The sequence below is a fragment of the Paenibacillus sp. FSL E2-0178 genome (genome assembly GCF_038593005.1).
Taxonomy (GTDB): Bacteria; Bacillota; Bacilli; order Paenibacillales; family Paenibacillaceae; genus Paenibacillus_AQ; species Paenibacillus_AQ phytohabitans.
In genome coordinates this window covers 8,294,275-8,346,813 of sequence record NZ_CP151953.1, presented here as the reverse complement: position 1 = coordinate 8,346,813, position 52,539 = coordinate 8,294,275, and the positions used below count along the sequence as shown (strand labels likewise).

Annotated in this window: 47 protein-coding genes; 12 read left to right on the top strand and 35 right to left on the bottom strand. The window is 52.3% G+C overall.

Going from position 1 to position 52,539, the window contains the following annotated elements; all coding sequences use genetic code 11:
• Positions 1 to 567: 567 nt before the first annotated feature.
• The 15 genes from glnA to mutS all read right to left on the bottom strand — a co-directional run bounded on the left by glnA (position 568) and on the right by mutS (position 19,058).
• Positions 568 to 1,896, bottom strand: coding sequence for a type I glutamate--ammonia ligase (gene glnA, locus MHI42_RS36095; RefSeq protein ID WP_039299225.1), 1,329 nt, complete (start codon positions 1,894 to 1,896; stop codon positions 568 to 570).
• A gap of 29 nt (positions 1,897 to 1,925) precedes the next feature.
• Positions 1,926 to 2,336 (bottom strand): MerR family transcriptional regulator, encoded by a 411-nt coding sequence (locus tag MHI42_RS36090; RefSeq protein WP_019910684.1) that lies wholly within the window; start codon positions 2,334 to 2,336, stop codon positions 1,926 to 1,928.
• Between the two features lie 278 nt (positions 2,337 to 2,614).
• On the bottom strand, positions 2,615 to 3,151 hold the full coding sequence (locus MHI42_RS36085) for an ATP-binding protein (RefSeq protein ID WP_342422279.1): 537 nt from the start codon (positions 3,149 to 3,151) through the stop codon (positions 2,615 to 2,617).
• Positions 3,152 to 3,500: 349 nt separating this feature from the next.
• A complete protein-coding gene (locus tag MHI42_RS36080) occupies positions 3,501 to 4,754 on the bottom strand; it encodes a methionine gamma-lyase family protein (RefSeq protein WP_342422278.1) in 1,254 nt (417 codons plus the stop codon).
• 188 nt (positions 4,755 to 4,942) lie between these two features.
• On the bottom strand, positions 4,943 to 6,232 hold the full coding sequence (hflX, locus tag MHI42_RS36075) for a GTPase HflX (RefSeq protein ID WP_171715967.1): 1,290 nt from the start codon (positions 6,230 to 6,232) through the stop codon (positions 4,943 to 4,945).
• Positions 6,233 to 6,267: 35 nt separating this feature from the next.
• Positions 6,268 to 7,239: an AAA family ATPase gene (locus MHI42_RS36070; protein WP_171715968.1), complete on the bottom strand. Its 972-nt coding sequence runs from the start codon at positions 7,237 to 7,239 to the stop codon at positions 6,268 to 6,270.
• Positions 7,240 to 7,329: 90 nt separating this feature from the next.
• The gene (locus MHI42_RS36065; protein WP_342422277.1) at positions 7,330 to 7,986 is read right to left on the bottom strand and encodes a YdcF family protein; all 657 of its coding nucleotides are present in this window, start codon (positions 7,984 to 7,986) and stop codon (positions 7,330 to 7,332) included.
• Positions 7,987 to 7,988: 2 nt separating this feature from the next.
• Positions 7,989 to 8,543, bottom strand: a complete 555-nt coding sequence (locus MHI42_RS36060; protein WP_039299253.1) for a DUF402 domain-containing protein — start codon at positions 8,541 to 8,543, stop codon at positions 7,989 to 7,991.
• A gap of 177 nt (positions 8,544 to 8,720) precedes the next feature.
• The gene (locus MHI42_RS36055; RefSeq protein WP_342422276.1) at positions 8,721 to 11,360 is read right to left on the bottom strand and encodes a PBP1A family penicillin-binding protein; all 2,640 of its coding nucleotides are present in this window, start codon (positions 11,358 to 11,360) and stop codon (positions 8,721 to 8,723) included.
• A gap of 139 nt (positions 11,361 to 11,499) precedes the next feature.
• Positions 11,500 to 11,739, bottom strand: coding sequence for an RNA chaperone Hfq (hfq, locus tag MHI42_RS36050; protein WP_039299258.1), 240 nt, complete (start codon positions 11,737 to 11,739; stop codon positions 11,500 to 11,502).
• A gap of 275 nt (positions 11,740 to 12,014) precedes the next feature.
• Complete coding sequence (locus MHI42_RS36045; RefSeq protein WP_342422275.1) at positions 12,015 to 12,167, bottom strand: hypothetical protein; 153 nt, start codon at positions 12,165 to 12,167, stop codon at positions 12,015 to 12,017.
• Between the two features lie 161 nt (positions 12,168 to 12,328).
• The gene (miaA, locus tag MHI42_RS36040; protein ID WP_342422274.1) at positions 12,329 to 13,285 is read right to left on the bottom strand and encodes a tRNA (adenosine(37)-N6)-dimethylallyltransferase MiaA; all 957 of its coding nucleotides are present in this window, start codon (positions 13,283 to 13,285) and stop codon (positions 12,329 to 12,331) included.
• On the bottom strand, positions 13,269 to 14,054 hold the full coding sequence (locus tag MHI42_RS36035; RefSeq protein ID WP_342422273.1) for a class I SAM-dependent methyltransferase: 786 nt from the start codon (positions 14,052 to 14,054) through the stop codon (positions 13,269 to 13,271). The genes miaA and MHI42_RS36035 overlap by 17 nt, the downstream gene beginning before the upstream one ends.
• Before the next feature lie 42 nt (positions 14,055 to 14,096).
• Positions 14,097 to 16,229 carry a DNA mismatch repair endonuclease MutL gene (gene mutL, locus MHI42_RS36030; RefSeq protein WP_342422272.1) on the bottom strand — a complete coding sequence of 711 codons (2,133 nt, stop codon included), beginning with the start codon at positions 16,227 to 16,229 and terminating at the stop codon, positions 14,097 to 14,099.
• An 87-nt stretch (positions 16,230 to 16,316) separates the two neighbouring features.
• Positions 16,317 to 19,058, bottom strand: a complete 2,742-nt coding sequence (mutS, locus tag MHI42_RS36025) for a DNA mismatch repair protein MutS (protein WP_342422271.1) — start codon at positions 19,056 to 19,058, stop codon at positions 16,317 to 16,319.
• Between the two features lie 267 nt (positions 19,059 to 19,325).
• Between mutS and MHI42_RS36020 the strand changes: the two genes are divergently transcribed.
• Positions 19,326 to 20,123, top strand: a complete 798-nt coding sequence (locus tag MHI42_RS36020) for a GNAT family N-acetyltransferase (protein ID WP_340986735.1) — start codon at positions 19,326 to 19,328, stop codon at positions 20,121 to 20,123.
• A gap of 546 nt (positions 20,124 to 20,669) precedes the next feature.
• On the opposite strand, the gene MHI42_RS36015 is transcribed toward MHI42_RS36020, so the two are convergent.
• The 7 genes from MHI42_RS36015 to MHI42_RS35985 all read right to left on the bottom strand — a co-directional run bounded on the left by MHI42_RS36015 (position 20,670) and on the right by MHI42_RS35985 (position 28,396).
• The gene (locus MHI42_RS36015) at positions 20,670 to 22,142 is read right to left on the bottom strand and encodes a hypothetical protein (protein ID WP_342422270.1); all 1,473 of its coding nucleotides are present in this window, start codon (positions 22,140 to 22,142) and stop codon (positions 20,670 to 20,672) included.
• Between the two features lie 232 nt (positions 22,143 to 22,374).
• Complete coding sequence (locus MHI42_RS36010) at positions 22,375 to 22,932, bottom strand: outer spore coat protein CotE (RefSeq protein ID WP_039310097.1); 558 nt, start codon at positions 22,930 to 22,932, stop codon at positions 22,375 to 22,377.
• Between the two features lie 244 nt (positions 22,933 to 23,176).
• Entirely contained in the window at positions 23,177 to 24,259 is a 1,083-nt protein-coding gene (locus tag MHI42_RS36005; protein WP_342422269.1) for an HD-GYP domain-containing protein, read from the bottom strand.
• A gap of 155 nt (positions 24,260 to 24,414) precedes the next feature.
• Positions 24,415 to 25,404, bottom strand: a complete 990-nt coding sequence (locus MHI42_RS36000) for an aromatic acid exporter family protein (protein WP_076242991.1) — start codon at positions 25,402 to 25,404, stop codon at positions 24,415 to 24,417.
• A gap of 94 nt (positions 25,405 to 25,498) precedes the next feature.
• On the bottom strand, positions 25,499 to 26,335 hold the full coding sequence (locus MHI42_RS35995; protein WP_081970038.1) for an ABC transporter permease: 837 nt from the start codon (positions 26,333 to 26,335) through the stop codon (positions 25,499 to 25,501).
• Positions 26,332 to 27,111, bottom strand: a complete 780-nt coding sequence (locus tag MHI42_RS35990) for an ABC transporter ATP-binding protein (protein WP_039310093.1) — start codon at positions 27,109 to 27,111, stop codon at positions 26,332 to 26,334. The genes MHI42_RS35995 and MHI42_RS35990 overlap by 4 nt, the downstream gene beginning before the upstream one ends.
• Positions 27,112 to 27,388: 277 nt before the next feature.
• Complete coding sequence (locus tag MHI42_RS35985) at positions 27,389 to 28,396, bottom strand: ABC transporter substrate-binding protein (protein ID WP_342422268.1); 1,008 nt, start codon at positions 28,394 to 28,396, stop codon at positions 27,389 to 27,391.
• 410 nt (positions 28,397 to 28,806) lie between these two features.
• On the opposite strand from MHI42_RS35985, the gene MHI42_RS35980 reads away from it, so the two are divergent.
• The gene (locus tag MHI42_RS35980) at positions 28,807 to 30,543 is read left to right on the top strand and encodes an alpha-amylase family glycosyl hydrolase (protein WP_342422266.1); all 1,737 of its coding nucleotides are present in this window, start codon (positions 28,807 to 28,809) and stop codon (positions 30,541 to 30,543) included.
• On the opposite strand, the gene MHI42_RS35975 is transcribed toward MHI42_RS35980, so the two are convergent.
• Positions 30,518 to 31,186, bottom strand: a complete 669-nt coding sequence (locus tag MHI42_RS35975) for a hypothetical protein (protein ID WP_342422265.1) — start codon at positions 31,184 to 31,186, stop codon at positions 30,518 to 30,520. The two genes, MHI42_RS35980 and MHI42_RS35975, sit on opposite strands and share 26 nt — an antisense overlap.
• Before the next feature lie 181 nt (positions 31,187 to 31,367).
• On the opposite strand from MHI42_RS35975, the gene MHI42_RS35970 reads away from it, so the two are divergent.
• Positions 31,368 to 31,607: a hypothetical protein gene (locus MHI42_RS35970; RefSeq protein ID WP_039310083.1), complete on the top strand. Its 240-nt coding sequence runs from the start codon at positions 31,368 to 31,370 to the stop codon at positions 31,605 to 31,607.
• A gap of 139 nt (positions 31,608 to 31,746) precedes the next feature.
• On the opposite strand, the gene MHI42_RS35965 is transcribed toward MHI42_RS35970, so the two are convergent.
• Positions 31,747 to 31,884 carry a hypothetical protein gene (locus tag MHI42_RS35965; RefSeq protein ID WP_171715981.1) on the bottom strand — a complete coding sequence of 46 codons (138 nt, stop codon included), beginning with the start codon at positions 31,882 to 31,884 and terminating at the stop codon, positions 31,747 to 31,749.
• 328 nt (positions 31,885 to 32,212) lie between these two features.
• Here MHI42_RS35965 and MHI42_RS35960 point away from each other — a divergent pair, with 328 nt between their 5' ends.
• A complete protein-coding gene (locus MHI42_RS35960; protein ID WP_039310081.1) occupies positions 32,213 to 32,839 on the top strand; it encodes an FMN-dependent NADH-azoreductase in 627 nt (208 codons plus the stop codon).
• Between the two features lie 196 nt (positions 32,840 to 33,035).
• Here the strand turns inward: MHI42_RS35960 and rsgA are convergent, their stop codons facing one another.
• From rsgA to MHI42_RS35940, 4 genes are all read right to left on the bottom strand, one after another.
• Positions 33,036 to 34,127 (bottom strand): ribosome small subunit-dependent GTPase A, encoded by a 1,092-nt coding sequence (rsgA, locus tag MHI42_RS35955; protein ID WP_342422264.1) that lies wholly within the window; start codon positions 34,125 to 34,127, stop codon positions 33,036 to 33,038.
• 770 nt (positions 34,128 to 34,897) lie between these two features.
• Positions 34,898 to 35,566: an HAD family hydrolase gene (locus MHI42_RS35950; protein ID WP_342422263.1), complete on the bottom strand. Its 669-nt coding sequence runs from the start codon at positions 35,564 to 35,566 to the stop codon at positions 34,898 to 34,900.
• A gap of 153 nt (positions 35,567 to 35,719) precedes the next feature.
• Positions 35,720 to 36,178, bottom strand: coding sequence for a DUF3939 domain-containing protein (locus tag MHI42_RS35945; RefSeq protein WP_171715984.1), 459 nt, complete (start codon positions 36,176 to 36,178; stop codon positions 35,720 to 35,722).
• Between the two features lie 120 nt (positions 36,179 to 36,298).
• Positions 36,299 to 36,895, bottom strand: coding sequence for a metalloregulator ArsR/SmtB family transcription factor (locus tag MHI42_RS35940; RefSeq protein WP_039304641.1), 597 nt, complete (start codon positions 36,893 to 36,895; stop codon positions 36,299 to 36,301).
• A 219-nt stretch (positions 36,896 to 37,114) separates the two neighbouring features.
• Between MHI42_RS35940 and MHI42_RS35935 the strand changes: the two genes are divergently transcribed.
• Both MHI42_RS35935 and MHI42_RS35930 read left to right on the top strand, forming a co-directional pair.
• The gene (locus tag MHI42_RS35935; protein ID WP_342422262.1) at positions 37,115 to 38,098 is read left to right on the top strand and encodes a YpdA family putative bacillithiol disulfide reductase; all 984 of its coding nucleotides are present in this window, start codon (positions 37,115 to 37,117) and stop codon (positions 38,096 to 38,098) included.
• 20 nt (positions 38,099 to 38,118) lie between these two features.
• Positions 38,119 to 38,562 carry a DUF441 domain-containing protein gene (locus MHI42_RS35930; protein WP_042214583.1) on the top strand — a complete coding sequence of 148 codons (444 nt, stop codon included), beginning with the start codon at positions 38,119 to 38,121 and terminating at the stop codon, positions 38,560 to 38,562.
• A 110-nt stretch (positions 38,563 to 38,672) separates the two neighbouring features.
• On the opposite strand, the gene MHI42_RS35925 is transcribed toward MHI42_RS35930, so the two are convergent.
• Positions 38,673 to 40,421: an ABC transporter ATP-binding protein gene (locus MHI42_RS35925; protein WP_336101770.1), complete on the bottom strand. Its 1,749-nt coding sequence runs from the start codon at positions 40,419 to 40,421 to the stop codon at positions 38,673 to 38,675.
• Between the two features lie 120 nt (positions 40,422 to 40,541).
• Between MHI42_RS35925 and MHI42_RS35920 the strand changes: the two genes are divergently transcribed.
• On the top strand, positions 40,542 to 41,057 hold the full coding sequence (locus MHI42_RS35920) for a hypothetical protein (RefSeq protein ID WP_039304650.1): 516 nt from the start codon (positions 40,542 to 40,544) through the stop codon (positions 41,055 to 41,057).
• A gap of 128 nt (positions 41,058 to 41,185) precedes the next feature.
• Here the strand turns inward: MHI42_RS35920 and MHI42_RS35915 are convergent, their stop codons facing one another.
• Positions 41,186 to 41,503 carry a hypothetical protein gene (locus tag MHI42_RS35915; protein WP_039304653.1) on the bottom strand — a complete coding sequence of 106 codons (318 nt, stop codon included), beginning with the start codon at positions 41,501 to 41,503 and terminating at the stop codon, positions 41,186 to 41,188.
• Between the two features lie 480 nt (positions 41,504 to 41,983).
• Between MHI42_RS35915 and MHI42_RS35910 the strand changes: the two genes are divergently transcribed.
• The 3 genes from MHI42_RS35910 (at position 41,984) to MHI42_RS35900 (ending at position 47,295) form a co-directional block, all read left to right on the top strand.
• Complete coding sequence (locus tag MHI42_RS35910) at positions 41,984 to 43,732, top strand: ABC transporter transmembrane domain-containing protein (protein WP_342422261.1); 1,749 nt, start codon at positions 41,984 to 41,986, stop codon at positions 43,730 to 43,732.
• Positions 43,733 to 43,799: 67 nt separating this feature from the next.
• Positions 43,800 to 45,896 carry an ABC transporter ATP-binding protein gene (locus MHI42_RS35905; RefSeq protein WP_342422260.1) on the top strand — a complete coding sequence of 699 codons (2,097 nt, stop codon included), beginning with the start codon at positions 43,800 to 43,802 and terminating at the stop codon, positions 45,894 to 45,896.
• A 142-nt stretch (positions 45,897 to 46,038) separates the two neighbouring features.
• The gene (locus tag MHI42_RS35900) at positions 46,039 to 47,295 is read left to right on the top strand and encodes a winged helix DNA-binding domain-containing protein (protein WP_342422259.1); all 1,257 of its coding nucleotides are present in this window, start codon (positions 46,039 to 46,041) and stop codon (positions 47,293 to 47,295) included.
• 86 nt (positions 47,296 to 47,381) lie between these two features.
• On the opposite strand, the gene MHI42_RS35895 is transcribed toward MHI42_RS35900, so the two are convergent.
• The 5 genes from MHI42_RS35895 to MHI42_RS35875 form a co-directional block, all read right to left on the bottom strand.
• Positions 47,382 to 47,846, bottom strand: a complete 465-nt coding sequence (locus MHI42_RS35895; protein WP_042137943.1) for a hypothetical protein — start codon at positions 47,844 to 47,846, stop codon at positions 47,382 to 47,384.
• A gap of 248 nt (positions 47,847 to 48,094) precedes the next feature.
• Positions 48,095 to 48,805 carry a hypothetical protein gene (locus MHI42_RS35890; protein ID WP_042137944.1) on the bottom strand — a complete coding sequence of 237 codons (711 nt, stop codon included), beginning with the start codon at positions 48,803 to 48,805 and terminating at the stop codon, positions 48,095 to 48,097.
• Positions 48,802 to 49,770: an ABC transporter ATP-binding protein gene (locus MHI42_RS35885; RefSeq protein WP_342422258.1), complete on the bottom strand. Its 969-nt coding sequence runs from the start codon at positions 49,768 to 49,770 to the stop codon at positions 48,802 to 48,804. Before MHI42_RS35885 ends, MHI42_RS35890 begins: the two co-directional genes overlap by 4 nt.
• A gap of 213 nt (positions 49,771 to 49,983) precedes the next feature.
• On the bottom strand, positions 49,984 to 50,331 hold the full coding sequence (locus MHI42_RS35880; RefSeq protein ID WP_039304665.1) for a four-helix bundle copper-binding protein: 348 nt from the start codon (positions 50,329 to 50,331) through the stop codon (positions 49,984 to 49,986).
• A gap of 93 nt (positions 50,332 to 50,424) precedes the next feature.
• Positions 50,425 to 51,435 carry a GTP-binding protein gene (locus MHI42_RS35875; RefSeq protein ID WP_171715992.1) on the bottom strand — a complete coding sequence of 337 codons (1,011 nt, stop codon included), beginning with the start codon at positions 51,433 to 51,435 and terminating at the stop codon, positions 50,425 to 50,427.
• Positions 51,436 to 51,617: 182 nt separating this feature from the next.
• Between MHI42_RS35875 and MHI42_RS35870 the strand changes: the two genes are divergently transcribed.
• Together MHI42_RS35870 and MHI42_RS35865 are read left to right on the top strand one after the other, a co-directional pair.
• The gene (locus tag MHI42_RS35870) at positions 51,618 to 52,133 is read left to right on the top strand and encodes a MogA/MoaB family molybdenum cofactor biosynthesis protein (RefSeq protein WP_171715993.1); all 516 of its coding nucleotides are present in this window, start codon (positions 51,618 to 51,620) and stop codon (positions 52,131 to 52,133) included.
• 115 nt (positions 52,134 to 52,248) lie between these two features.
• Positions 52,249 to 52,464 (top strand): hypothetical protein, encoded by a 216-nt coding sequence (locus tag MHI42_RS35865; RefSeq protein ID WP_171715994.1) that lies wholly within the window; start codon positions 52,249 to 52,251, stop codon positions 52,462 to 52,464.
• Positions 52,465 to 52,539: the final 75 nt, after the last annotated feature.

Sequence of the window (52,539 nt, the reverse complement as noted above, 5' to 3'; positions counted from 1 at the left end):
AAAAAAAATCCAGGCGCATACTCATCCGGGTTTTCTCCTCCAGTCTGTTACCAGCTTTCATTGGCCCGGATTTACTCACTACTACGAAACGATCCGCCATCTCGCAATCCTTCGGCTTGGCTTTCCCTTTCGGTTATACCTCCCCTACCTTGTCCGCGTTTGCGTCAAGGAGACTACGAGACTTCCCTCAGTTATCTGCACCTTCTATTCCATCCATCCTGACCCTAATCACGTCGATGAGTTCTACAGGTCATTTCCCTTTGGTTGTTTTCCTGTAAAATATACGTTCTCGTATAAGCTTCCCCGTTTTTCGGGCGGGTCGCCCGACATCGCCGCCACCTCTGGTTCACTGCATTCCGGGCTGGACTTTGCCTGCAGGCCCTTCGGATTCTTCCTCACGGAAGACACCCTGCCTATCCGTGCAACCTTCGGTTGCCGGATATCTACTTCGGCTAGGGCACTTTAAAGGGTAAAGTTACCGGGTGGATTTGAACCACCTAGATGGTGCGACTGTGAGGCGCACCAAAAAAAGCCCCCAGCGCTTAAAGCGCCAAGGGCTGCTATATCCTAGTAAAGCGTCATGTACTGATCTCTTTCCCATTCGTGAACCTGGGTGCGGTAGATATCCCATTCAATTTCTTTAAGTTCGTAGAAGTGGGCCAGCGCATGTTCGCCGAGAGCTTCGGTAATAACATGGCTGCGGATCATTTCGTTCAGGGCTTCCTTCAGATCGGACGGCAAGCTTGGGATGCCTTCTTCAATCCGCTCTTCCTCAGACATCACATAGATGTTACGGTCGATTGGAGCCGGAAGATCAAGCTGGCGTTTGATTCCGTCCAGACCTGCCTTCAACATTACAGCAAGTGCAAGGTAAGGGTTAGCTGCCGGGTCCGGGTTGCGGACTTCAACGCGTGTGCTAAGCCCTCTGGAAGCCGGAATACGGATCATCGGGCTGCGGTTGCTCGCAGACCAGGCCACGTAGCAAGGAGCTTCATAACCAGGCACCAGACGTTTGTATGAGTTGACAGTCGGGTTAGTGATCGCAGCAAAAGCACGTGCGTGCTTCAGAATCCCCGCCATGTAATAACGGGCAGTTTTGCTCAGACCCAGTGTGTCACTCTCGTCATAGAACATGTTCTCGTTGCCTTTGAACAAGGATTGGTGTGCGTGCATACCGGATCCGTTCATGCCAAATAGCGGCTTAGGCATAAAAGTAGCATGCAGGCCGTGCTGACGGGCTACCGTCTTCACGACAAGCTTGAAGGTTTGAATCTGGTCCGCTGCCTTGATAGCATCGGCGTATTTGAAGTCAATTTCATGCTGGCCGGAAGCCACTTCATGATGGGAGGCTTCCACTTCAAAACCCATTTCTTCAAGCGTCAATACGATTTCGCGGCGGCAGTTCTCCCCAAGATCCATCGGCGCCAAATCGAAATATCCGCCCTGATCGTTCAGTTCAGTGGTCGGGTTACCCTTCTCATCTGTTCTGAACAGGAAGAATTCAGGTTCAGGTCCAACGTTCATAGCAGTGAAGCCCATTTCTTCAGCTTCGAGCAGACAACGTTTGAGGATACCGCGCGGATCTCCGGCAAACGGTGTTCCGTCTGGCATATACACATCACAAATCAGACGTGCAACACGACTATCCGTCACCCAAGGGAAAATCACCCAAGTGCTAAGATCCGGATACAGGTACATATCGGATTCTTCGATCCGCACATAACCTTCGATGGAGGAACCGTCAAACATCATTTTGTTGTCGAGTGCCTTTTCCAGCTGACTTACGGGAATTTCCACATTTTTGATTGTTCCGAGCAGATCGGTAAATTGCAGGCGAATAAACCGGACGTTCTCGTCCTTGGCAATACGCAGAATATCCTCTTTAGAAAAGCTCACTTTACCCTCTCCCTTTCAAAATCTCTATGTTATTTATTAAAAAACCGGGATAGCTCGCCTTGGATTAGAGACACTTGTCCCGGTCTTTTACCGGAAACCAGTTCCTGCTTAAGCAGACGGTGAAGCTGTGAATCGGATAATTCTCTACGCCGAACCTCTGTATCAGGGGTAATGACTGTAGCTTCTTCGGATTCCTTCGAGACAGGATTCATCACCTGCTTAATGCCGGCAATATTAACACCCTTCTCAATCAATGCCTTGATCTCTAGCAGACGTTCAACATCATTAAAGGAGAACAAACGCTGGTTGCCGGATGTGCGCGCGGGTACGATCAGACTGTGCTGTTCATAATAACGAATTTGTCTGGCAGATAGATCGGTTAACTTCATTACGATTCCTATAGGGAATAATGCCATATTTCTGCGGATTTCATCACCCATGACTCATCCAACCTTCCAATGATCTTTTTCTCATCTCATTGTACATTTCCTTATATGGCGTGTCAATGGTATGTGAGTTTTTCTCACAAGATTTCTTTAAGCCAATGAGAGATTAAGTGAACAAAGTGTCAGCTACATGGGACCTGGCTTCCCGCAGTATATCACATAGATCAATCCTCAAGCAAAAGTACCGTACTGCAAAACACCTTCACTCATACATGCACATTGAACGACTTCAACTTTTCAGGAACTCCTTTTTCAAAAGAAAATGTAACCGGCTAAGGTTCAATCACCAGCTCCCCTTCTCCCGCCGGGCTCTCAAATCCGCTCAAAAACCGGGTCAGAATCTCTTCCGTGATTGGAAAAGCCGCATTAGCATCAAAACGCCCGCTCCGGATGAGAAGCCTTTGACGCAAATCGTCCGGATGGACTTTTAAATGTATCAGCACCCACTCGCCTCCAAGATGCTTAATCAGCTGCTTATATTCAGCCCGCTTCTGCCGCTGCCAAAAGCTGAAATCAATAACAACATGACGGTTATCCTGAATTAGCTTCACCAGCTCCCCCCGCAGCTTGATTTCCGATTGTTCCTTAAAGGATTCATAAGCCTGCTCAGGATAATCTACACCAAAACGGCCATGTGTACTCCAAATATCCTCATCGATCGAGAGCCTGACGAACCCCGCTTTCTCCAGCTTCAGCGCAAAAGTCGTTTTCCCCGAGCCAGCCACACCGCACATCATCACTACAACGGGAGCTTTGCTCACATTTTTTTGTTGTGTTAAATATTCTATCGCTGCCGCTTCATTCAGCATAGACTTCATCTCCTCTTCACTTTGAGCATAGGGGAACGCTTCTCCTTAAACTACGTAGATATAGTATAAAACTACTACGAGGTGACTTCTATGAACCAGAATAATCTCATTTGTAAAGCTTGCGGAAATAACACTTTTGCTGAAGGAAAACTGGAGGGCTACGCTAATGTAAGGCCTGTAAATAACTACTTTTCTTTTGGTTCGAAGCTTACATTAACAATTTGCAAAAGATGCGGCGAAGTGGCTTCTATGAAAGTAGATAAATTTGAGAAATTCTAATTGAGTCCTCCAATGCAAATAACCGGACAGCACTCTGCTGAGTGTCCGGTTATTGTACGTTCACAATTAATTAAAGTAAATTGCGTTCTCTCATACTTTGCAGGGCCATTAGTACCCCGTATTTTACATGAGAGTAAGTTAGTCCGCCCTGCATATACCCGATGTACGGCGCCCGGATTGGCGCGTCCGCAGATAGCTCCAGACTTCCGCCCTGAATGAACGTCCCTGCCGCCATAATGACCGGATGCTCATAACCAGGCATATCCCATGGCTCGGGAACAACGTGGCTATCTACTGCCGCTGCACGCTGAATTCCCTGCACGAAAGCAATCAGATGCTCAGGTCCGTCAAAAGCTACTGCCTGGATCAGATCCGTCCGCGGCTCATCCCAGGCTGGCTTGGTCGTAAACCCGCAGCGCTGGAATACAGCGGAAGCGAAAATACTGCCCTTCACAGCCTGCCCTACGGTATGCGGAGCCATGAAGAGCCCCTGATACAGTCCACGCGTCGTCCCCAGCATGGCACCGACTTCTCCGCCTATCCCGGGAGCTGTCAAGCGGTATGCGGCCAATTCCACCAGATCTGCCCGGCCGCAGATATACCCGCCTGTCTCGGCAATTCCGCCGCCAGGATTCTTAATCAATGAACCGGCAACAAGGTCAGCACCAACCTGAGGGGGCTCCAGAGTCTCGGTGAACTCCCCGTAACAGTTGTCTACGAATACAATTACATCAGGTTTTAGTGTTTTCACCTTCGCTACCATCTCACCGATCTCAGCAACAGTGAAGGAAGAACGCCAATCATAACCGCGGGAACGCTGGATTCCTATGACCTTAGTTTTATCGTTTACGGCTATAGCAACCTCGTCCCAGTCAATTTTACCGTCAGCCGTCAGTGCAGTCTCGCGGTAGCCGATGCCAAAATCCGCCAGAGAGCCTGTCCCGTCGCCGGGCTTGCCAACCACCTTATGCAGTGTATCGTAGGGGCGTCCTGTAATGTATAGAAGCTCGTCTCCGGGACGGAGCACACCGAAGAGCGCCGTTGATATCGTATGAGTGCCTGAAGCGAAATGCGGGCGTACTAGAGCCGCCTCCGCGCCGAATACTTCGGCATAGACCAGATCCAGTACCTCACGCCCCCGGTCATTGTAGGCATATCCCGTAGACCCGGCAAAATGAAAATCACTGACATGCTGGCGCTGGAAGGCTTCAATGACCTTCCACTGATTATGATCTACAATTTTATCCAGCCGCTTAACGGCAACTTCAATTTCTAGCTCTGCAGCTTCCGCTGCCTGTAATAGATCCTCTGCAAATACTGCCATTTCCCCTCAATCTCTCCTTACCCTACTTTCACTTTGTCAAAGCTGAAAATATCTGCGCCATTCCGATAGGAACAGTGACCGTCTCAGCGAGAAACCCCGCACAGCAGCGCTTGCCCCGAATCATCCGAAGCAGAACTGAGGCTATGCGGGGACTTGTAATACCTGTACCTATACCTGGCCGCTTGCACTTATTGCGGTTCGATGAATTCAGCTAGCTTGTAGCTCCATTTATCATAGTCCTCTTTATTCAGACGAACGTTATAGAGTACGTCATTCCCGTCATAATTCTGTTCAAGCACTTCTCCAACCCGGTAGAGCAGTGATGACAGGTCTCCCCGGTCCCCGGGAATCCGGAAGATCAGGGTATCCCCGGCCAGTTCATCGCTGATAATCTCCGTAATCCGGGTCAGGTCATCCTGATTAAAAGCACTGATCTTCAGGAATCCCGGACCTGTAGGAAGCATTTCCAGCTGCTCCGGCTGGCACAGATCGGTTTTGTTGAACAAGACGATCTGCGGCTTTCCTGCGGCTCCCAGATCCTGCAGAATCGACTGGACAACATCCATCTGCTCTTCACGCATCGGCGAAGAGGAATCAACGACATGCAGCACCAGATTCGCTTCATTCACTTCCTCCAGTGTAGCCCGGAAGGAGGCTACCAGATCATGCGGCAGGTTCTGAATGAACCCTACAGTATCTGTAAGGACAACTTCTTTGCCCCCTGGAAGCTGCAGCACTCGTGAAGTCGGGTCGAGAGTCGCAAACAGCTGGTTCTCAATATACACATCTGCATCCGTAAGCTGCTTCAGCAGTGTCGATTTTCCGGCATTGGTATAGCCAACGAGGGCCACCTGGACAGCACCGCTCTTACGGCGGCGTTCACGGTGCAGCTCACGTGTCTTGATGACCTCATCAAGCTGCCGTTTCAGTTCAGTTATCCGGTCGCGGATATGGCGGCGGTCGGTCTCCAGCTTGCTCTCCCCCGGTCCTCTTGTACCGATTCCGCCGCCGAGCCGCGACAGATTCTTGCCTTGTCCGGACAGACGCGGAAGCAGATAAGAGAGCTGCGCCAGCTCAACCTGAATGATGCCTTCCCGGGTCTTCGCCCGGCCGGCAAAAATATCAAGGATCAGCTGGGTCCGGTCAATAATCTTCAGATCCAGCGACTCCTCCAGATTCCGCACCTGTGCGCCGGACAGCTCCTGGTCGAAGATCGCCGTGTTGGCACCCAGACCGTCAGCAGCCATCCGCAGCTCTTCTACCTTCCCCTTGCCGATGAACCATTTGGAATCCGGGGTTTCCTTATTCTGCCGGATAACATCGAGCACCTCCACCCCGGCCGTTTCAGCCAGCTGGACCAGCTCCTGGAGTGAAAGCTCGGGATCAATGCCCGTGCGTTTGATTTTGTCCGTGACCAGACTGACGAGTATTGCCCGGTCCTGAACATCTGTTTGGGTATCATGTGTGGTGATTGCCATTAATTAAGTGCTCCTTATCTCTATGCATTCATGTCTTACAATTTGAAATCCTCCGTCCGCAGGGTCATCAGCTCCTGCTTGCCGGGACTTGTGCTTTCATACTGATTCAGCAGCCGTACTGCCTGCGAGCGCACCGCCTTCTCAATACTGTTGCGCACGTACCTTGCGTTACTGAAGGCATGCAGACTTTCTGTTTTTTCAAGCAGTAAAGCCTGCTTAAGTTTGAGTATGGCCTGCGGCATCAGAATATAATCGCGTTCTTTGGCCATTAGCTCGGCAATCTGCAGCAGCTGGTCGGTCGTATAGTCAGGAAATTCCACCTGAATCGGAAACCGTGAGGGCAGACCGGGGTTGCTCATCAGAAAATAGTCGATTTCTCCGGAATAACCGGCCAGAATCAACACAAATTGACTCCGGTGATCCTCCATGGATTTCACCAGTGTGTCGATGGCCTCCTTGCCGAAATCCTTATCTCCCCCGCGGGCCAGACTATAGGCCTCATCGATAAACAGAATGCCGCCCAGCGCCTTTTTCACCAGATCCCGCGTCTTCTGGGCTGTGTGCCCGATGTATTCGCCCACCAGATCGGCCCGTTCCACTTCAATGAGATGGCCTTTGCTGAGCACACCCATCCGCTGGAACAGCTTCGCAACAATCCGTGCTACGGTTGTTTTGCCTGTGCCGGGATTTCCCTTGAAGACCATATGATAGGCCTGGCCCCCACTGGCGAGTCCGGCTTCACTGCGCATCTGCGCTACCTGCAGCAGGGCATATATCTCAAAAACTAGCTCTTTGATATTATCCAGACCTACTAACGCGTCCAGTTCCCGGCTGAGTTCCTGGAACAGTCCGCTGTGGCTGTGATTTCTGGAGGGGGCCGGTCCGCTGGCACTGTCTGCGGGTGAGCTGGCCACCGGCGCCGGATCCTGATTCCTCAGCACAATATTGATCTGCCGTGACGGTCTTCCTTCATCCCGTCCACTTGCCGCCGCTACATGTCCGTTCACCTTGTTCACCTCATTATACAGGGCTGACTTGCTCTAAACAGTCTATTCCGGTACAGGGGGTGTTATTAGCAGTTTCCGAAATTAGCAGATTTATAAAGATAACTGCTGCATTTTCCATTTGGTATAGGCGAGGATTTCGCGTGTCTTGTACTTGAACATCGACATGACCTCAGACTCCGTAACCCCAAGCTCCGGGTTCGTGAACTTAAGCTCACGTGCAATCTCCAGCGCACGGCGGCCATGGAAATCATGCGTAATGATAACCGCAGTAGACAAGCCCTCCTGCTGCATCACAGCCTTACTGAACAGAAGATTCTCATAGGTGCTGGTAGACTGATTCTCCAGATAGATCACATCCTCCGGAACACCGTGTGCCACCAGATACCTCTTCATTCCTTCGGCTTCAGTATACTTGTAATCCGGATGATCCAGACCTCCGGAAACCACAAAATGGGTGAATGCTCCTGAACGATAGAGCTCAAGCGCATAATCCAGCCGCTCCTTCAGACCCGGACTGGGTTCATCCCCCCACATCGACATGCCCAGAATTACACCTGCATCCGCTTTCACCATAGGCGCGGTTGTTTCTGCACTGTTAATTCTGCTAAATGCCACAGCGCACCAGATCAGTCCGGCAACGATGAGCAGAATCAGTGCAGCCCACAACAGGCGCTTCATACGGTAGTGGCGCTTCCGGGTGACTCTGCGAATGGGAGATGATCCTCTTTGATAGACATACCATTCCATTATTATTTCCTCCTGAACTCTCCGTGATGAAACAATTCGGCACGGTGCTTCAGTGAAAGGGAGAAATAAGGGAAGGCATGAGCATCGATACTGCGCAGTATCGTATTCGCTGTAGACCAGGCTAAATTATAGTCACTGTCAGTTATATCATCCCGTTCCAGCGCTTCCTCCAGCTCATCCTCATCCAGCAAGAACACTTCACCGTTCCACAGCACCACAACATCCAGGTACAAATCATCAAACCAGGGAACCCCTTGATCTGTTACTCCCTGAACCTTGCAGGTGTCGATATACCATTGTACAATATTCTGCCGTTCGTCAAACATGGCCGTCACAATATAGTGGCTGTCTTTAGGAAAATACTGCAGCCATGAATACCCTTTGTCCGCAATACGGTATGTATGCCTGCCATAGCTCTTCCACAGCGGCTCCTTCAGCCCGTAAATGGTATACAGTGTAATGTAACCGCTGAATTCCCGGGTTTCCACATAGCGGCAGGCAAAATGGCGGCGCGTAATCCGGCGCCAGTTGGCCCGGTCTCCGAATTTACGTTTCATATGAATAACCCTCTCAGATAATGGTGCCTTCAGCTTAACACATTTCGCGTAGACACTCAAAATATCACTGTGATCCCAGTCACCAGAAAACCCCGGCAGCCGGGAATTCTGCAACATGCAGAGCTCCCCGGGCTGCCGGGGTCAATGTTTCCTTGGATTTCATTAAACCGCTGCTATCTACTGCGTAGTATTAACGCCTTCTACAAAACCGGCATTCGGATCGCCGCCCGGATCTGTAGCGGGATCCGTTACAGGTTCGCCAGTAGTCGCGGTTGCTTCCGGAGCCGGCGTAGGCAGCGGTGTGCTTTGCACGGGCGGCGGTGTTATTTCAGGCGGAGGTGTTACTGTTCCGCCGTTATTGCCGCTGCCTCCATTGCCGTTACCATTGCCATTGCCATTACCGTTACCATTGCCGTTACCATTGCCATTACCGTTCCCGTTGTTGCCGGAGCCGTCATCACCCGGAATACCGCCGTTTCCGGAGTTGCCGCCGTTGCCAGTGTCATCCGTAGGCAGGTTCGGATCAAGTGTCGGTTCAGGTTCCGGCGTTTGCAGTTCATCCTGCACGGATACCGTTACGATATCCGAAGGCTCACTTTCCACATCAAGCTCCGGATAATAAGCTCTTACATAATATTCATAAGACAGTCCCGGCATCGCACTTATATCCCCGACACTGCCAGTGCTCGTGTTAAGGAGCTGAGTAAAATCTGCTTCTGAGGTTTCCCGGCGGTATATGCGGTAGTCCACCCCTGCAGCTTCAACCGGATTCCAGCTCAGGTTGACCGTCATGGTCGAGGCATCATAAGCCGCCTGCAGACCGGTTACAACCGGAGTCTCCTCAGGTGTCGGTGTGGCTTCAACCTCTGCCGAGCCTTTGGGAACCGGGAACGATTTGGCAGGAACGCCTTCCAGCGCTTCCTCCATGACCTTGCCCCAGAATGCTGCCGCGAGCGGACTGCTGTTCTTGAGCAGATGTTTCTTGCTCGGCTTGTCATAGCCCATCCAGACGGCTGCTGTCCATTCCGGTGTATAACCGACGAACCAGACGTCGCGGTTAGAGCTGATTCCTTCGTAGCCGCTCTGGGTGGTTCCTGTCTTACCGGCTACCGGACGGTTAATTCTGGCTTTTTTACCCGTGCCATCCTGTACGACCTTCTGCATCATCTCAGTCATCTGATAAGCCGTGTCCTCGCTCATCACCCGTTCAGCGGTGGTATTGGCCTTATAGACCGTCTTGTCATCGCTGTCGGCAATCGACTTAATGGAGTAGGCATCCCGCAGCTCTCCGCCATTGGCAAATGCGCTGTAGGCCTGGGCCATCTCCAGTGTATTAGTCCCTTCACTCATTCCGCCGAGGGCAAGCGACAGATTCTTGTCTTCATCCTTCAGATTGATGCCAAGCTTCTTGGCGAACTGGAAGCCGGTGTTCACACCGATCTCATTCAGCAGCCATACCGCCGGAATATTCTCTGATTTCGTCAAGGCATCCGCCATACTGATCGTTGTCGAATAGCCATGCAGATTGTTCGGGCAATATTTGCCGAAGCACTGCTTCTCATTGCTCAGCCTCGAATCATTCGTGAACTTGCCGGATTCCAGCGCCGGTGCGTAGGCAACCAGCGGTTTGAACGCTGAACCCGGGGAACGCCGGCTGCCGTCAACGCGGCTGTAGCCTTTTTTCTCATAATTGCGTCCGCCCATCAGCGCCACAATACTGCCGTTCTCCTGGTTGATGATCGTCATCGAACCCTGCACCAGCTCATCGTCCACGCTTTTCTCGAAATTATCACTGTCGGCAAAAGCATCCTCAATGGTCTCCTGGGCATGCTTATCCATCGTTGTATAAATTTTGTAACCGCCGATATTCAGATCATCTTCGGTAAGCCCGAATTTATCCTCAGCCTCGTCGATAGCATAATCAATGAATGCCTGGTAACGCTGCTTGCTGCTCTCAGGCGGCGTATAGTTATAGTCAACAGCCTTAGCCTCATCCATCTGTTCCTTCGTGATCGCCTTCTGATCATACATAAGCTGCAGCACAACCGCGCGGCGTTCCTTGGACAGCTCCGGATTACGCAGCGGATTATAGCGGGAAGGCCCCTTCGGCATGGCAGCCAGTGTAGCGATTTGCCACAGCTCCAGCTTGTTCAAATTACTCTCACCGAAATAACGGATAGAGGCGGCCTTGATGCCGTAAATGGTTCCCCCAAAAGGTATCCGGTTCAAATACATCGTGATAATTTCTTCTTTGGTATGCTTATTCTCCAGCGCAACAGCAATCGAAACCTCTGTCGCTTTGCGGAAGAAGGTCTTATCCCGGGTCAGGAAGATATTCTTCGCGAGCTGCTGGGTGATGGTGCTTCCGCCTTCAACCATGCTGCGTGCCGCAATATCCTTCACCGCCGCCCGTCCGATGGACCAGAAATCCACACCTTTGTGATCGAAGAACCTTTTATCCTCGGTAGCTACAAAAGCGGTGATCAGCAGCTTGGGAAGATCCTCGTATTCCACCGGATCACTTTTCTCCAGGGCGAGCTCTCCGATCAGATTCGCATTCCGGTCAAAAATCTGCGTCGGCGGATTCACCGTCAATTTACCCTGGTTCTCCTCCAGCAGCTTCTGCCCGTTCAGCATAATGAACAAATAGCCGCCCAGCGCACAAAAAATCGCCAGTGCCGTTGCAAAAAACAAACTCCATAATACACGTTTCTTAGTTAGAAATTTCTTCTTTTTCTTTGGTTTCCCTTTGGAATTCGGCGTACTGCTACCTCTGTTTCTATTGCCGCCATTCCTGGTTAGTTGGTCTCTGGACATGCTGCCTCCTGACTCCCTTAGCGGAAAAATCATGAATTATGGTCACGAATGAAAAGAACAACCTTCACAGGTTGCTCTCTCGCACTCTCTATTCAAACGATTGATAAACAAAAAGGTTTCGCTTCAAGGCTGTAAAATCTTAAATCTCGTTATTATTGTCCTGCATCAGCGATACGCTGCGCTGTGGTGTAAACGTGGAAATCGCATGCTTGTACACCATCTGCTGGCGCCCGTCGCTGTCGATGACAATCGTAAAGTTGTCGAAGGCTTTGATAATTCCCCGGATTTGGAAACCGTTAGTCAAATATACTGTAGCAGGGATATTCTCTTTGCGCAGCTGGTTCAAGAACGTATCTTGGATGTTAATGGACTTGTTCATATGACGTACCCCCAATGGTTCAATTAGATTGTTCGTAAGTATATTCAACACCTTAGAGAAACTTTCCTGCTATTATACCATGTATTCTGCAAGCACAGCAATGTAATAAAACAGGCTGAGATATGGTATGTAAAACGTTAACACATGGATGAAATCAGCTCATTTATAAAACCCTTTGAAAGTTAATAAAAGATAAACCCTGATTTTTCAGTTGTTTTTTTCTCCCAATCCCCTTTAGTTGAAATGGTTATATTTATGGTTCCCTCCACTACATATTAAATCTTCGGAGCCCTTCCGGTCAATCTCAATAGCTCCAGCATCGGCTGCGGCCCCGCTTCAACAGGTTTATCCGGCACAACAATATCCTCTAATTCAGCAGTGGCGCGTGGAGCTTCCGCATAGTCACTCTGGGCAGCTGCTCTGTTCACGCTTTTAACATTTGGGTCCCCCGGTTATCAGTACATTCGGCAAAAAGAGGCATGAAGCGGGATGTAAAAAGATGCTTCCGGTAAAGCGCGAATACGCTTTGGAAGCATCCAACAATGTTCGTGCAGCAACGAATGGATTCAATGGAGTATAACCTCAAGGGTTATATTGAATTTGCAAAGGTTTGCGCAATTTTATGCTGAATTATTGCGAAAATCTCATTATAGTCCGGACTCTCCTCCACATCGATCCATTGAATTTCTTTCATGTGGCGAAACCAGGATAACTGTCTTTTGGCAAAACGGCGGGTATCGCGCTTCAGCAGCACCACAGCTTCCTCAAGCGTTGACTCTCCCTCCAGATAGGCGGCGATCTCTTTGTAGCCCAGTCCCTGCATAGATACAAGGCTTCTGCTGTAGCCGCGCTCAAGCAGTCCCTGAACTTCAGCGACAAGTCCTTCCGCCAGCATCTGATCAATCCGTTCTTCAATACGTTTATATAGTTTTTTACGGTCCATAGTCAGCCCTATGAGACATAACTCATAAGGGGACTCCTTCTTTTGCCCTGAAAGAGAGTCGGACAGCGGAATGTTAGTCTGATGATAGATTTCCAGCGCGCGGATAATTCTTCTCCGGTCATTGGGATGCAGCCGCTCCGCACTGACCGGATCTACCGCCGCCAGCCGGGCATGCAGCGCTTCCGCCCCATGCTCCTCAGCGTAAGCATCCTGCTCGCTGCGGAAGGCCTCATCCGCCACCGCCTCAGAGAAGCGGAATCCGTAGCACAGGGACTCAATATACAGTCCAGTCCCGCCAACAATAAAAGGCAGCCTGCCCCTGCTGCTGATCTCTTCGATCAGCCGGGTGCCCTGCTCCTGAAATTCTGCGGTGGAATAGGCATCAAGCGGATCATGAATATCAATCAGATGATGGGGAATCCCCTTCATCTCAGCTTCGGTGATCTTCGCCGTGCCGATATCCATACCACGGTAGACCTGCATGGAATCCCCGGATATGATCTCGGCGCCGAAGGCTCCGGCCAGCTCCAGACTCAGCCTGGTCTTCCCTACGGCGGTCGGACCGAGCAGCACGAGTACCTTGCGTTTAGTCTCTGTTGTCAATGGTGATCACCCCGTACGATGTTTTGGCGCTTGCTCTCAGCAGCTCCGTGAAGCCCAGGCGGGCAAACTCCCCGCTCAGCGCCTTCTCTTTCAGCACAACGGTCTTACGTGCAACTCTGACTGCCTCAGCCACACTCTCCGCCGACAATGCGGCGGGATTAGCGAACTTACGCAGCGGGGAGATCGCCGCCGAATCCGTCAGCGGTACCCGGAACATGGGGTCGAAATAAACAATATCAACACTGTTGTCCGGCTGAGCCTTCAAATACTCCAGATGGTCACCCCGCTGGACATTGATGCGGCGCAGGGCTTCATTCACCTTAATCTGGCCTGAAACATATTGGCTCATCCCTTCCAGCAGCAGCGCGTACAGCGGCAGGGAGCTCTCCAGCGCTGTAACCCGGGAATACTCACCTCCGGTGACGGCAAACAGCAGCGAGTCTCCCCCGAGACCCGCCGTACAATCCAGCACACTGTCGCCGGGCAGCATGCCCGCTGCATCAATCAGGGGGTCTGATTCGCCTCTAATGATCCGTTTCGCACGGACAAACCCCATGCTGGGATGGAATTCCATAGGCGGCATCTCCGGCGTAATCAGCCGGACCGCCTCCTGCAGAACGATCAGGACCTGCTCGTCCCCATATTGATCCACAAGCTTCGCCATGGATAACTTGGCACGGGGCGCATAGAGACAGCCAGTGTGCTCAGCCAGAGTCCTGGCCCGGTCTACAATTTCCGGTATCGGGTTAAAGCCCGTGGTTATAATCATGTTGCCTCCGATCTTGCTCTCTTCAAATGTACAGTACTGCCACTACATCACGCGCTTAAACAGCTTCTCCAGATCATAGGAAGAAAAGGAGACGACTATCGGCCGTCCATGCGGGCAGGTATAAGGCTGGCGGCAGGCGGCAAGCCGGGAGAGCAGCGATTCCACTTCCAGCTCCGTGAGCTTCTGGTTAGCCTTGATCGAGGCTTTGCAGGAGCAGAGAATAGAGGATTTCTCGCGCAGCTTGGCGAGGTCAATCGACCGTTCGCTCAGCACCCACTCCGCCATCTCCTCGATGACCGCCTTCTCGTCACCTTCCGGGAACCAGTACGGCAAGGAACGGACCAGGAAGGTCTGTCCGCCGAAATGCTCAAGAAATACTCCCGCCTGCTGGAACCAGTGCAGCCGTTCGCTGAGCTGTCTGCTCTCCGAAGGCGTGAATTCCAGCGTGATCGGCAGCAGCAGCTCCTGCGATGCGTCTTCGGGCTTGCCGAATTTCTCATAGTAAAATTCATAATTCACCCGTTCATGCGCAGCATGCTGGTCGATCAGATACAGCCCGCTGTCATTCTGGGCGATAATATACGTTCCGTGATGCTGGCCGATATAATTCAGCTCGGGAAATTGCGGGAGTCCTGTGTCTTCGCTTCCGGCAGGAGCAACCGCAGGGGCGTATAACTCCTCTGCGGTTGGCATTTGTCCCCGGTCAGCCGCAGCTGCCTGCGGGCGGTAGCTGTCGCGCGGACGGGATGACGGCTGTGCTGGGGTCCCGTTCCGGTAAGGTGCAGGCGGCATGGAACCACCGCCGTATGCTGCAGCCGTCTCCCTGGTCTGAGACTGCGGCGGCAGAGAATTGCCGCCGCTTGGATAGCGCTGCGGAGCCCCGGCAGCGGCCCCACCGCCGAACAGCGGAGCACTGCTGCCGGTTAGCGGGGCTGCGCCGCCGGGGAACTGAGCAGCACTGTTCCCTCCCGGGCGCGGCTGGCTGCTGCCTCCCTGCAGAGCATCAGCATCAGCAGGCAGCCCTTGAATGGGACCGCGGCCAGCGGAAGCATCCGCAGGGTTAGCTGGCTCAGCACCTTGCTGCGGAGCTCCCGGAACCGCCCCTTTGGAAAAGGCAAACTGCTCCTGAATGAAGGAGCTGCTATTCTTTCCCCCGATAAGTTCCTTGGTTGGACGTGGTATCAGACTCTGTCCCATGAGCAGGCTGCGGATCTGCTGCTCCACGAATGCATACAGCTCGGTCTCCTTGCTGAAACGGACCTCCAGCTTAGCCGGATGCACGTTGACATCGACCAGTGAGGGATGCATGTCGAGCTGCAGCACCAGCAGCGGATAACGGTTAATCGGCAGCAGCGTATGATACGCACGCATGATCGCGGCATTCAGTCCGTTGCTGCGGATATAGCGTCCGCCGACAATCGTCGTTATGGCATTACGGTTCGAACGCGTCCATTCCGGACGGCTGATATAACCGGAGATCTTATAATCCGGGTCCTCAGCCGCGACCGGCAGCATCGCCTTTGCGGCGGAGGTGCCGTATACGGCGGCAATAACCTGTAGCAGATCGCCGTTGCCCAGCGTATGCAGCAGCTGATTGCTGTTATGCTGCAAGGTGAATGAGATATCCGGATGTGCCAGCGCCATGCGGTACATCGCATCCGAAATATGGCCCAGCTCCGTCTGGATGCTCTTCATATACTTCAGCCGTGCCGGGGTATTATAGAACAATTCCCGTACGGTGAGATCACTTCCCCGGCCGGAAGGCGCATCCTCACTCAGGATCAGCTTCCCGCCCTCAATCTCCAGCAGCCGTCCCTTCCCGTCATCACCGCTGGCAGTCAGCAGGGTTAGCTTCGATACCGCCGCGATACTCGGCAGTGCTTCCCCCCGGAACCCGAGGCTGGTGATCAGGAACAGATCACGGCCGTTGGCGATTTTGCTCGTTGCATGGCGGTAAAAGGCCGTCTCGCAATCCTCCGGCTCTATGCCGGAGCCATTATCCTTGACGCGGATGCTCTGCAGTCCGCCCTCTTCCACAGAGACTTCGATACGTGTGCTTCCCGCATCAATCGCGTTCTCCACAAGCTCTTTCACTACAGATGCAGGACGCTCCACTACCTCTCCGGCAGCAATCTGGTTGGCAATATGCTCGTCCAGCACATGAATCTTGGCCATATTCGTTCACCCCGCAATTTATAAATAATGTAGCTGCAATCTCATATTGATGTCTGAATGAGCCCGCTCGCTTATATACTCTCAGGCTTATAGCTCCCTGGCCTTCATCTTCAGTTCATTCAGCAGGCCCATCGCCTGCAGTGGCGTCATATTCATCAGATCCGCACCCTGTACAGCTGAGATCAGCTCTTTCAGAAGCGGATTTTCTTTGGCTGCCGGTGCTGCGACCCCGCCTTTGCGGTTCTTGCGCGGCTCGTCCTCACCAAAGATTGAGAGCTGTACAACCTCATTCTCCTCTTCCTCCGTAGGGGAAGCAAGTGAAACAGCTGCTTCCTGCTGAGCCGCAGCCATGGAAGCCACAGCCTGATTCTCCTGAATCACAGGTCCGGGCCGGTCATTATAGCCTGTACCGTAGTTCAGCGGCACGCTGCCCGGTGGAGATGCCTGTTCGATGCTCTGAAGCAGGCCGTACGCGCGGTCGATGATGCCTTCCGGCAGTCCGGCCAGTCTCGCACAGTAAATTCCGTAGCTGCTGTCCGCCGCTCCCGGCACAAGCTTGCGCAGGAAGTTGACCTTGTCCCCGCTCTCCTGCACCGCCATGGAATAGTTACGGAGTCCGCTCAGACTCTGCTCCAGATGAGCCAGCTCATGGAAATGCGTCGATACCAGTGCTTTGCAGGCGATAGTATCATGCACGTATTCAATCACCGCCTGGGCGATCGCCATACCTTCACTGGTCGAGGTCCCCCGGCCCAGCTCGTCAATGATGATCAGGCTGCGGGCCGTAGCCTTTTCGGTCATGACCTGAATATCGGCCATCTCCACCATGAAGGTGCTCTGGCCGCCGATCAGGTCATCCGCTGCTCCGATCCGCGTGAAGATACGGTCAATCAGCGGAACCTCGGCACTGGATGCCGGCACGAAGCAGCCGATCTGGGCCATTATGCAGATGAGTGCAACCTGGCGCATATACGTGCTTTTACCTGCCATATTCGGTCCGGTAATCAGCAGGATATTGCCCTCATCCTTGCTGAGTGTGCTGCCGTTCGCAATAAACGCGGAATCCTTCAGCACTGCCTCAACCACCGGATGTCGCCCGCCTTCGAGCCGCAGGTCATAGCTGTCGGACAGCTTCGGCTTCACAAAACGGTGCTCGGCGCTAACCGCCGCGAGACATTGATACACATCAATCTCGGCCACCTTCTCGGCAAGCGCCTGCAGCCGGGGAACCTGGGCGCTAATCCGCTCGCGCAGCTCGGTGAACAGGCTGTACTCCAGGTCTGTCATTTTGTCCTGGGCCTCCAGGATCAGTGCTTCCTTCTCCTTCAGCTCCGGGGTAACATAACGCTCGGCATTGGCCAGCGTCTGTTTCCGTTCATATCTGCCTTCCGGAAGTGCAGACAGATTGGAGCGGGTAATTTCAATATAATAGCCGAAGATTTTGTTATAGCCGATCTTCAGGGATTTGATGCCCGTCGCCTGGCGTTCCTTCGCTTCCAGCTCGGCAATCCAGCGTTTGCCGCTGCTGCTGGCTTCACGCAGCTCGTCCAGCCGCTCATGATATCCGCCGCGGATAATTCCTCCGTCACGGACAGACACTGGAGCATCCTCAACAATGGCACGTTCGATATCCTCCCGGAGCTCTGCGCACTCATCCATGGACGTGCCGATCTCCCGCAGGGTGGCCGAACCGGATGTCAGGCACATCTCCTTCAGCGCCGGAATCTGCGCCAGCGACAGCTTCAGCGCGTTCATATCCCGACCATTGGCGCTGCCGAAGGCAATCCGTCCGACGAGCCGCTCCAGATCATAGATTTCTTTCAGTGCTCCGCGCAAATCCTCGCGGACGATAAACTGGTTATACAAATAGTCGACAGCTTCGAGGCGGCGTTCAATCGGCGCACGCTGCAGAAGCGGCTTGTCGATCCGGCGGCGCAGCAGACGCCCGCCCATCGAGGTTTCGGTGCGGTCGAGGAGCCAGAGCAGCGAGCCTTTTTTGGAGCGCTCCCTTACGGTTTCGGTCAGCTCCAGATTGCGCCGGGTGAACGGATCAAGAATCATATAATTTCCGGGCTCATAAGGCGAAATCTGGGTGAGCTGCCCAAGCGACCGGCGCTGGGTCTCGCTGAAATAGGAGATCAGCAGCGCCAGACAGCGGCCGCGTTCCTTCTCCAGCCGTACCCATGCCGCTTCGCCGAACTGGCGGCGGGCCAGTCCTTCCTCCTGCTTGTCCCACGGTGTATAAACTACTGGCTTAGCCAGCAGGGAGGCTTCACTGCGCAGCTGCTCCAGGAGCGCCGCGTCCCCGATAATCTCTGCCGGCTCATAGATGCCGATCTCATCCCGCAGCCATTCGGTGCTGGAGAGTACAGAGGTGACATATAGCTCACCTGTTGTTAAATCGCAGGCAGCCAGTGCCGTCATTCCATCTTCCTCAGTCACACAGACGAGGTAATTGTTGCTTTTGTCCGTTATAATTTTGCCGTCCATCACGGTGCCCGGTGTAACTACGCGGACGATATCGCGGCGGACCATCCCTTTGGTCACCGCAGGATCATCGAGCTGCTCGCAGATAGCGACCTTGTAGCCTTTCTCGATCAGGCGCTGTATGTACCCCTCGGCAGCATGATGCGGCACTCCGCACATTGGAATCTTTTCGCCGACCCCGCCATCACGGCCTGTTAGTGTAATCTCAAGCTCCTTCGAGGCAAGCAAGGCATCCTCAAAGAACATTTCATAGAAATCGCCCAGACGAAAGAAAAGGAAAGCGTCTTTTGCCCCTTCCTTCACTTTTAAATACTGCTGAATCATCGGCGTATAGTTTGCCATCGTCTACCTCCATGCCTACTTCATACTGTTCTCTATTATAGCAGAAACTTCCCTCTCAAAGTTACCCGCAGCCTCTTCCGGTCTCCTGCTAAAACCTGGTGTACAGATTTTCCGGCCGGCTGGCAGCAGCTTTTCTCGCTGTAATACAGCGTTTTTCCTTTGGCGTTAAGCCAATTAGAACGAATTTATATTTTCAAGCCCATAATATTCTATAATATGATCTATGAAAACGATTGTACATTCTATCTTATGTAAGGAGGAAAAATCGTGATAAGAAAACTGAATGAAGCTGACCGCATCCCGCTGATGGCGCTGTTGCACAAAGACCCTGCACTCAATTTGTTTATCATCGGGGATGTGGAGAATTTCGGGTTTGAACAGGATTTCATGGAGCTGTGGGGCGAGATGGATGAACCGGACGGCCGGTTCAAAGCGGTGATGCTGCGGTTCTATGGAAGTTTTTTGCCCTATGCAGAGGGTCCTTTTGACGTGGAAGGATTCGCGGAGCTGGTAAGAAAGAGCGGGAAGGCCGAAATGCTCTCGGGTTCATCACAGGTAATTGAGAAATTCCGCCAGGTGCTGGACTGTAAATCCGAGAAGCAGATGTTCTTCGCCGAGCTTAAGGAAATGAATGAACAAATTCGTGCTGCGGCTGCTGCCCCGGGCGGTTTCCGGAGTGCGACAATCCATGATGTGGAGGCGGTATGTTCCCTTACGGATCTGATCGAAGAATTCTCAGGCAGTTCGGCAGACTCGCGTCAAACGCTGCACAAAGCACTGGAGAGCAAGACCGGACGCACCTATTTCGCGGAAAAAGAGGGTAAAGTTGTTGCAACGGCTTCCACTGCGGCGGAAAACTCCATGTCGGCGATGATCATTGCTGTAGCGACCCATCCGGAATACAGGGGACAAGGGTTAGCCACGCAGGTGGTCGCCCGTCTAAGCGCCGATGTACTGGAAGAAGGCAAGTCACTGTGTCTTTTCTATAACAATCCGCAAGCGGGATTAATCTACAAAAAGCTCGGGTTCACTGACATCGGGACATGGTCCATGCTATACATATAGGAATTTGGAGCCCTGTCCTTGTGGAAGCGTGGGGCCTGCTTTAGAGGGAACAATAACGAAAATTGATGTAGTAGAGGCTGTAAAAACCGTGATCCGCTAACTTGCTATATAATCCTGCACATAATACAACATTCTCCTCATCCTACCGGCCCAAACCCAATAATGTTGTATAAAAAGCAGGATTTCTCCTTTTCCAAGCGGATTAGCGGGATTATTCTTGTATTTTATACAACAATCTTCACAAACACCCGGCTGCCCATGAATCAAAGTTGTAGAACGTACAACATTTATGTCTACATCGCTTACTGAGTTGTCTCCATTCTGCCGGTAAAGAATTGTTTGTGAAGAATGGATGTTTTGCTCTAGCCCACAACGATTGCAATTTCCCGGATTCTCTCCCGAATCGTTGCTTGAATTATATTTTGCCCGCTTTGGGATTTTTGTTCGGGCTCTATTTGTTAATTTGTTCAACTACACAAATCACCCCGCACCGGGAGGCGAGGGGGAATCGTGAACGGCGGCTGCCTGCTGTTATATAGGCAGGCACTATTGAAAAGTATCTTCCGGCCTGGCCGGGCGCGTCCCGGAGACTGACGGTGCGCTGCCGCACCACAAGCCGCGGATATCACGCGACTCGTCCCAGGTCTGCTGCGCGGCTAAAGAGCGCAGCAGAGGATCTATGTAGCTGGCGGCGGCTGCGTAGCCGCCCAGCGCGCGAAGCTGCGCCTCCAGGGGAGGCCAGGCTTCGCGGAGCGGTTGCTTGTCGCCGCTGTAGAAGGCGGCATGCAGCTTCTCCCGGTCGAGCGGGCGCAGCGGCAGCTCTTCATAATGGCTCACGATCAGGTGAGCCAGGCAGACCGCGCCTTTGGCGATGACCGGGGATACCAGGAAGCTCGGCAGCGTCCGGTATTCGAAGCCGCCATGCGGCTGCCGCCGGAAATCGCCGAGCACGCCATAGCGGGGACGCCGGGCCGCAGCCCGGATGTCCTCGAGCAGCAGCATGGGCAGCGCGAGATAGTTGTCGAGCGCGCGCAGCAGCGGCGCGCACAGCGTCACGCCGCTGAAGTGCAGGTGGCCGCCGAGGGCCCAGCCCCGCAGCGGCATGCCTCCCGCCCGCCAGCGGAGCGAGCGGTCGGCGATGAGCCGGTCCGCCTCGCGCGCGGCGGACATCAGCTGCGCCAGCAGCGCGCGCGGTTCCCCGCGCGGCGCAGGGCGCAGCTCCGCCACCGGGAACACGCCGCGCGTTCCCGGGGGTCCGGCGTCGCAGCCCGCGACGCCGTCCATGGGCAGGTACCGCGACGCCGGCACGACGCGGCCCGTGGATTCCCGGAGCAGCAGGAACTCCGGGTCCATACCCATAAGCAGCCCGGCACGGCCTGGCTGCTCAAGGGCAAGGGAACGGGCCAGCTCCCGCGAGGCTGCACGGTACGGCTCAGGCAGCGGCTTACCGGGTACCGGCATCAACGGAGTGATGCCTGTCACCACATAACGCCGCCCGCCCATGGCCCGAAGCTCCACCTCGCCGCTGTCCAGCCCCAGGCTGTACAGCGCCCGGACCGCCGTTACACGGACAGCACCTGCCACCCCCCGCATCTCACTTCCGCCACCCACTCCGCCATAACTGTTCCCGCTATCACTTCCGGCACCCGTGCTCTCATAGCTGTTCTCGTCATGCCCCGAAATTCCCGCTCCTCTATTGCGGTCCCCACTATTACTTCTGGCACCCGCTCCGCCATAACCGCCCTCTCCTCTCACCGGCCCCAAAAAAGCAGCATTCATAGCCGCCCCTGCACCCAGAGGCTGGCACTCCAGCACAGCCAGATTGAAAATAACCACCCGGTAGTGCTGCCTGTAACTTGCGGGGTCTTGTCCATGGGAATATGTATGACTCTCTCTTGCATCCTTCCGCCGTGCTGGTCTGCCGATAGCCCCGGGGTCCGCTTCAATCCCGCAGCGCCGGAGTCTGCGCATAATCTGCTCCGGTGCCAGCTGAAGGAATAAGTTAAGCCCTTCGTTCATCCTTATGCCACCGCCCATCCGAAATTCTTCATGCCGCGCCTACAGCTGCATCATCCCTAATAACCGGATAGCCCGCCCTTCTGCAGTACGCAGATGAAGCTTTTGGTGCTGAAACCTAACCCCAAAATATTTTAAAAAAAAGAGGGCATTCGCCCTCTACGCCGCTGCCCTCTCATCATATAATGGATCATAACCCAACACAGTAACAGAAAGGCAGCGGCGTATTCCTTCCTTACAGCTCATCATCCAGGGCGTCAGGGTCCAGATCATCGTAATCAAAACTCTCGCCGTCAAAATCATAGTCCTTGTCTTCCAGATCATCACTCTGATCGCTGACATACACGCGGACCTTGGTCTCAGCCACCAGCTCCGCCTCGAACTCCCGTTCCACCCGGAGCGTCACACTGCCGCCGCCCGGCGATACCCCGGCTTCCACACAATTGGGTTCCTGCGTTGCCTCCGCAGAGACCTGTGCCGTGGAAGCACGGTGTCTCGGGTCCAGATACGACAATGGAATAAGCTCCACATAGGAGACCGTTTCCTTGGCAACCTCGGTCTGCTTGTTTTTGTCGTACGAGTACCAGATGTTCACATCATAAGTACCGATTACTTCGATTCCGTTCCCGGCGGCAACCGCTTCGTACTGGTGGTTGATAATCCAAGCCCCCAGAATACTAGTCGGATGATGTGGCGGAGTCACGGTATGGGTTGCGGTAGAGAACTTACGACCTTTGCCGCAAATTGCCTTCGTAATGATCTCCCTTGTTTGACGTTTATGGCTTAATGACATCTTTGAACCTCCTCCATACAATCATTCACTATCAAGTGTATGCACGTTCTGGGCATTTGTTGATTGTTAGAGTAGAAATAAATTTGGGTAAGCCCTCGTGAGAGTCTAATTAAGCCTCCTGCTTCATTTTATTGCTAAAATTAGCCAGTTATGAGTCCCGCTTCCGAAAAAAACAAAAGGCAGCCCTTCCCCAAAATATGGGAACCGCTACCTTTTTTTCGTTTTACGATATTTCACTCTGTGCTTATTGCGGAATTACACGCACAATGCCCAATTGCCTGTGACGGCTCAGATCAATGAAATCGTCATCGATATTCACCAGGGGACGCAGCGGATCATGGGCCAGAATCATGATGATTTTGCCGATCCGTCCGTCTGTGAGCAGTACCTCATTGCCGATCATCGATTGCATCAGTTTATTGATGAACACACTGCAGATATAAGGATCCAGCTTGCCGTAGACATTATCGTCCATCTGCCTGAGCACCTCATACAAAGGGGCGGCTGTGCGGTAGAAGCGGTCTGAGGTCATCGCATGAAAAATATCCGCCACCGCGACAATTTTGCTGAAATCGGTAATCCGGTGCCCCAGCACCCCAAAGGGGTAGCCGCTGCCGTCCATCCGTTCATGATGCTGCAGCGCAACAAGCGCCTGCATGTGAGTGGTGCCCACGGTATCCCGGATCATTTCATATCCAAGGGTGGTATGCTTCTTCATCAGCGCATATTCTTCCTCACTCAGCGGACCGGGTTTGGTGAGAATTTCAGCCGGAATCATAATTTTGCCGATATCATGAAGAGTCGCTGCGATGGTCAGCATGCTTAGCTCGTCCGGCTTCAGCTTCAGCCATTTGCCAAGCAGCGTGGAGATAATACCAACCGCAACATTATGCCTGTATGTATAATCATCCTTGGACTGCAGTGCAGCCAATATTCCGTAGAAATCGTTCTTCTCACTTACCTGCTGGATAAAAGGAATGACTTCATTTCTGAGCTCTATCATCGGCAGCCTTTTGGTCTTGGTATAGCGGAGCTGGTCAAAAATGCTCTCCATCGCTGCTGTGCAGTCATCCACGGCCAGCTGATAGAATGCCGCGTTGTCCACCTGAAGGACATCATGCGGCTCCAGGAGGATTTTGTGCTGGGAGATCAGCCGGATATGTTCCCCGCTTAATAAGGTCATCGCCGGCAGAACAAACACACCGCTATGATTAAAAAGGTTGGCTGCAAGCTGTTTGCCGATATATTGTTCATTGCTGTTGTTCATGTTCCTCACCTGCCAGTGCAGCCGTCCACCGGAGTGAACCGCTGCTGTAATTGGAAGCATCGCGGCCTCATCTACAATCTTATCCTGAAATGTGTTTCTCTGTCCCGAACAGAAAATGAACATAACTATAGAGATAAGCTCACTTTAAGTGCTTATATATCTTATCGTTAATTCACACCGTAATGTTAATACCTGAGACATATTTACCTTCCTGCTCAAGCATTTCCCTTTGCGGGCAGCTTGTCCTTCACCGGTCTCGGATCGACCGGACTTTTATAGCGTTTGGCAATTTTGAGATAGAGCGCAAGCTCCCGGCATAACTGCAGAATAGCGGAGCGGATCTCGAATACCTCACGGGAATCCGGGAGCTCCATCTGCTGAAACTCCTGCTGCAGATCATCCAGCAGCTTCTCCGTCCGGCCGGTATATTCCTCAGCCAGCACATCGCCGCTAAGCTGATCGAACAGCTCCGCAACCATATCACCATGCGGCAGCTGGCGGTATACCTGAGAGAGAAGCTGCATCATATTCTGGATTGACTCCAGCTGCTCCTTGCGCATGTAGAAGTACACATTCCAGGCTTCATCCGGATGGATCACATGATTCTCCATCTCCCTTGAAGCCGCGGTCAGACCCTTCTGCACCGCTTCACCGGCTCCGATCAGTTCCTTTCCGTCCCATACATAAGCGGGATCACGCAGGGTTCTGGCAATCTGCCGGAAGATAACCGAGAAATAGCCGTCCACCTCTTTGCGGATACCGGCAATCATGTCTCCGGTCTGCGGCATATAGATGAAGTTGACGAGTCCGGCCGAACCCAGGCCGATAATCAGCAGCTCAATCTGCTGCAGCAGGATGTGAACGGTAATGTCAGCTTGTCCAAAAACACGGAACACAATAACGGAGCTGGTGACAATCCCCTCTTTGAAGCCGGATTTGACGATAAGCGGGAAGCCGAACAGTACATACAGTCCGAGAACCCAATAATGAAAGCCCAGGGTGAAAAAGAGAATACAGCCCAAAAAGAGTCCCACCAGCGAGGCGAAGAAGCGTGCCGTGATCGTGCGGAGACTCCTTTTGCGCGTTGTTTCCACCCCGAGAATGGCCAGCAGTCCCGCGCTTTGCGCATTGGGAATACCTGCGGCGGCGGCCAGCAGAATGGACAGCAGAGTTGCAGCCGCCGTTTTGATAATACGAAATCCCATGTTAATACCTCTCCTACAAAGTTCAGCTTCAATATTCAGGTAAAGATATAGTCATGGTACAAGATTTTGCCGGGAGACACAATATTACATTATTCTACCTCCGAGACAATAACAGCTTCTCCACATATACAACCAGCTGATACATGGCTGTAGCCACCGCGGCGATAATAAGCAGACTGGACATGACGAGCGTGAAATTGAACACCTGAAAGCCATAGATAATCAGATAACCCAGCCCCGATTTGGCCACCAGAAATTCCCCTACAATGACTCCGACCCATGACATCCCGACATTCACCTTCAGCGTGGAGACCACCGTAGGGAAGGACGCCGGAAGAATCACCTTGTTAAATTCCTGTACTCTGGAAGCGCCGAATGAACGGACAACCTTAACCAGATTCGGGTCCACACTGCAAAAGCTGTTGTACACCACCAGAGTGGTAATAATCACCGTAATGGATAACGTGGTGACCACAATCGCGGTGAACCCGGCGCCGAACATAACAATGAAGATCGGACCCAGCGCCACCTTCGGCATACTGTTGAAGACGACCATATAAGGATCAAGTACGGCAGACAGAAAAGGCGACCACCAGATGATCACAGCCAGCAGCGTCCCAAGCAGGGTTCCGAGAATAAACCCGACTACTGTCTCTCCTACAGTCATCCCCAGATGCGGCCAAAGACTGCCGCTGACCATGTCATCCCAAATTTGCCGGAACACTTTCGTCGGGTAGCTGAAGAGCAGTTCATCAATCCAGCCCAGCCTGGCCCCCGCTTCCCAGAGCACAAAGAACAGGATCAGGATACTGCTTCTTACGATCAGAACCTGAGTCTTGCGGCGCAGCTTCTTCTTCCTGTAGTCCGCATGCTTTTGTTCCAGCCAAAGTGCACGGGAGGCCGCCACTTCTGCGGGCAATTCCGTCTTCACACGCCTTCCCTCCCTGCCAGCTCCATTTCCTTCCACACTTCATGAAAAAGCTCCGCGAATCCGGGCAAGTCCCGCGCATACAGCGGCGGGGTACTGCGGATGGCTTCCGGAACCTGAAAAATCCTGCGGATCCTTCCCGGATTCCGCTGGAGCAGAATGACCCGGCTGCTGACGGCGATTGCCTCAGACAGGTCGTGAGTAACCAGAATAGCCGTTGTTCCCCGGCGCATCAGCGTCTCCGAGACCAGATCCTCCAGCTGCAGCTTAATCTGGTAATCCAGCGCGGAGAACGGTTCATCCAGCAGCAGCAGGCCGGGATCTGTCGCCAGCGTCCGCACCAGAGCGACGCGCTGGCGCATTCCGCCCGAGAGCTGAGCCGGAAAGGCAAGCTCCTTGCCCGCAAGCCCCATATCGGCCAGCAGCTGCAGGGTTTTGCTGCGCGACTCTTCATCCAGCCTTCCGGTCAGCTCCAGGCCAAGCAGTGCATTATCCTGAATGCTCCTCCAGGGAAACAGATAATCCTGCTGCAGCATATAACCTACTTCAGGAGACGGCCCAGCCGCAGAGCGTCCGCTGAGTAAAACTTCGCCCCGCGAGGGCCGCAGCAGCCCGGCAATGATCGACAGCAGCGTCGTCTTGCCGCAGCCGCTGGGCCCGACGAGGCTGACGAACTCACCCTGGCCCACGCTGAGATTGAAATCCTCGATCGCAAGCGAAGCCTCGCGGTCTCCCAGATAGGCGTGCGTGATTTCCTTCAACTCCACTACTGGAAGCATATCAGCCCTCCTAAAAGTTTTGCGTAAAAATCACATCTTCGATTCTTCTCTGCAGCAAAACTCGCTTCGGAAGCATCAACTTAGTTTGTGAGCATTACTTCTCACGATTCTGCATCGAACAAACTCGCTTCGTAAGCATCAACTTAGTTTTGCGTAAAAATTCACATCTTCGATTCTTCTTTGCGGCAAAACTCGCTTCGGAAGCATCAACTTAGTTTGTGAGCATTACTTCTCACGATTCTGCATCGAACAAACTAGCTCCGGAAGCATCACAACCCTACTTAATGCTGCTCTCCGCTTTTTCGGCAAAAGTATTATCCACAATCTTGCCCGAAGGGACACGTTCCTTCAGCTCACCGGCGTTGTCGATCACATCAAGCAGATTGTTCCATTCCTTATCATCAATTACCGGGTTTACCGCATAGGTATCCTGATCCTTATAGCGGCTGATGGCGGAGACAACTATATTCCGGTCCGTTTTATCAAAATAAGGCATAACCGCATCAGCGATTTCTTCCGCGCTATGATCCTTCACCCACAATTGTGCACGCTGGATGGCATTGGTGAATTTCTGCACTGTGTCTTTGTTTTTGCTGATGTAGCTCTCCTTGGACATGAACACGGTATACGGGAGATAACCGCTCTCTACGCCAAATGAAGCGACAACCTGGCCCCTTCCTTCACTCTCGAAGATCGATGCCTGCGGTTCAAACAGCTGTACATAATCCCCTGTCCCGGAAGCAAAAGCACCGGCAATATTGGCAAAATCAATATTCTGAATCAGCGTCAGATCACTGGCGGTATCAATCCCCTTGTTCAGGAGGGTAAATGCGCCGGCCATTTGCGGCATGCCGCCTTGCCTTTGACCCAGGAAAGTTGACCCTTTAACTTTGTCCCATGTGAAAGCACTATCCGGTGTACGTGCGAATAAGAATGTTCCATCCCGCTGCGTGAGCTGGGCAAAATTGATCACAGGGTCATCCGCCCCCTGCTGATACACATAAATCGAAGTTTCCGAGCCGACCAGGGCTACATCTATAGCACCGGAGAGCAGCGCCGTCATCGTTTTATCCCCGCCCGGTATGGTCTGCAGCTCGACATCCAGCCCTTCCTCCTTGAAGAAATTCTGGGACAACGCCACATACTCCGGCGCGTAGAACACGGAGCGGGTAACCTCACCGATCTTCACCTTCACTACAGCCGAATTACCGCCACACCCGGCGAGTACTGCGAAACACGTGACAATCATCAGGAGCGACAATGACAGTTTTTTCTTGAGATTCATCTTCATTCTCCTTTCTTCCCGGGTCTTTCGCCCTTGCTCTATGCATATGCGGTTGCCCGCCGAAAGGTTAAAGAACTGTATTGCTATCGTTTGCACAAAAAATCTGCGTTCTATAAAGCGATTTGTATATATTTTCGGCCGATTTTCCGGATAGGGATTAATCGAATGCTCATATCAGGTAATAAAATAGACTAAATCAAAGAATTTAAGCGATAAATCCAGATTACTTCATTAAAAACCGCTCCTATGGATGTATCTCTCCATATTCAGGTTGTGCAAACGTTTTACCTAGAGTGGCGTTTCCAATAAGATGAAACAATAAAGCGCTTACGAAGTTGCATATTTAATGAAGCAAAATATCCTGAATGCCTGAAAGGAGTTTTAATTCTATGTCTCGTTCTTCATCAGTTATGCCAACAACCCGTATGCTGCATGCCTTAGCAATCACTGGCCTGGCTGCGGTGCTGCTGGCCGGTTGCAGCAGCACTGAGCGCACAGGCGGAAATCATGCTGCCGGTGTCTCATCCGCACAACCTTCCTCTCCCCTTCACAGTACAGAACCGCAATCAGGGGCAGGGGTACAGAACAACGGCGCTGTGCAATCTGCCGCTAATCCGAATGCAGCTGTGGACGAGCAGCCTTCCACCGTATTTTATGAAATATTCGTCCGCTCCTTCTACGATTCAGACGGGGATGGTATCGGTGATCTGCAGGGGATCACGGAGAAACTGGATTATTTGAATGACGGGGACCCGGGAACCCACGAGGATCTGGGTGTAGGAGGAATATGGCTGATGCCGGTTAACCCCTCGCCCAGCTATCACGGGTATGATGTAACCGATTACCGGAGTATTAACCCGGACTATGGAACACTCGAAGATATGCAGACACTGATCAAGGAGGCACATAAACGGGGCATCAAGGTAATTATGGATCTGGTAGTGAACCATACGTCCAAGGCTCATCCCTGGTTTGTGGATTCAGCCAGGGATCCAGGCAGCCCATACCGCAGCTGGTATATCTGGGCCGAAGATCAGAAGCGCCCGGTCAGTGGAACCAGTGCTGCCGGCAGCGGCAGTCCGTGGCATGCTCTGCGGGGAAGCCACTATATGGGGACTTTCTGGGAGGGAATGCCGGATCTCAACTTCGATAATCCTGAGGTCCGCCGGGAAATGAAGAGCATCGGAACCTATTGGCTGGAACAAGGCGTTGACGGGTTCCGTCTGGATGCTGCAAAGCATATTTATGAGGATCTTCTTTCGGACAAAAGTACGGCGACAACAGCCAAGAATGTAGCCTGGTGGCAGGAATTCCGCACAGCCATGAACGGGGTGAACCCGCAGGCTTTTATCGTGGGTGAGGTCTGGGAGAATTCCGCTGTATCCGTAGGGGCCTATCTAGATCAGGCCTTCAATTCCGGATTTAACTTCGGGCTTGCTGAAACGCTTGTCCATTCGGCTCAAACGGAGAAGGACAGCGGAGCCGCGTTTACCCTGGAACGGACCTACAAGCTGTATTCGCAAATCTCAGGCGGTGCTTTCACGGATGCAATTTTCCTGACCAATCATGATCAGAACAGGGTCATGAGCCAGCTTGAGAATCAGCCAGATCATGCCGCAATGGCGGCAGCCATGCTGCTGACCCTGCCGGGTAATCCATTTATCTATTATGGGGAAGAGATCGGGCTGCTGGGTGTGAAGCCGGATGAAGGCATCCGCGAGCCCATGAAATGGACGCCGGACGGAGGGGATGCAGGTCAGACTTCGTGGGAGCCGGGCAGCAATAACGCTGCGAATCCCGGGGCCGATGTAGAGAGCCAGCAAAAACGCAGGGATTCACTGCTGGTGCGCTACCGCGAGCTTATTCAGCTGCGGGAAGAGGTGCCGGCCCTGCGAGACGGGGACATACGTGATTACCCTTCCGGGAACGGGGGAATTATGGCTTATGAACGGATAACCGCCAGGCAGCAGGTCCTTGTTATTCATAACCTAACGGGATCGGCACAGACGATGCAGCTTCATACCGGAACTGGAGGCATTACATATGCTGGTATCCTCAGATCAGTTGGCGGCAAGGCCGCACTCGGCAGCGGCGGACTCACGCTTCCTGCTTACACAACAGTTATTCTGGAGTACAAATCGGAGTAGAATGCATGACCCACTCATAAAAGGCGCAGCACAGCTCTGCCTTCGTGAGCGGAGCGGCGATCAGATAGTCCCGCGCGGGCTCGGCGCTCATCCGCAGGAGCCAGCCGCCAGAAGCGTTCTCAAAATATGAAGCCTGCTGAAGGCTCCAGCTGCTGCCGGCACGGGAGCATAACCGCAATTCTCCGGTCATTTCCGGGCCTAACATAACCTTGGCCAGTTCAGTTGAACTGGCCAAATCACCCGTTTCCTCTCCCAGGTACTCAGCCAGCATACATAAACTGCAGGACCCTGCTTGTTGTTTAATCTCCTCATACCTGCTTCTGGACAGGAAGAGTGCCGGAACAGACACCATGCGGGTCTCTGCATATTCAAAGCAATTAAAAAGATAATAGCAGGCCCGCTTCATCTCATTAGGCTCCTTCAATTCATAACCGAAAGGGTCTTCTTCCAGTATACCGGTAACAACTATTTTATCTTTATGTATTTGCATGCATACATCCTGCGAAGTTTCGCCTTCCATGTACTTCACCCTGCAAATCCCTACTGCGCCAGAGACTGTCTGCAGAATATCCGCCACCACTTTCCGCTCTGTTTCACCGGGGAACAGAAACTGTGCTAAACAGATTACATCTTGAGTTTTCACATCCATATATCCTTCCCTATTCCCATAAATCTGAAATTTATTGTCAATGAGTGGCTTTCAAAAAACGGTAAAACTATAAAACTTGCAATCTTTATGTTATCATAAGCTAATTTTAAGGTAAAATTAAGAAATGCAGGGTAAGATCAATACCATGAAATACTTTTAGCGAGGTGATTTCAAAATGAGAATGCTCATCACATTTCAGAACAAGCTTGTACCAGTATATTTCACAACAGAAAACAAACAGCCTACCCAAAAAGTACTTCGACTGCTTAACAGCACACTGGAGCTCAAAATTCAAAAGGGAAAAAACGCCCTGCAGAAATGTTTGAATTCTCTAATCAGTATCGAAATTAAAGGCTCAGAAGCTATATTGCACAGTTATAGTGAAAATGATTCACTGGCTTTATCCCTCTATTAATAGAGGGATATTTTTTTGCCGGAATATATGCATGATACAGCCCCGGAGAACACCATACAAAAAAGCACACGCCTGCAGTCCAGGAATGTGCCCTCTTTATATAATGCGTGTTATCTGTATGATCAGGGTATGCTTTGCCTCAGCCAATCCTGAGATTCCGTTTCTCTTCTTTCTCGGCCTTTTGAATCCGCAGCTTGAACAACTTCACCAGGTTGCGCCGGGTATGCTCTTCGTGACAGTTGTCCAATTTCTTAATAATGAAACGGTCAATGGACATGTCAATCGCTCCTTTGGAATGGGATCAGAATCCCGTTGTAGGGAGAGGAAATCATTTCCTTGTCTCCTTGTAACACCTATATAACCGGGTCCCGGATGGCTTAAACCAGCCAATATCACTGCTGCAAACAGCTGCAAAATTAGTCTTACTACATATTGACGGTTCTTCTGCGATTGGATTCCTTCAACAGGAGATATGGTATCTGTGCAAAAAAAGCCTGTTTGTGTCGGCAAAATAAAAATTTTATCCGACGGATATTTACAAACAATTTATTAAATGCTATATTATCTATAGTTAATATTAAATATATATTTAAGGAGAAATCATAATGTCTAATGTCCTGTTTATCAAAGCAAATAACCGCCCAGCCGAGCAATCTGTAAGTGTTCAGCTCTATAATGAGTTCCTGGCGAGCTACAAAGAATCCCATCCGCAGGATGAAGTTACTGAACTGGATTTGTTCGCTGAACAACTTCCTTACTACGATAACACGCTGATCACAGGCGTATACAAAGCAGCACAGGGCTTCGAGGCAACTCCTGAAGAAGCTGCCGGCGCCGCTCTTGTTAAGAAATATCTGGACCAGTTCCTGGCCGCTGACAAAGTGGTATTCGCCTTCCCGCTCTGGAACATGACTGTTCCGGCCGTACTGCACACTTACATCGATTACCTGAACCAGGCCGGCACAACCTTCAAGTATACTGCTGAAGGTCCTGTAGGATTGCTGACAGGCAAAAAAGCAGCTGTACTGAACGCCAGAGGCGGCGTGTACTCCGAAGGCCCTGCTGCAAGTGCTGAAATGGCTGTTAACTTCATCATGGGTAACCTGAACTTCTGGGGCTTCAAGGAAACTACACAAGTTATCGTTGAAGGACACAACCAGAACCCGCAGAAATCCGCTGAAATTATCGCAACTGGTCTGCAACTGGCAAAAACTGCAGCTGCATCGTTCTAATCCGCCAGCGTTAAAAGTCCGGTTTCACCTTTAGAGCTCCGCACTTTTATCAGGCATCTGCTATAACATCAACCGGACTTTTATTTATATATAGCTCCGCCGGTGCATCCTCCGGGACACCCCCCGGACCCTACAGGAAGAGGCCCTGCAGCTGATACGTCAGCTGCAGGGCCTCTTTTTGTGCTCTGCGGAGAGGTTAATACTCTTCCAATACCCGCTGCCAGCTGTTGCCTTTGGCACGCGGAGGTGTGCTTTTTGAGGAGGCAGCTACGCTTTTGCGTTTCTGCTTCACTTCCTTGCTGTTCTGGAACTGCACTTCCTTCTGCGTCTTGCGGTAATTAAGCAGCCGTTTCTCATCCAGTGCACCGTTTGCTACTGCCTCAAGCACCGCGCAGCCTTCCTCCCGCACATGACGGCAGTCACTGAAGCGGCAGTCTGCCGCGAGCGAGCTGATGTCACCGAAGGCCAGATCCAGGCCTCCCTCATCTTCCCACAGCTGCAGCTCACGCATCCCCGGCGTATCGACAATGATTCCGCCGTCCGGCAGGACAAACAGCTCACGGTGTGTGGTCGTATGCCGCCCGCGGCTGTCCCCTTCCCGGATATCCTGGGTAAGCTGCAGATTCTGTCCGCTGAGCCAGTTAACCATCGTTGATTTGCCGCAGCCCGAGGAACCGGTCAGGGCTACGGTCTGACCGCGGCCGATATACGGCAGCAGCTCCTCCCGCCCATCGCCGAGCAGCGCGCTGACCGCATGTACAGCTACCCCGGGAGCCGCCTGCTGCATCTCGGCAATTTTATCCGCCGCATCGGCACAGAGGTCTGCCTTGGTTAGCAGAATTACCGGATTCGCCCCGCTGTTCCAGGCCATAATCAGATACCGCTCCATCCGCCGTACATTGAAATCATCGTTCAAGGCGCTGACCAGGAACAGGGTATCAACGTTGGAGGCAACGATTTGTTCCTCTTGGGTAACCCCTGCCACCTTGCGCGAAATTACGCTGCGGCGGGGCAGGACGCCATGAATCACGGCATGCTCCCCGCCGTCCTGCATGGCCAGAGCCACCCAGTCGCCAACCGCCGGATAATCACCGGACCCGGTCAAGGTATGTCTGAGCTTGCCGGATAACTCTCCCCAGATCTCGCCCGTGCTTGCGATGACCCGGTACTTGCTGCCGAAATCACCGACAATCCGGCCCGGCTCAAGTACCCTGGCCTCGAGCTGCTGCAGCTTATCTGTCCACTTACTTTTCCATTCATCGTTCCAGCCATACTGTTCTATATTCATTCATTTCCTCCTGGTTATTGTTACGTATTGAGCTTTAAATATTGCCTTTTTGAGTTTTAGGATCAGTCGCCACTGCGGTGGATATTTGGGCTTCCGGCCGCTGTTAGGTTTGGATTTCATGATTTAACACCGTGTTCACGGAGGAAATCCAAACCTAAAGGCGAACGCTACCGCTCCTCCAGCCCAAAATCCCCCTCCGTCACTCCTTCTCATTTCTCAAATATTCAATTCTAAACCAATAGCTTCACTAGCCTGCTTAATCATTCACGTGTATTTCCGGGAGTTTGTACCCCTTCCAATCCTTTTAGCACAGCAGCATCATTGACAGCATGCAGCATATAATGGCTGCTGTTTCAACAAAAAAACCGCCGGAACCCAAAGGTTCCGGCGGCGGAATCCAAACCAAAAGCTGAAGCACTCCCCTCGTACAAAGAGAAGAGAGTTGCCTCAGGTTTCTGTGCGTGCCGCAGACCAGGATATATTCAAGCGCATGAATATACATCTGGCTATGCACGCAAAAAAGCCGCCGGAACCGATACGGTTCCCGGCGGCTCTAAAAGGCATGTTAGAGCTTACCTGCTAAGCTGGGAATCTTATTCCACAGCCGCTGTTCCCGGAAGACACGTATCCACAACAGTTGCAACTGATCCTGATAACACGGTATAAACTGTCATTTGACATCGTCTCCTTCCGAACTAATATGCTGTTATGATAAACGCGCTGCCAGCTGTTTGTCAACAGGCTCTCTTGAATTTTTTAACAAAATCTAATTAAATAATGCCTTCTAGCTCATTCAGCTCATGAATGGTGGCAATCGGCTGCACGTTCAGCGAGTCATCCCAGGCATGGTTACGCTTCAGCCAGATGGTATCCATTCCGGCCCGGACTGCCCCCCAGATATCATTCACCGGATGGTCCCCTATGAACAGGGTCCGGTCTGCCGTTGAACCCAGACGTTCCAAGGCCAGCCGGTAGATCTGCGGGTCCGGTTTGCTGATTCCGACTTCACCAGAAATTACGATAGTACGGAAGTAGGGGCGCAGGCCGAGCAGATCAATTTTGCCATATTGAATATCCCTGCTGCCATTCGTTACAAGTCCAAGCGGATAGCGGCCTTGGCAATATTCCAGTGTCGCCACAGCATGCTTCATGATTGCCCCGTGGTGAATATAGGTTTCGTCGTAGTATTTCCGGATGTCCTCTGCCGACCGCTCTGTCTGCCAAGGGAGAACCTCGCTTAGTTCTGCAAAGAAGCCATCCTTATCACGGTAGCCGTCAGCATCTCTGATAATCATATCTTCAACCACCCGGCCGGCTTCATCCTCATTCAGGTGTCCGAGGAAATCCTGTACAAATTTCATACTGAAACTGCGGAAGGTCTGATCACGGTCCATCAGCGTATTGTCGAGGTCAAACAGTAAGGCTTGTACTTCCTTCATTCTTTCGTTCCCCTTATTTCATCAATTTCAATGATCCCACATCAGAAATTCATTGTACTATGCACCGGGGAACAAAGAAAAGACCATTCTGTTAAGAAGAACAACCGCTTCTTCCACAGGATGGCCTCTATTTTCAGATCAGGTCCGGGACACTTAAGGTTCAAAATGCTCTGCGCGATGCGTAAGCATCATTTCCTCTTCCGTAATGTAAAGCGGGAACGGCGGCGTTTCCTTGAGATAACGTTCCGTGGAGAGCAGCCGGTAATGAACTTCTGGCAGCCAGGCATCTTCAAGCAGCGGGAGCTTGCCCGTGTCACTGATATAGTTATCTACAGCCGACTGCACCATGTCGAGATAATACGGTACCAGCTTGTCAGCTTCCTCAAAGATTTCAAAGGTTTCGCGGGACATATAGAACTTCTGTTGCGGGACCCCGCCCAAATATCGTTTAAGCCGGTTTAGATCAATACTTTTATCTTCCATAATCAGAGCAGTGCGGTTAATCGGCGCAGGCATATCTTCTTCAAATTGCCTAACAGCCTGCTTGATCTGCGGCAAGGTAACGGTGAGATGAACAGACGGCATATTTTTTTTGGCGCGTTTGAATATCATACTGAAAGTCTCCTTTCGAAGTTTATGTCAGATAACGCTTACAATTCCATTTTATTCGTTATTCAAACATTTAATCAGCAGATTCGAACTTGTCACACAAAATCCCCATTTATTAGATCATTATTTGACATTTTCCCAGTGAGTCCACAACTCCGGCGGATTCAGCTCATACTTCTCATTCTCCCGGTACATGAATTGATGCATAATGAACTCCCGGCGGATCGTCGCATAATCCTCGTGAAACGGCTTGATGAATTCATTGATCTCTTTTTCCGAATAGACTACACCCGGCTCCAGCTTCTCCACCATATACTGCAGGGCGATCAGCTTCTTCTTATACTGTGCGGGAATCTGCCGCAGGCGTCCGTCCTTGGCAAAAAAATTACGCAGCACCGATTCCTTCAGGCTGCTCTCCGGCGACTCTTCCTCCATCTCTTCCACCCCCTTGGCAAAAATAAATTTCAGCGAGGCCTCTGAGCCTGCCTGAATAAACTCAGGATTCAGCTTGAAATATACGGTATTCTTGTCTCTGCGCTCCATGATCAGCGCAGCTTCGCGCAGTTTGGCGGCATGATGGGTAACGGTGGGCTGTGACAGGTTCAGCTTCTCGGCCAGCGCATGCCCGTGAACCTCGCCTTTGGACAAAAGCAGCAGAATCCGCAGCCGGGTCGGATCGGACAACGCTTTATGGTAAGCAACAATTTTATCTAACTGCATCGGAACACACTCCTATAGACATTTGAACATTCATAAACGCTGTTGTATGAAAATACATATCTTATCTGCTGCATTGCGTTTAGATATATATCTAATTATATACCTTTTTCAACGTTTGAGCAATGCTCTTGTTACTGGAAACACCGGGGAATGGCAAAAATCTAAAATATAAGGTACCATTTACTGAAAAGAATACTTACCCGGGAGGATGCAGCTATTATGAAAGACGTAATTATTATCGGTGCGGGTCCCTGCGGACTGTCTGCAGCTATAGAATGCCAGCGCCAGGGGCTCTCCAGCCTGATCATTGAAAAGAACTTTATTGTCCATTCTATCTACCTGTATCCGACGAATATGCAGTTCTTCAGTACAACCCCGCTGCTTGAAATCGGAGATGTGCCCTTCACCTCCCCGAACGACAAGCCATACCGCCATGAAGCCCTGGTCTATTACCGCCGCGCTGCCGCGCAGCATGGCCTCGACATCGCCGCCTATGAGGAGGCACTGTCCGTTCTGCCGCAGGAGGATGGCAGCTTCATCGTACATACACGCAACAAGCGCGGAGAAGAGCAGCACCATAGCGCCGCGAATGTAGTCATTTCAACCGGTTATTTCGACCAGCCGAATATGATCGGGATTCCCGGGGAAGAGCTATCCAAAGTAACCCATTATTTCGGTGAAGCCCATCCGTATTCCGGCATGAAGGTTGCCGTCATCGGGGGAAGCAACTCGGCGGTTGATGCCGCTCTGGAGCTCATCCGGGTCGGTGCCAAGGTGGATATGGTCTACCGTGGAAGCAGTATTTCGGAGAATATTAAGCCATGGGTGCGTCCGATTTTTGAGAGCATGGTCCAGAAAGGGAACATTACTCTTCATCTGGAGTCACGGGTAACGGAAATCACCCCGTCTTCTGCAGTGGTCACGGCAGGCAGCGGGGAGACACGCATCCTGGATAATGACTTCGTCCTTGCCATGACCGGCTTCCGTCCGAGCAGAACCCTGTTATCCTCGGCAGGTGTGCTGATGGATGATTCCCTCGATAAACCTGCCTTCAATCCTTCTACGATGGAGAGTAATATTCCCGGTATCTATGTCGCTGGCGTTATCGCCTCCGGACGGAATGCCAATGAGGTATTCATCGAGAGCGGACGGGGTCACGGCAAACTGATTGCCGATCATATTATAAGCAAAAGGCTTTCTTAGAGAAGGAGTGCTTCTAAGCTATGGATATGACCTCGTTACTGCTGCTGGGTCTGGCCGCACTGGGGATTATCAGCAGCAATTCTCCGGTCACGATTGCCATGGTCGTTCTGCTGCTGATCCGGGTGCTGGGCCTGCAGCAGGCTTTTCCCTGGCTGGAGAAATACGGGCTTACCATCGGCATCATCATCCTCACCATCGGAGTGATGACACCGCTGGCCAGCGGTAAAATCTCGCTGCAGACGATCGGGCAATCGTTCCTGCACTGGAAATCGCTGGCCGCAATCGGCATCGGGATACTCGTCGCCTATCTCGGCGGACGCGGCGCGGTGCTTATGGGCAGCCAGCCGACCATTGTGGCCGGGCTGCTGATTGGCACCGTCATCGGCGTCGCTTTTTTCAAAGGTGTCCCGGTTGGTCCGCTAATTGCCGCCGGTATCCTGTCCCTGCTGATTGGACGGATCTGAACCCGCCGCAAAGATAAAACAGGCTGCATCTTCACCTAATCGGGTGAGTATGCAGCCTGTTTGTTATCCTGCCTAATAAGTTGCGCCCTGCTGGCGCTTGGAAGACCCTGTTATCCATCCAGCCGCTGCACATTGAACAGGCGTGCATAGCTGCCCTCCAGCGCCATCAGCTGTTCATGGGTTCCGCGTTCAGTAACAGCCCCGTTCTCCAGCACAACAATCTGATCGGCATAGGTTATGGTAGACAGTCTGTGAGCCACAATCAGTGTGGTCCGTTCTGAGGAGAGGGCCTGCAGCGACTGCTGAATCAGATGCTCTGATTCAAGATCCAGCGCTGAGGTGGCTTCGTCCAGAATCAGCACTTTGGGGTCCTTCAGGAATACCCGCGCTATCGCCACTCTCTGCTTCTGGCCTCCGGACAGCTTCACTCCGCGCTCTCCCACCTCCGTATCATAGCCTTCCGGCAGCTGCATGATGAAATCATGGGCATTAGCCGACACCGCCGCTGCAATGACCTCCTGCTCCCCTGCCTGCGGATTGCCGAACAGAATATTATCCCGCACGGAGCCGCTGAACAGGAAGTTATCCTGCAGCACCATGCCCACTGCCTTGCGCAGACTCTCTTGGGTCAGCCCTCTGATATCCTGCCCGTCCATCCGCAGGCTGCCTTCACTGATATCGTAGAACCGCGGAATCAGGCTGATCAGCGAGGACTTGCCGCCCCCGCTCATCCCGACAAAAGCCACCGTCTGCCCCGGAGCAATACGCAGATTAATATCGCGCAGCACCCACTCGTTCTCATCGTTATACTTGAACCATACTCCGCTGAATTCAATCTCTCCTGCGGGCGCCAGCAGCGGCTTCGCCCCAGGGGCGTCTACGATATCATAAGGCTCATTCATCAGCTCCATCACCCGCTCCAGCGAAGCAGAAGCCTGGGTCAGCACAGTTGAGGAATTAATCAGGCGGCGGAGCGGTGCATACATCCGGTCCAGATATCCGAAGAAGGCTACGAAGGTTCCCAGAGTCAGATTACCCTGGATCACCTGGTATCCCCCGTATCCAATGACGAGGAGCGGTGCGATATCCGTCAAAGTATTGATAATCGCGAAGGTAAAAGCGTTCCAGCGCGTTTGCGCCATCGCTTTTTCCAGAAAGCGGCCGTTAATGTCCTTGAACTGCTGCTGGTCCACCCGTTCCATAGTGAAGCTGCGGATCACCGCAATCCCCTGAATCCGTTCATGCAGATAGCCCTGAATGACCGCGAGCGCCTGGGACCGGTCCTTGGTGAGCACCTTAAGCCGCTTATAGAGGGTATTCACAGCAATGCCGTACAACGGCAGAATCGCAATCGAGACCAGCGCCAGCACCGGATTCAGGTAGAACATGAACCCGAGTGCAAAAAGCAGCGTGAACATGTCCAGCCAGACATTCATCATTCCGACCTCAACCAGATTCTTCGACTGCTCCACATCGTTAATAAATCTGGAGATCGCCTCGCCCACTTTGGTATTCTGGTAATAACGCAGCGACAGGCGCTGCATATGTCCGTATAGCTTATTGCGCATATCGAAGAGAATCTTACTTGTAATCAGCTGGGCAAAATACTGGCGGTAATACTCTACCGGACCTCTGATAATCACGAACAGCACAAATGCGCCGCTGAGCACGATCATCAGCTTGGACACCCGGTCAGCAATGGTTAACGCAGGATTGCCCAGCAGATCATCTACTACATACTTCAAAATCATCGGCAGCGTCAGCGGAATACTGAATTTGATCATCCCGATAATTAATGTGAGCACAATCCATTTCATGTAAGGCCGTACGAAGGTATAATAAGATTTCCATTGTTTCACAGCCTTTTACGCCCTTTCCCGTTAATTGGTTTACCCGGACACTGTTGACATTTGCGCTCCGCAGTGTTTTTATAATTTTATTAGTTACGATCGCAGTACCTGAAATCCAGGAGGATAATGATGCCCAGACAATTTGTGACGGAAGCCGTCATGATGGCGATTTACGGCCAGCTTCTCGCACCGCGGAGCCCTGTAGAATATATAGTGCCTTACACTACTATTATGGAATTGTACGAACTACGGGACAGTGATGAGCCGGTGATGAGCCACGCTGACGATGACCAGCATGTGAAGCTGAGAATCCGCGAGCTGATCAACTATTTCGAGGAACCGCTCAATTCTAAGAAGATCAACCGCTGCCTCAATGTCCCGTGGGCCAAAAGCTCCGGCATTCTGCTCGGCGGACAGGCGCAGATTACCATCATCAACAGCCTCGACAACGCTTCCTACGGGGAAACCTTTGATCCAATCGAGACGGAGCTGCTGCTGGCCTCCCAGCGTGAGCAGGTACCGATTCTCACCGACCAGTTCGAGCTGATTCAGCGTATCATCGAAGGCGGAGTGCCGGTACAGGTGTTTGATATTGATGATTTCGAGTTCGCGATGGAAGAAGAAACATTCCGCAGCTCACCCTGAAGCCGCAGCAGCTGATGTAGGCAGAATGCCTAGCCGCTATGCGTTCTCACGTAAAATCCCTTGCCACTTGGCAAGGGATTTTGACATCTTTCACCGTAACGGGGCCTGCACCATTCCTCACTTCCGGGTTATTCCTTTACCCCTCCGGCGACCGGCACAGGCTCATACTTATATTCGATATCATCCTCAGCCTCTGAATAGACAATCGACAGGCTATACCCCTCCATGTACCACAGATCCTGCTCTTCCATATAGAAAATAAGGCTTCCCTGCTCGAACTGAACAGCGGGACGGCCCGGCGGTTCTGTAGCTATTCCCAGCGAGAATCCGGGATGCAGTCCGCCCCCTGAGCTATACCGGGGAAACAAACGGACATACGCTCCATTCTGGAGGCTCAGCTCTCTCTTGAACCAGGCGGCAGCTTCCGGGCTAATTAACATGTTCATCTCTCCACTCCTCCCGATTAAGTTTATTTTATCATACAGCTTATTCGCAATTTGTTCAAAATTACATTTGACAATCCTTGAAGGGGGATGATAAACTCGGAACATAACGAAGCGTCTTCAAGTTATTACCAAATCAAAGAAAGGGTGAGCGCGGTGTTTACTATTGTTCCAGCATATTTCCTAACTATTGTCGGCAAATCCACACAACTGAATACCGAAGCAGCCCGAGTAATGGATAATTCCTGAGTATCATGCGTGTTACGCGTACCGTATGAATTCAGGCTAAGCAATTCTCTTCCATGTCTCTGTGCTGCGACAAGCACCGTGGACATGATAGTCGTAAATGACAGGCGTATCATCCGTTTTCGGATGGTACGCTTTTTTGCATGCTTTGAGAGAGTTATCCATTGTCCTGAAGCCCCACAATTTCCTTACCAAGCCGGCAAACAACATTCTCAACACGAAAGGAAGGGATTTCCCTTGTTCTCCGTTCTCCGCGATCTCGGCTGGTTCTTCCGCCGGGAAAAAAGGCGCTATGCTATTGGCCTTATACTGCTAATTGTGGTAGGTGTGCTTGAATTGCTGCCTCCACGTCTCCTCGGTAACGCCATTGACGATATTGTCAGCGGCTCCATTACTGCAGGTTCACTGATGAAATATATTGGCATGATCGTGCTCATGCTGCTGATTATTTACTGGATCACCTACATATGGATGCACAAGCTGTTCGGAGGTTCAAACCTGGTGGAGCGCCTGCTGCGCTCGCGCTTCATGAATCATCTCATGACGATGACACCGGCTTTCTTCGAACGTAACCGCACCGGTGATCTGATGGCCCGGGCCACCAATGATATCCGTGCGGTATCGGCTACCGTAGGCTTTGGTATGCTGACCCTCGTCGATTCGACAGTCTATCTGACAGTAGTGCTGTTCGCCATGGGGTTCCTGGTCAGCTGGAAGCTGACACTTGCCGCAGTTATCCCGCTTCCGCTAATCGCGATAGCTATGGTCTTCTACGGCAAAGCCATTCACGACCGCTACAGTCTGGCGCAGGATGCTTTCGGTGACATGAACGATCAGGTGCTCGAATCCGTATCCGGTATCCGCGTTATCCGTGCCTATGTGCAGGAACGCCAGGATGAGAAGCGTTTCTCTGATATCACCGAAGATGTATACCGCAAGAATATGGCCGTAGCCCGGGTCGATGCTTTCTTCGAGCCGACGATCCGCTTTTGCGTAGGCCTCAGTTATATTATTGCACTGACCTACGGAATCTATCTGGTCTTCCGCAATCAGATCACACTTGGAGATCTCGTCTCCTTCAATATGTATCTCGGCATGATTGTCTGGCCGATGTTCGCCATCGGCGAGCTGATTAACATTATGCAGCGCGGCGGCGCCTCGCTGGAGCGGATTGATGAGACACTGCATGCCAAACCTGATGTGCAGGATATCCCTCATCCGACTCCGGTAGAACATCCGTCATCCATTGAACTGAAGGATGTGACCTTCCGCTATCCGACCTCAACCATCGACAACCTGAGCGGAGTCAGCCTTTCCTTGTCGCAGGGCCAGACACTCGGTGTAGTTGGACGGACCGGCAGCGGCAAATCGACCCTGCTGAAACAGCTGCTGCATGAATATCCGACCGGCCAGGGTGAGATATTGATCTCAGGTGTTCCGATCGGGCAGATTGCCCTGGATCAGCTGCACAGCTGGATGGGCTATGTACCGCAGGAGCAGATTCTGTTCTCCAAATCGGTACGCGAGAACATACAGTTCGGCCATTCCGGTGCCAGTGATGAGCTCATTATGCAGGCTATAACGGCTGCTGCATTCCAAAATGACCTCGGCACCTTGTCTGACGGGCTTGATACCATGGTTGGCGAACGCGGTGTTTCCCTCTCCGGAGGACAGAAGCAGCGGGTCTCAATCTCCAGAGCCTTCATCTCCAATCCGGATATTCTGATTCTGGATGATGCACTGTCTGCTGTTGACGCGCGGACGGAAGCCAAGATCATCGAGAACATCCGTGAAGAGCGCAGCGGTAAAACCACGCTCATCTCCACCCACCGCCTCTCAGCTATTGAACACGCCGATCTGATCGTGGTGCTGGACGGAGGACATATTACGGAGCGGGGTACCCACCAGGAGCTGCTTGAATTGAACGGCTGGTACCGTGAGCAGTTCGACCGTCAGCAGGTTGAGAATAACCTGACGAATGAATAACCCAAAAAATACGTTTTTACGTGCATCATATCCATTCTAATGTTCTGAAATATAGGAGGTGTCACCGTTGACACAGAGTACAGGCAAACGTCTGCTGCAGTACGCACTGACTGCCAAAAAAACATTCATAGCAGCCCTTCTGCTCCTCACCATCGGGGTAGCGGCTGAGCTGGCGGGGCCTTTCATCGCCAAGAGTATGATTGACAATCACCTGCTCGCGATTGAGAAGCCTTATTTCGAGACTGCTTCGCCTGAAGATGCTGCTGAATATAACAACAACTATTACAAGCGCGGTGACCGGTTTGCCGCAGATGAAGTCAAAGGCCAGGAAATCCGCCTGCTTCAGGCTGGCAGAAGCTTCTATTTCATTAATGAAGCTGTAGCCCAGACCGAAGGCGAGCGGAGTTTCTCGGACGGGAACCTGCGCATCCAATATGGCGATCAGGCGACGGTCTATCCGGCCGTCAGACTGTCGGCTGATGACATGTTTTCATTTTACAAACCAGAGTTCCCCGGGATTTATAAACTGGTCGCTCTATACGCCATGTTCCTCGTCATCTCCATAATTGCGGAGTTCGGCAAAACCTACTGGCTGCAATCATCAGCCAATCAGGTTATCCGCAAGCTGCGGACGGACGTGTATGCGCATATCCAGCGCCTCCCGGTGCATTTCTTCGATAATCTGCCTGCGGGCAAGGTGGTGTCCCGGGTCACCAATGATACGGAAGCGGTCAAGGATCTGTTCATTGCCGTATTGTCCAACTTCGCAACAGGGATTATTAATATTACGGGTGTATATGTTGCCCTCTTCCTATTGGACATCAAGCTGGGTCTTGTCAGCTTGTTCATCGTGCCGATTATCATTGTCTGGATTGTGCTCTACCGCAAGATTGCAACGAAATACAATACGATCATCCGCTCACGCCTTAGTGAGATCAATGCCATTATCAATGAATCCATTCAAGGGATGTCCATTATCCGGATCTTCCGCCGCCAGAAGCAGAGTAGTGCGGAATTCGAACAGCTGAATGATGATTATCTGAAATACCAGAACAAAATGCTTAACCTGAATGCCTTCACGTCCCACAACCTGGTGAACTCCCTGCGCAGTCTCTCCTTCGTGCTCGTGCTGTGGTACTTCGGCTTCGGCAGTCTTGACGGTTCAACCTTCGTCTCCCTGGGCGTCCTTTACGCCTTCGTCGATGTACTGGGACGGATGTTCCAGCCGATTACAGGGATGGTCAACCAGTTGGCGAACCTCGACAGCTCGATGGTATCTGCAGGACGCGTATTCACGCTGATGGATGAGCCTGGTGAGCCGGTAACCGACGGTTCGATGCCGCGTTATAAAGGTGATGTTGTCTTCAAGGATGTATCCTTCGCCTACAAAAAAGACTTCGTCCTGCGCGATATCTCCTTCGAGGCGCGTCCGGGCGAGACTGTCGCTCTGGTCGGTCATACCGGCTCGGGCAAAAGCTCGATCATCAATCTGCTGTTCCGCTTCTACGATCCGCAAGCCGGAAGCATCACTATTGACGGCCAGGAGGTCAAGGATCTGCCGAAACAGTGGCTGCGCAGCCATATGGGCATTGTGCTGCAGGACCCTTACCTCTTCACCGGAACGATTGCCTCGAATGTCAGTCTCGGGGATGAACGCATCAGCCGGGAACGTGTAGAGCGTGCCCTGCGTGAAGTAGGGGCTGACAAATTGCTGTCCCATCTGCCGCAGGGCTTCGACGAACCGGTAATTGAGAAAGGCAGCACCTTGTCCGCCGGCCAGCGGCAGCTGATCTCCTTCGCCAGAGCGTTATCGTTCGATCCGGCGATCCTGATTCTGGATGAAGCGACCTCCAACATCGATACCGAAACGGAGAGCATCATCCAGCAGGCACTGGAGGTGCTGAAGAAGGGCCGGACCACATTCATCATTGCCCACCGGCTGTCCACCATCCGCAGCGCAGACCAGATTCTGGTGCTGCACCGGGGTGAGATTGTTGAACGGGGCAGCCATGATGAGCTGATGGCACTTGGCGGACGTTACTTCCGCATGTATCAGCTTCAGCTGGGTGCCGGTGCCGGTAACGGTGCGGAGGCACCGGCCTCAGGCGCTGTCACCTCTTCCACTTCCGCTGCCGGACTGCGTCCGTCACTGGAGCAGATTTAATCTTTGAGGATCAGCCAGCCTCTCTGCTGATTAACAAGCCCCCCTGATGCTGTAGAAGCTTCAGGGGGGTTCTTTCGCTTGAGTTCAGAACATTTGTTCCGTATAATGGAAAGCAATACATAGGGATGGGGTGAAGGACTTGATGACCTATAGTCTGAGCAAGCGGCAAGCCCGGCTGTTCCTGCTGCGTCACCAGCGGCTGGTCACGGGAGGATTGAAGGAGGGCAAGATGAGCATCCACGAGTTCGTCCGCCACGTGGGCTGTATTCAATATGATCCGCTCAGTATAGCCGGACATAATCATGAGCTTGTGCTGCAGGCCAGACTTCCTGGATTCCGGCCGGAAATGGCCACAGAGCTGCTCTATAAGGACAGGCTGCTGATTGACGGCTGGGACAAGAATATGTCGATCTACTGCACAGAGGACTGGCCTTATTTCCAGAGGCGCAGAGAAGCCGCCGCCAGGCATCAGGACAATGAAGCTATGGCTGCCATGGTCACCCATGTCCGTGAAGAACTGAACTCACGGGGTCCGCTCTCTTCGCTTGATCTGGAGAGCAAAGAGAAGATCGACTGGTCCTGGGCTCCGGCGAGACTATCCCGGGCAGCGATGGAGAGCATGTATTTCTGGGGAGAGCTCTCCATTCACCACCGGGTGCATACCCGCCGTTATTATGATTTTACGGCTAAGCTGCTGCCGGCCGGACTGCTGAGTGCAAGCGATCCGAATGTAACTATGGATCAGCACCATGACTGGTATGTGCTGCGTCGGATCGGCAGCATCGGGCTGCAATGGAACAAATCCGGGGACGGCTGGCTCGGAATCTCCGGCCTGAAGAGCAAGGAGCGGACAGCAGCCGTACAGCGCCTGCTGCTAAGCGATAAGCTCCGCGAGGTACGGGTCGAGGGCATCAAGCTCCCGCTGTATATGCGGACAATAGATGCCCCGGAGCTGGAAGCGGTACTGCGGCTGGATGATGCCGCTGATACAGACACTGGCACACAAGAGATTACATTCGCAGCGGCGCTGGCTCCGCTCGACAACCTGCTGTGGGACAGAGAGTTGATCCGCCAGCTCTTCGGCTTCCATTACCGCTGGGAGGTATACAAGCCGGTGCTTGAGCGGGAATACGGTTATTACGTACTTCCCCTTCTATATGGCGACCGCTTTATCGCCCGGCTTGAACCAGTGATGAATAAGAAGAGCGGAATTCTTACCATTGTCCGCTGGTGGTGGGAAACCGGAGAATCGCTTGTTCCGGGCATGCTTCCCGCGCTCGTCAAGGCCCTCACTTCACTTGCCCGCTCAACCGGAGCGTCCGGTATCCAGTTTACGCCGGAAACTGTCCAGTCCTGCGGGCTGCAGGAGCTGGAATCCGCGTTGTCCTCTCCACAATAACATCACAACGTAAAGAGACTCCTCTTATCCGCAGGGTTTTTCTGCGTAAAGAGTGAGTCTCTTTGGTATGAACTGATAGGATGGCATTATTTGATATGCTCTTCCTCAAGCCCCAGCTTGCTGTACATCTCCGTACAATAGCCCTGCAGCTTAATCTCCAGTCTGCTCGCCTTGTTCTTGAACCGCTTCAATTCGCGGATCATATGGGCCCGTCCCGCCGGTGTGAACGTTTCCTGAATCCGTTCCTTGAAATAATCATGGACAATGTGGTTGCGTTCTTTCCATACTGCCTGAAGCTGGCTCGTTTCTTCCTCCGAGAATGGAAAGTGATGCTGGATTTCTTTGATGAGCTGGCCGAGTGAATTGCTAAGCTTGCGTTGATACAATTCTGATATCTCTGCGTCGGTTGGTGTTTTGCCCTGTGACAGCTTGGTCAGCAGCAGCAGATTAGTCAATTGCTGCTCCAGCGCCTGGCAATAATAAACGGCCAGCCCGAAATAAGCAAATAGCTCTTTGGATTGTTCACTCTCCGGTACTTGTGTATCCTTCATCTTTCCTCCCGTTCCTGATCTGTTTATTTGAGCTGTATAGATTGAAACTTTATTTCTATTTTGGAATGACCGTTACTGCAGAGAATATTTGGACTTCCTGCCGCTGCCCGTCTACAGATTTCTCGAATTTAACCGCTGTTCGCGGTGGAAATCCGTAGACAAAGGCGGACGCTATCGCTCCTACAGTTCCAAATATCTCCTCCGTCACTTTTTCTAAACTGTAAATCTTCAGGTTCAAAGGATTCAGCTCATGTTATTTTGTTATAGTCCATGCGGCCGGAGCGGTAAATGTAGAATCCGGTCAGCAATATTATGTATACCAGCGCGTGGGCATAGGCGCCAAGCAGGGTCGGCACCGGCAGAGTATCCGCATTCATCATTGCATCCATCACCGGAAATACGGGCGGCAGCAGCACCGGAACAACGGGTCCGGGCACCAGCTCAGCAACCTTGCTGGCGCTGATGGACAGAATGATGGTGATCAGCATCAAGCCGGCGGCGTAACTGGTTCTGGACACCCAAGAGGACTGCAGGTACAGGGAGACCGCAATACCCAACATACCAAGTAGAGCATGTCCGGTAAAAGCAAGCAGGATCCGGTCCAGCCCGGCCGGTTCATTGAAACTCCCGGTCAACACCGGATAGATGACAATGAAGAGGTCCAGCAGCAGGGTGAGCAGACCCAATGTAAGTATACCGCCGATACTGTAGCGGCGGGCACTGCGGAGCTGGACGATAACCACCTGCTTCTGTACCGCATGCTCATGATTCAGAAAGCTTAACCCCAGCCAGCAGCAGGCTACAAATAGAAAGACTGCCGTAGCGGAGTAGCTGTTCATTACAGGATTAGGCTTATAGGAATACAAGATTAACACGGCTATAATGATGCCGGCAACCGGACCGAAATACCGCTGGGAGACACTGTAGCTGCGCAAAAAATATCCGATGAGAGCCTTCACCCGCGTCCACTCCCGTTCTCTTCCTTCGGGTCCATCCACTCTGTTATACCGCTTAAGCCCCCGAGACGTTCAACCGAAACAATTGAACCGCCTGCGGCAAGAATCTGCTGCAGGCAAGTATCCGACACCTTCTGCTCTACAGTCAATCCTGTACAGGCTGCACCTGCAGACTCCGGCACCGGCAGCATATGGAGCACTCCAGGCAACGCCATTACCGCCTGTTGTTCCACTGGCGGAAGGTCTGTGTAGACGATATGTACTGACGGCACCGTCCGCAGGTTCTCTGCTCCATGGATTGTCCGGATAATCCGCCCTTCCTGCAGCACATACACGGCATCCGCCAGATCTTCTACGGTCTGGGGCTCGTGCACGGAGAAGACCAGTGCCGTCCCTTCCGACTTCAGCTCCTGCAGCAGTTCGGTCAGCATATGCTGCGCCGGAAGATCCAGCCCGGACATAGGCTCGTCCAGCAGCAGTAGCTGCGGACGGATCAGCAGGCTCTGGATCAGATTGACCTTCTGCAGCATGCCCTTGGAGAAGCCTGCCAAGGGATGGCTGCGGGACGCTCCCAGCTTAAAGATATCCAGAAGTTCGCTCACCCGCGATACCGATGCCGCCCGGGAGAGCCCGGCAATACGGCCCATGTCGTGCAGATAATCTTCTGCTGTTAATTTCAGTCCCGGAAACGCTTCGGGCGCATAACCCGTAGTCAGCCCTTGACGGCCGTATGTAAGTTCACCGGAGGACAGCCTCAGCAGTCCCGCGAGAATGGAGAGCAGTGTACTCTTGCCGGAGCCGTTCCGGCCGATGAGCGCCGTGGCCGTGCCAGGGCGGACAATCATCGATATGTCATGAAGAACCGGGCGGCCTCCATACCGCTTGGCTCCCCGGGTGAGTGTAATAAGCGGCGGTGCATCCGCCGCATCTTCCGGCCTATTAATTCTGTCTGTACTCTGAAGGAACATCCGCTTAAAGCCTCCTTCAATTTACGCTAGGACACAGGCCGCATGGAATCACAGCCAAAGTTCTCTTTTTACTACATTCGCCGGAAGTCTCCTTTTCTCCTGTTGGATTTCGCAGATTACTGAATATCGGATACAAAAAAGCCAGAACCGTGCAGAATGATTCCCGCACCTGTCTGGCCCCTGCTTTTATATAAGGAAGTGCTTAAATCTGTATTATGCGTATACCTCAACAGCTCCGCTTACCAGTCTGCAGGCCATTGCCGCACTGCGGCAGGCATCGATGCATTTCTGGCAGTGTATATGCTCATGTCTGCTGCTCGCATCCGCACAGCGCTCACAGATATCAGCACATAACCGGAGAATCTCCACCACAAACGGGCTCTGCCGGGTCATTGCCTGGATAGCGAAAGAACACATGTCAGCACATTCTCGGTCAAGCTGGATGGTCTCCCTTAGTGCTGCCAAATCATATTCTTTCAGGCTTGAGACATAGCTATAGTTACAGGCATCCATACATTTCATACAAGCATCAATGCATTCCTGATATTGAATTCGGGTCATAGCCTTAAACCTCCTGCAATTATTATAGGGTATGCCTATGTATTAACCTGCAAGAAAAGGAACGAACCAATCCCCCGGCTTCAGGGGAAGGTATTACAGGCTTCTTTTGACGGCAGCCGGTCTTGCCAGCAGACGTTTCTCCAGCCGCAGAAGCTCCGTGCGCAGTTCGCTGGAGGAGAAATGTTCACCGATAAATACGGCGACATCAGGTACCTCGCCCTGGGGGGTGATTTTCATGAAATCCGCTTCCCTGTAGGCATATTGAAACAGAAACCGGCTGGAGGTATCGTTAAAGGATACAATCCCCTTGGCCCGGTAGACGTCACGCGGCAATTCCTTAACAAACCGTTCGAAGGCCTCGCTGTTCACGGGATTCTTGAAATAATGCGTGTACGCCATCACATGATCATGCGAAGCATGCATCTGCCTGGCATCTCCATCCTGTTCACTATGCTCATTCTCTTCTGTTACACCACGTTCTTCCGAATAGACTCCACCGATATTGCCGAGCAGGGCTTCCGGCTCCAGCTCACAGCGTACAGCGGGCATTATCTCTGCATACGCATTCCATTTGCGCAGCACAACCGTGATCTCTTCAGCCTCTTCTGCACTGATCCGGTCTGTCTTATTCAGAATAAGCACGGATGCGCAGCGGATCTGCTCCTGCATGAGGCGGTAGGTAGCCCCCTGCTGGGAACGGTACAGCTCCAGGAGATGAGCGGCATCAACGACTGTTATCAGCCCCTTCAGCTCCACCTGCTGATACAGCGAGGTTTCGGTAACCGCATCGACAATCTCCAGCGGATTAGCTGCGCCAGTCGCTTCAATGACGACTACATCCGGTGATTCTTTTTTGACCAGAGTGGTCAGTTCTGTACTTAAATCGCCCCTGCTTGTGCAGCAGATACACCCGCCCAGCATCTCGGCCATCGGCACAGACTGCTCTACCAGCAGACCATCCAAGTTGACCTCGCCAAGCTCATTCATGATGACCGCCGGCCGGAGGCCTTGCGTCTTCCAATGCTCCAGCAGCCGCTGCAGTAATGTAGTCTTGCCGCTGCCGAGGAATCCCGACAATATATAAACTGGTAATGACTGTTCCAAGTTCACTCGCTCCCCGCAAAAATCAGTTATGGTAGCGAGTGTACTACATTGCCTGCCTCTGTGCAAGACAGCTGCCCCCTTCCGGCGCTTCTGCCTGTCCGGCACGAACTTGTCTTTGCCTCCTCCATCCCCTATCATGGGGGTTAGAAGCCGTTCATTACAGACAAAAGGAGCTGGTTCGCATGACCTCCGTAGAAGAACACCGGCGTGAAGCCCCCGATTCAGTAGCTTGTTATATCATTACGGTCTCAGACACCCGGACCCTGGAGACGGACACCGGCGGCCCGCTGATCCAGAATATGCTGGAGGAAGCGGGATACATTGTTACCGGCCGCACGATCGTCAAGGATGATTATGAGGATATCCGCGAGCTGGTCTACAAAAGCTCCGTCCATTCCGGCATTGAAGCCGTACTGCTGACTGGAGGGACAGGCATTTCGCCCCGCGATACGACTTATGAGGCGGTTGCTTCACTGCTTGACAAATCGCTTCCGGGTTTCGGGGAGATTTTCCGGCTGCTTAGCTTCACGGAAGATATCGGCTCTGCCGCCATGCTTAGCCGGGCTATTGCCGGCACGATCGGCAGTACGGCAGTATTCTCGATGCCCGGCTCCACTGGTGCAATCAAGCTTGCCATGGAACGGCTGATCCTTCCCGAACTGCGGCATGTGATGCGTGAAATCTACAAACGTTCCTGATCAGGAGTACCGGATAGTCATACGCCCATTTATCGGGAATATGGACAAATGAACAAGCAGGCCCCTGTACAGCGCGTATACTGGCATAAGTCCAATCGCGAAGGAGCTGAATGTAATGAGAAATTGTCCAAAATGCCCTGTTCAAACAGTTACTGACCCTACAGAGGTCGTATATGAAGATTACTATCATCCCCAGGTAGTCCAGGTAGTCCACCATGTTGAAGTGGTCCGGCGCCATCACTGTGTTCCGGTCCCGCAGCACATCTACACTTATTCCGTCCGGGATGAAATGTGCGGTATTTCCGGAATTATGCGCGGCAGAAGAAGATAGAACTCTCGTACTATAACGTTAACTGTAAAAGGCAGACCTGCCCACCGCGTTTCTAATTGAAGCGCGCGGGCTGGT

Bases quoted from the DNA above. Each gene is read 5' to 3' on its own strand.
- hfq (WP_039299258.1), bottom strand. From the start codon at position 11,739: ATGAACAAGTCCATTAACATCCAAGATACGTTCTTGAACCAGCTGCGC.
- MHI42_RS36055 (WP_342422276.1), bottom strand. From the start codon at position 11,360: ATGTCCAGAGACCAACTAACCAGGAATGGCGGCAATAGAAACAGAGGT.
- rsgA (WP_342422264.1), bottom strand. From the start codon at position 34,127: ATGAATATAGAACAGTATGGCTGGAACGATGAATGGAAAAGTAAGTGG.
- MHI42_RS35870 (WP_171715993.1), top strand. From the start codon at position 51,618: ATGACCTCCGTAGAAGAACACCGGCGTGAAGCCCCCGATTCAGTAGCT.
- MHI42_RS35990 (WP_039310093.1), bottom strand. From the start codon at position 27,111: ATGCTTCCAGTAGTGGAGTTGAAGGAAATCACGCACGCCTATCTGGGA.
- MHI42_RS36080 (WP_342422278.1), bottom strand. From the start codon at position 4,754: ATGGCAGTATTTGCAGAGGATCTATTACAGGCAGCGGAAGCTGCAGAG.
- MHI42_RS36065 (WP_342422277.1), bottom strand. From the start codon at position 7,986: ATGGAATGGTATGTCTATCAAAGAGGATCATCTCCCATTCGCAGAGTC.
- MHI42_RS35880 (WP_039304665.1), bottom strand. From the start codon at position 50,331: ATGACCCGAATTCAATATCAGGAATGCATTGATGCTTGTATGAAATGT.
- MHI42_RS36000 (WP_076242991.1), bottom strand. From the start codon at position 25,404: ATGGGATTTCGTATTATCAAAACGGCGGCTGCAACTCTGCTGTCCATT.
- MHI42_RS35930 (WP_042214583.1), top strand. From the start codon at position 38,119: ATGGATATGACCTCGTTACTGCTGCTGGGTCTGGCCGCACTGGGGATT.
- MHI42_RS36060 (WP_039299253.1), bottom strand. From the start codon at position 8,543: ATGAAACGTAAATTCGGAGACCGGGCCAACTGGCGCCGGATTACGCGC.
- MHI42_RS35965 (WP_171715981.1), bottom strand. From the start codon at position 31,884: ATGTCCATTGACCGTTTCATTATTAAGAAATTGGACAACTGTCACGAA.
- MHI42_RS35980 (WP_342422266.1), top strand. From the start codon at position 28,807: ATGCCAACAACCCGTATGCTGCATGCCTTAGCAATCACTGGCCTGGCT.
- MHI42_RS36035 (WP_342422273.1), bottom strand. From the start codon at position 14,054: ATGATTATAACCACGGGCTTTAACCCGATACCGGAAATTGTAGACCGG.
- MHI42_RS35950 (WP_342422263.1), bottom strand. From the start codon at position 35,566: ATGAAGGAAGTACAAGCCTTACTGTTTGACCTCGACAATACGCTGATG.
- MHI42_RS36015 (WP_342422270.1), bottom strand. From the start codon at position 22,142: ATGAACGAAGGGCTTAACTTATTCCTTCAGCTGGCACCGGAGCAGATT.
- MHI42_RS36005 (WP_342422269.1), bottom strand. From the start codon at position 24,259: ATGCTTCCAATTACAGCAGCGGTTCACTCCGGTGGACGGCTGCACTGG.
- hflX (WP_171715967.1), bottom strand. From the start codon at position 6,232: ATGGCAATCACCACACATGATACCCAAACAGATGTTCAGGACCGGGCA.
- MHI42_RS35895 (WP_042137943.1), bottom strand. From the start codon at position 47,846: ATGAAGGATACACAAGTACCGGAGAGTGAACAATCCAAAGAGCTATTT.
- MHI42_RS35970 (WP_039310083.1), top strand. From the start codon at position 31,368: ATGAGAATGCTCATCACATTTCAGAACAAGCTTGTACCAGTATATTTC.
- MHI42_RS36010 (WP_039310097.1), bottom strand. From the start codon at position 22,932: ATGTCATTAAGCCATAAACGTCAAACAAGGGAGATCATTACGAAGGCA.
- MHI42_RS35865 (WP_171715994.1), top strand. From the start codon at position 52,249: ATGAGAAATTGTCCAAAATGCCCTGTTCAAACAGTTACTGACCCTACA.
- MHI42_RS35915 (WP_039304653.1), bottom strand. From the start codon at position 41,503: ATGAACATGTTAATTAGCCCGGAAGCTGCCGCCTGGTTCAAGAGAGAG.
- MHI42_RS36090 (WP_019910684.1), bottom strand. From the start codon at position 2,336: ATGGGTGATGAAATCCGCAGAAATATGGCATTATTCCCTATAGGAATC.
- MHI42_RS35920 (WP_039304650.1), top strand. From the start codon at position 40,542: ATGCCCAGACAATTTGTGACGGAAGCCGTCATGATGGCGATTTACGGC.
- MHI42_RS35985 (WP_342422268.1), bottom strand. From the start codon at position 28,396: ATGAATCTCAAGAAAAAACTGTCATTGTCGCTCCTGATGATTGTCACG.
- MHI42_RS35940 (WP_039304641.1), bottom strand. From the start codon at position 36,895: ATGCAGTTAGATAAAATTGTTGCTTACCATAAAGCGTTGTCCGATCCG.
- MHI42_RS35885 (WP_342422258.1), bottom strand. From the start codon at position 49,770: ATGTTCCTTCAGAGTACAGACAGAATTAATAGGCCGGAAGATGCGGCG.
- MHI42_RS35900 (WP_342422259.1), top strand. From the start codon at position 46,039: ATGACCTATAGTCTGAGCAAGCGGCAAGCCCGGCTGTTCCTGCTGCGT.
- mutS (WP_342422271.1), bottom strand. From the start codon at position 19,058: ATGGCAAACTATACGCCGATGATTCAGCAGTATTTAAAAGTGAAGGAA.
- mutL (WP_342422272.1), bottom strand. From the start codon at position 16,229: ATGGCCAAGATTCATGTGCTGGACGAGCATATTGCCAACCAGATTGCT.
- MHI42_RS35960 (WP_039310081.1), top strand. From the start codon at position 32,213: ATGTCTAATGTCCTGTTTATCAAAGCAAATAACCGCCCAGCCGAGCAA.
- MHI42_RS35935 (WP_342422262.1), top strand. From the start codon at position 37,115: ATGAAAGACGTAATTATTATCGGTGCGGGTCCCTGCGGACTGTCTGCA.
- MHI42_RS36085 (WP_342422279.1), bottom strand. From the start codon at position 3,151: ATGCTGAATGAAGCGGCAGCGATAGAATATTTAACACAACAAAAAAAT.
- MHI42_RS35945 (WP_171715984.1), bottom strand. From the start codon at position 36,178: ATGATATTCAAACGCGCCAAAAAAAATATGCCGTCTGTTCATCTCACC.